This is a genomic window from Micromonospora sp. NPDC005252 (assembly GCF_042872475.1).
Lineage (GTDB): Bacteria > Actinomycetota > Actinomycetes > Mycobacteriales > Micromonosporaceae > Micromonospora.
On record NZ_JBIAKN010000012.1, the window covers coordinates 1 to 55630 of the forward strand.

Below are 55630 nucleotides of genomic sequence, written 5' to 3' on the forward strand. Positions count from 1 at the left end.
CGCACCCTGCCGTGCTCATCCCGGTCCTCGCCACGCCCGTCCCGGTCCTTGCCACGCTCATCCCGGTCCTTGCCACGCTCATCCCGGTCCTTGCCACGCTCATCCCGGTCCTTACCGTCGTCCTGGCCTTCGGCCTGGCCGGCGTCGCTGACGTTCTGCTTCGGCGCCGCCTGCGAGTCGCTGGCCCGCTGTGCGTCGTCGGGCTTGTGGTCACGGGCAGCCAGCCCACCCAGTGCCGCCAGACCGACGACGCCGGTCAGGCCGGCCACGCCGGTGGCGACCCACAGCTTGCGTCGCCTAGTCGACGGCGCGGCCGCTGGGGCCCCGCCGTCGGGAGTCGTTACGTCGTTGGACATCAGAGCCTTCCGCCCTTTCCTGCTACCAGACGGGCTCGTACCACTTGAGCGGCACGAGCAGCTACAAATGGGTTGCAGCCTGTTATCCACACCGTATGAGAAGGATCCTCGCGAGGCGGACTTATCCGAAAAAACCCCGCATTCGCCTCACGTCGGTCGGGTGGGTACACCGGGGCGCAGGGCGTGAAGAAAGGCCCTGGGCAGCGCAAACAGCGACGGGCCCCGCCACCGGTGTCAGGACGACGGAAAACGTCGCTGGCACCGGGGGCGGGGCCCGCCGGGGGTCGTACCGGGTCAGCCGGGCAGGCGCGGACCCGCCTCGCGCTGCTCGGCCAGCCAGGTTTCCACCTCGTCGGAGCGGCGCGGCAGGCCGGCCGAGAGGTTCACCGCGCCGGTAGCGGTGACCAGGATGTCGTCCTCGATCCGCACGCCGGTGCCGCGCAGCTCCTCGGGGACCAGCTCGTCCTCCGGCTGGAAGTACAGCCCCGGCTCGACGGTCAGCACATAGCCCTCGCCGAGCGCGCCGTCGCGGTAGTGCTCCTTGCGGGCGTTGGCGCAGTCGTGCACGTCGATGCCGAGCATGTGGCTGGTGCCGTGCAGCGTCCACCGGCGGTAGATCGTCGAGGCCGGGTCCATCGCCTCGTCCACGCTCACTGGGAGCAGCCCGAGGTCCTTGAGCGCCTCGGCGAGGACCCGCATGGCGGTCAGGTGGACGTCCTTGAACGCCACGCCGGGCTTGATGATGTCGATGCCGGCCTGCTGCGCGGCGTACACGGCGTCGTAGACCTGGCGCTGCAATGGGGTGAACCGGCCGTCGACCGGCAGCACCCGGGTGACGTCGGCGGTGTAGAGGTTGCGGTTCTCCACGCCCATGTCCATCAGCAGCAGCTCACCGGGACGGGTGGCGCCGTGGTTGTGCACCCAGTGCAGGATCGTGGCGTGCTCGCCGGCGCCGACGATCGAGCCGTACCCGACGTCGTTGCCGTCGTGGCGGGCGCGCAGCGCGAAGATCCCCTCCAGCAGTCGCTCCGAGACGGCGCGGTCGGCGGGGAGGATCCGGGCCACGTCCTCGAAGCCGCGCACCGTGGCGTTGACGGCGTCCTGAAGCTGGGCGATCTCCCACTCGTCCTTGACCAGCTTCTGCTCCGAGATGGCGATCGCGAGCTCCCGGTCGCGGGGCGGCTGCCCCTCGGCGCGGACCCCGTCGTACGGGCGGACGGCCGCGTCGACCTGGGCGTCGAACCCGCGCAGCACCCGGGTGCGACCGGGTGCCAGGTCGGCCAGCGCCGCCTCCAGGCCGCTCAGGTCGGCGGTGGGCATGCCCAGCTCGGTGGCCTTCTCGCCGAGGGTGTGTCGCCGGCCGACCCACAGCTCGCCGTGCCGGCTGCGGAAGAACTCGTCGGTCTCCCGGGACGAGCGGGGCCGCATGAACAGCGTCGCGTCGTGCCCCGAGCCGTTCGGGCGCAGCACCAGCACGCTGTCCGGGTCGTGGTCGCCGGTCAGGTAGGCGAAGTCGCTGCCCGGCCGGAACGGGTAGGTGGTGTCGTTGGCGCGGACCTTCTCGCCGCCGGTCGGGATGACCAGTGTCTCGCCGGGGAAGGCCGCCGAGAGCGCGGCGCGGCGCTTGGCGTAGTTGGGTGCCTCGGGACGGGGCGTGACCGGGAGTTCGGTGTCCCGCCAGCCCTGCCGCATGAAGGACAGGAACGCATCCGGAAAGTCCGGATCGTGCGATTCCGTGCCGTCTGTCGGCGTACCGTCGGTGCGTTCCTCGGTCATTGCGCCGCTCCCTCCGCGTCGTTGCTGGTCCCGACGGTACCGCGTGCCCGGTTCGTGTTGGTGGCGGCCGGGAGCGCTCCGGATCGACGGACGGCTGCGACGGGCCGACGGACCGCGTGGAAAGATGACCACCATGTGCGGACTCCTGGCCTTCTTCAGCGCGAACGGCAACGCCGCCGCGCACCGCGACCACATCGCCGGAGCATTGGAATGCCTGCACCACCGCGGCCCCGACGAGACAGGGGTCGAGGTGGTCGGCGACGCCTCCGGCCGGTACGCGGACGGCGTGTTCGCCCACAAGCGGCTCGCCATCATCGACGTCGCGTCGAGTCACGAGCCGCTGCCCTACGCGAACGGCCGTTATCTGCTCACCTTCAACGGTGAGATCTACAACTACATCGAGCTGCGCGACGAGCTGGTCCGGAACTTCGGCGCGCAGTTCGCGACCGCCGGTGACGGCGAGGTGATCGTCGCCGGCTACCACTACTGGGGCGAGCAGGTGCTCACCCGCCTGCGTGGCATGTTCGCCTTCGTCATCTGGGACCGGCAGGAACGGCGCGCGTTCGGCGCCCGCGACTACTTCGGCATCAAGCCGCTGCACTACCTGGAGACCGCCGACGGCCTCTACCTGGCGTCGGAGAAGAAGGCGCTGCTGCCGTTCGCGCACAGCAACTACCAGGGCGACGCGGGTGTCGACGCGGCCAACCTGAGCCACTACCTGACGCTGCAGTACGTTCCCGAGCCCGGCACCCTGCACAAGGGCATCAGCCGCATCGGCTCGGGGGAGTACCTGACCTGGTCCCCGGGCGGGCGGATCGACGTACGCCGGTGGTACCGGCCGGTGTTCCGGCCCGCGCCGGTCGACGACGAGCAGAAGCTCTACCACGAGATCCGCGAGACGCTGCGCGAGAGCGTACGCATGCACATGCGCTCCGACGTGCCGGTCGGGTCGTTCCTGTCCAGCGGCATCGACTCGACAGCGGTCGTCGCGCTGGCCCGCGAGTTCAACCCGAACATCCTCACCTTCACCGTCGGCTACGACGTGCCGGGTTACTCGGAGATCGACGTCGCGCAGGAGTCGGCCCGGCACCTGGACGTCACCACCATCCCCACCAAGATCGGTCCGCAGGACATGATCGACGCGCTGCCGAAGATCGTCTGGCACCTCGACGACCCGGTGGCGGACCCGGCGCTGGTGCCGCTCTACTTCGTGGCGAAGAAGGCCGCCGAGCACGTCACGGTGGTGCTCTCCGGCGAGGGGGCCGACGAGTTCTTCGGCGGTTACACGATCTACCGGGAGCCGCTGTCGCTCGGCACCGTCAACGGCCTGCCCGGCGGCGTGCAGAAGGGCCTGCGGGCGGTCTCCAAGGCGATCCCGCAGGGGGTCAAGGGCAAGAGCTTCCTGGAGCGCGGCACCACCCCGATCGAGGAGCGCTACTACGGCAACGCCCGGATGTTCACCGAGGAGGAGAAGCAGCACCTGCTGCGCCGCTACGACCCCTCGGTGCGCTACACGGACGTGACCGCGCCGATCTACGCCGAGTGCACCGAGCTGGACGACGTCACCAAGATGCAGTACGTCGACCTCTACACCTGGCTGCGCGGCGACATCCTGGTCAAGGCCGACCGGATCTCGATGTCGCACTCGCTGGAGGTGCGGGTGCCGTTCCTCGACCGCGAGGTCTTCGACGTCGCGGCGAAGATTCCGGTGGATCTCAAGCTGCCGCCGCGCTCCGACGCCACCAAGTACGCGATGCGTCAGGCGTTGCAGGGTGTCGTGCCGCCGGCGATCGTCAACCGTAAGAAGCTGGGCTTCCCGACGCCCACCCGGGTCTGGCTGCGCGGCGAGATGTACGAGTGGGCCCGGCACGTGCTGAGCACCTCGGGCGCGGGTGACCTGCTCGACCTGTCGTACGCGCTGCGGCTGCTCGACGAGCACAAGCGGGAGGAGGCCGACCACTCCCGCAAGGTGTGGACGGTGCTGATCTTCTGCATCTGGCACGCCATCTTCGTGGCCAAGACGCTCGACCCGGGCATCCAGCGCAACCAGTCGGCTCTGCTGACGAAGCCGGTGGTCGGCTCCATGGTCCGCTGATCCAGCGACCCCACCCTGTCGATCAAGAGGTTTGCGTCACCCGAGTGACTCCGGGTGACGCAAACCTCTTGATCATTTCAGAACCTCAGCGGCGCGCGCAGGTCACCGTCGGGATGCCGTTCGTTCCTGTGCTGCTGGCCAGGAAGCCGAACGTGGTCGTGCCCTCGGGTGCGACCGTGCCGTTGTACGAGACGTTCGTCGCCGTCACCGAGGCGCCGGACGTCGTCTGGGTGGCGCTCCAGATCTGATTGATCACCTGCCCGTTGGGCCAGGTCCAGCTCGCGGTCCAGCCGGCGAACGGCGTACTGCCGTGGTTCATGATCGTGACTTCGCCCTGGAAGCCGCCCTGCCAGGCGCTGGTCACCTTGTAGACGGCCATGCAGTCACCGGTCGACGGCGGCGGCGTGGTCGGCGGCGGGGTGGTCGGCGGCCGCGTCGTGGGCGGCGGCGTGGTCGGCGGCGGGGTGGTGGGCGGAGCCGTGGTGGGCGGAGCCGTGGTCGGCGGCGGGGTGGTGGGCGGGTTCGAGCCGCCCGGACCCACACCGGTCACCTGGCCGGTGCCGCCGTCGAAGGCCACGTCGGAGCAGCCGAAGAAGTTCTCCTGCGAGTCCGAGCGCACCCAGCGGGAGTAGATGATGTGCCGGCCGCTCTTGCCCGACGGCAGGTTGCCGCTGAAGTAGTAGTGACCGTCATTGGTGCCGACGCCGCCGCGCTGCGGCGGGTTGGTCACCGTCAGGAACGGCTGCTCCTCCAGGTCACTCCATGCCAGCGCCCGGGTCGGGCTCCAGCTGTCCTTGGTGACGTAGAAGTAGAAGGTGCCCGGGTGGTGCGCCCAGTTGCTGTACCGGAAGTCCAGTCGCGCGCCGGAGGTCAGGTGGGTCAGCGGCCAGTCGGTGCGGGGCAGGTCGTAGCCCCGGTAGCCGGTGTTGCCACCACTGCACAGCTGCCCGTCCGGAATGAAGCCGGTGGTGCGACCACCGGCGTCCGAGCGCAGCACGCTGAACCAGTTGTAGAGCGAGTTCGTCCCGCTCTGCGCCACCGCGGCGGCGCACGCGGGGTTGTTCGGCTTGATCTCGCCGGTCTGGCTGAGGCCGTCCTGCCAGCAGAGGTAGGTCCGGGCGCCCGGCGTCATCGCCGCGCCGTGCGCGGCGGCCGGTTGCGGACTGGACGCCAGGGCTACGGCGCCCAGCGCGAGGGTAAGGGCCGCGGTGAGCAACGCGGCCGTACGGGAACGGTTCACGGGTTCTCCTGACTCGCGAGGCGTGCCGCCCGAGCCGCCCCGCCGCAATCGGGTGGGGTTGTGGTGTCGTCGCAGCGCCGTGCGGGCGGTTGCGGCGATCACAGTGACGTGCCCCGGCCGAAGAGCGGCCAGCGGACACACGCCATCAACGGTCCTGTCCTGGACCGGTGCCCTCGCGTCGAACCAACCCGGCAACCGGCGGCGCGGCAGCCCTCGCACCGCCCGGTACGCGTCATCCCACCACGCGACCGTCGCCGGCGCAATAGTCGATCCTCGATGTGTGAAAACGCGGGTGACGCGGCCCGTCGTGCCGTCGTCGGCTCACCCGTCTCCGGATCGGATCGGCGGGATCTCTCCTATAGTGATGGTCTGCATCCCCACGGCGACGACGGCCGTCCGGGCAGATCTCCCGCGTCGGGGCGGCGCACCTCGCCCTGTCGGTCGTACGGCGGGACCGGACGGCGACGAGACGAAGGAGGCGGCAGCGCGTGTCCGACGTGTTCGACGACCTGCACCGCCGCTGCCGCGCCGGCGAGCCGGTCGCCCTGGCCACCGTCGTCGCCACCTGGCGATCGGCGCCCCAGCCGCCCGGCGCCGCCATGCTCGTGGCCGCCGACGGCACGGTCACCGGCAGCGTCTCCGGCGGCTGCGTCGAGGCCGACCTCTACGAGCGCGCCCGCCACGTGCTCGACACCGGCGTACCCGAGCTGGTCCACTACGGCGTCAGCGACGACGAGGCGTACGCCGTGGGCCTGACCTGCGGCGGGATGCTGGACGTGTTCGTGGAGCGGATCGACGGCGGCGCCCTCGCGCAGGTGGACGCGGTCGCCGCCGCGCGACGGGCCGGCGAACCGGCCGCGGTCATCACCTGCGTGGCCGCCGACGCCGGCGACCCCCCGGGCGCGGCCCCGACCGACCCGGCGGGGCGACTGGGCCGACGGCTGGTGCTGACCGGTGGGCAGGTGACCGGCTCGCTCGGCGACGACCGGCTGGACGACGCCGCGACCGACGACGCGCTCGGACTGCTCGCCGCCGGGCACAGCGGCGTGCTCCGGTACGGCTACCACGGGCAGCGCCGGGGCGCCGGCCTCAGCCTCTTCGTGGCCGCGTACGCCACCGCGCCCCGGATGATCGTCTTCGGGGCGATCGACTTCGCGGCCGCGGTGGCCCGGATCGGCGCGTTCCTCGGCTACCAGGTGACCGTCTGCGACGCCCGGGCCGTCTTCGCCACCGGGCGGCGCTTCCCGGACGCGCACGAGGTGGTGGTGCAGTGGCCGCACCGCTACCTGCGGGCCGAGGTCGACGCCGGCCGGGTCGACGCGCGCACCGTCGTCTGCGTACTCACCCACGACCCGAAGTTCGACGTGCCGCTGCTGGCGCTGGCCCTGCGCCAACCGCTGGCGTACGTCGGCGCGATGGGGTCGCGGCGTACCCACGACGAGCGGCACAAGCTGCTGCGCGAGGCCGGGCTCAGCCCGGAGCAGCTCGACCGGCTCGCCTCACCGATCGGGCTGGACCTCGGCGGTCGTACGCCCGAGGAGACCGCGGTGAGCGTCGCCGCGCAGATCGTCGCCGCCCGCTGGGGCGGCAGCGGCCGGCCCCTGTCCGCGCTCGACGGGCCGATCCACCACCCGGGCTGACGCCGCACCGGTACCGCGTCTTCGCCGCCCAGCAGGGCGTCCGTTGTGCCAGCCTGGTGCCAGCGGACCATGTCCGCCCGATCGTTCCCTCGGCGGGCCGGCGTGCGGCACGCCGGGACGCTGCCGGCTGACGACGAAGGGACTTCGATGGGGTACGCGGTGGTGTTCGGCGAGGCGCTCGTCGACCTGCTCGACACCGAGCGCGACGGGGAACGGGTCTACCGGCAGGCGATCGGCGGTGGGCCGCTCAACGTCGCCGTCGGGGTGACCCGGCTCGGCGGTGCGGCGCAGTTCGTCGGCTCGCTCGGCGACGACGTGCTGGGCGGGCGGATCCGCGGCTTCCTGACCGATGTCGGCGTCGGTCTCGCCGGTGCGGTCACGGTGCCGGCGTCGACCGCGCTCGCGGTGGTCACGTACGACGGGCCGGAACCCGACTTCCGCTTCTACGGCGAGCCGCCCTCCTACAGCCTGCTCGGCGCCGACGAGCTGGACCTGGCGCTGCTGGAGGGCGCGGACGTGCTCTACTGCGGCTCGGTCGTGCTGGTGCAACCGCGCACCCTGGCCGCCGCGCGCCGGGCCTGGTCGCTCGCCGCCGGGCTGCGCGTCTTCGACCCGAACGTACGCCCCCACCTGCTCGACGGGCCGGCCGCGCTGGAGGGGCTGCGCGAGGTGGTGGCCGAGTTCGCCGCGGGCGCGCACCTGGTCAAGCTGAGCACCGCCGACGCCGCGCTGCTCTACCCGCGCGAGCCGGTCGAGGGGGTGGCCGCGTACCTGCGTGAGCTGGGCGCGGCCACGGTGGTGGTGACGCTCGGTGCGGCCGGCGCGGTGCTGGCCGCCGCCGGTGCGGATCCGGTACGGGTGCGGGCCCCCAAGGTCAACGCCATCGACGCCACCGGCGCCGGCGACTCGGTCATGGCCGCGCTGATCGCCGACCTGCTTCTCGACGGCGAGCCCGACGACCCGGCGGGCTGGGTCGAGCGGGTGGCCTTCGCGCTGCGGGTGGCGGGCCTCGTCTGCGAATCCCCGGGCGGCGCCACCGCCATGCCCACCCGCACCGACGTCGAGCGCCGCTTCGAACCCTGACCCGCGCCGGGGTGGGGGGTCAGACCGTTCCGTTCAGTTCGATGTAGCCGCGGCGGGCGGCGATCAGGGCGGCGCGGGCACCGAAGGGCGCCTCGGCGGCCACCCGCTCCGGTGGCGCGTCGCCGGTGTGCGCGGCGCGGATCAGCCAGGCCAGTCGCGCCAGTTCGGCGTGCTGGGCGCGGACGAACCCGACGTCCACCGGGTCGCCGTGGCCCGGCACGACCACCGTGCGCGCGGTGGTCAGCCGCAGCAGGTCCGCGACCGCGTCCGGCCACTGCAGGGGGTACGAGTCCTCGAAGGCGGGCGGGCCGCTCTGCTCCACCAGGTCGCCGGCGACGAGCACGTCCGCGTCGGGCACGTGCACCACGACGTCGGCGTCGGTGTGCCCGCGCCCCGGGTGCCGCAGCAGCACCCGCCGGCCACCCAGGTCGAGTGCGGTCTCGGTGTGCACCATGTGCGTCGGAGCGAGCAGCGGGGTGTCGGCCAGCTCGGCTGCCAGCTCCGGGTGCTCCGTGCGCACCTCCTCGTACGCCTCCCGGCGCAGCCGCTCCGGCTCGTCGCGCAGGGCCGCGGCGGCCCGCTCGTGCGCGTACACCGGGCGGGGTGGGTCGCCGGCCAGGACGGCGTTGCCGAAGCAGTGATCGTAGTGGTGGTGGGTGTTGACAAGCGTCAGCGGACGGTCGGTGACCCGCCCGACGGCGGCGGCCAGCTCGGTGGCCTGCCCGGCCGAGGAGAGCGTGTCCACCAGCAGCGCCTCGTCGTCGCCGACGACCAGGGTGACGTTGACCCGCAGCAGGGGCTCGCGCAGCACGTACACCCGGTCGGCGACCTCGCTGAACCCGGCGCTCACGACGACCGCCCGGCCCGGTCGACGAAGCGTTGCCGGTCCACCAGGATCCGGTCGACCCGGCCCCGGGCCACCGTCTGGTCGCCGTCCGCGACGGTGACCTCGAACGACAACCGGCGACCGTCGACCGCCGCGAGCAGCGCCTGCGCCCGTACCGTGCGCCCGACCACCGTCGGCGCGAGGTGCTCCAACTCGACCCGGGTGCCGACAGTTGTCGACCCGGGCGGCAGCGTGGCCGCCGTGGCCGCGACGGTGGCCGCCTCGGCGAGTGCGAGCACCCGGGGTGTGCCCAGCACCGGTACGTCCCCCGAACCGACCGCCTGGGCGGTGTCCGTGTCGGTGACGGTCAGTTCGACCTGGGCGGTCAGACCCGGCGCGAAGGCCGGCTCGGGCTGCTCCTGCATGGTCGTCAGCCTAGGTGCTCGCCGAGCCCGTCGCGCACGCGCCCGACGATCCGCACACCGACCGCCGTCCACGTGTGCACGGCTTCGCCGGGTGGTCCCCGTCGGTCGATGCCGTACCCGTCGTTAACCTTGACCGCGATGGCCGTCGTGACTGACCCCCAACCCCCCGCCCGGACCGACCCGCCCGCGTCCCCGGACGGGGGCCGTCGGCGCATCGTCGCCATGACGATCTGGGCGGTCGCCTTCGTCGCCGCCTGGCTGGCGATCGGGCTGCCCACCGACCCCGCGTACGCCTTCGTGTGGATCTGGCTGGCGACCATCGCCTGGAACAGCGAGCGGCCGTGGCGCAGCCACCTGCGCTTCGCCCGGGACTGGGTGCCGGTGGTGCTGCTGTTCGTCGTCTACAACCTCTCGCGCGGGTTCGCCGACAACGGGGCCACACCGCACGCCATGGAGCTGATCGTCGCCGACCGGTTCATGTTCGGCTGGGCCACCGGCGGTGAGGTGCCCACCATCTGGTTGCAGGAGCACCTCTACCGCCCGCAGGTGCACTGGTGGGACGTCGCGGCGAGCTGGGTGTACTTCTCGCACTTCGTGGTGGCGCTGACCGCCGCCGCGGTGCTATGGCTGCGCGACCGGCGCCGCTGGGCCGCGTACATGCGGCGTTGGGGTTTCCTCTGCGCCGCCGGCCTGGTGACCTACTTCGTGTACCCGGCCGCCCCGCCGTGGTGGGCGGCGCAGAACGGCCTGCTCACCGAGGTCGCCCGGATCTCCACCCGGGGTTGGAAGGCGTTCGGCATGCACGGCGCCGGCAACGTGCTCAACGCCGGCCAGATCGCCTCGAACCCGGTCGCCGCGATGCCGTCGCTGCACACCGCGTGGGCGCTGTTCGTGGTGCTGTTCTTCCTGACCACCACCCGTCGCCGCTGGTGGCCGCTGCTGCTCGCGTACCCGCTGGCGATGACCTTCACCCTGGTCTACTCCGGTGAGCACTACGTGATCGACGTGCTGGTGGGCTGGACGTACGTCGGGCTCACCTACCTGGTCGTCGGCCTGGCCGAGCGCGGCTGGACGGCGCTACGGGCCCGCCGAGCGGGGGCGGCCGACGAACCACCAGGGCAGACCGTCGCCCCCGAACCATCAGCCGACAGACACCCCACACCAAGCGACCAACCAGCGATACCCGCCGACCACTGACCAACCCCGCCCAGCCCCGCCCTGCCCTGCCCTGCCCCCGCCCTGCCCCCGTCGATCATGAAGTTATTGGCCGTCCGCTCGGCGTGTCGGGGCAATAACTTCATGATCACCGGAGGGATGGGGTGGGGGTTAGGGCGTGCGGCGGGCTTTGGTTGCTCGGGTGGTCAGCTCGGCTGCCAGGGCCCACGCCTCGGTGAGGTCCCGGTCCTGGGCGGCCGCGCCTGAGCCGCCGGCGGTGTCCGCGTACACGGTCGCCAGCCCCAGTCGGCGCTGCACCGGCCCCTGCACCACCCGCACGCTCTGGATCCGCGCGTACGGCACGATCGCCAACTGCCGGGTGAGCAGCCCGGACCGGGTGGCGAAGACCCGCTCGAACAGGCCCGCCCCGAGCGCGCCGCGCCCGAGCGGGTGCAGCCAGCGCGTCCGGGGCGGTGGTGGGCTCAGCGTCAGGGCGTCCAGGCGTACGCCCGGCAGCACCTCGGCGACGATCATCGTGGCGGTCGGCAGGTCGCCGACCGGCAGCAGCCGGTCCGGCCGGTTGCGGTCGTCGGCCTCCGCCACGGAGTAGCCGGCCACCTCCAACCGCAGCCGCAGCCAGTCGTTGACCCGCCACAGCAGCGGCCAGGTGGCCCGCACGGTCTGGACCCGGTCCAGCGGCACGGTCTGCGCGCGCGTCTCCAGCAGGCCGTTGTGCACCCGCAGGGTGCCGCCGTCGCGGGCCAGTCGGAAGTTCCAGTCGTCGAGCACCCGGCGGATCGGTTGCAGCAGCACACCGGCCATCGCGGTCAGCGTGCTCGCCACCGCGACGAAGGACCACGACCCGGCGGTGACGAACTGCACCACGACGAAGGCCACGCCGAACGGGAGCAGGAACGCCTGCGGGGTGAGCAACTGACTGACCAGCAGGTTCTGGTTGCGCACCGCGTGCAGCGGTCGTCCCGCCGCGGCCGTCGGCGTCCCGGGTTCCGTCAAAGACGCGGTGACGCCGGGCGGGGGCGGCGGGGTCGTCCGCCCGGCGAGCGTCAGCAGCCGCTCGCGCAGGCGGGCCGCGTCGGCCACTCCGAGGTACGCCAGCGGCGCCTCGGTCTTGCCTCCGCCGACCACCTCCAGGCGCAGCTCGGCCAGGCCGGTGAGCTGGGCGAGCAGCGGCCGGACCACCTCCACGGCCTGCAACCGCTCCAGCGGGATGGCGCGGGTACGCCGCCAGAGCAGCCCTTCGTGCACCCGCAGTTCGCGGCCCACCACGTGGTAGCCGGTGTTGTACCAGCTGATCACCGACAGCACGGTCGCGCCGAGCGCCAGCACCACCACCATGGCGGCGAACCAGCCGAAGCCGACCCGCGACAGCGTCGACCAGGACAAGCCCGCGATCACCACGACCAGCGACTTGGCGCCGTGCAGCAGCGGGCTGAGCGGGTGCAGCCGCTGCCGCGGCTCACCGTCACCGCCGCCCGGCGACGCCGGCCAGGGGTAGACCGCCCCGGGCGGCACCCCAGACGGCCCCGCGGGGTACGGCACCCCAGGCGGTCCCGCGGGGTACGGCGGAGCAGGCGGACCGGGATGTGGCGGAGTGGGCGGGCCAACGGGGTGCGGTGCGCCGGCGGCAGGCGCGCTGCCGGCGGCAGGCGGTGCGCCGGCGGGAGGCGCGCTGCCGGCGGGCAGCGGAGGCCGGGTGTCCGGCTCGGCGGGACCGTCGCTCATCGGGCCGGCTCTCGGCGGTGCCGACGGTCACCCGCGCGGGCGGTCACAGCCCCTCCGCCCGGTCCTCGCCCAGCGCGGTGAGCCGGTCGCGCAGTCGGGACGCCTCCGCCGGACGCAGCCCCGGCACCCGCGCGTCACTGGCGGCCGCCGCCGTGTGCAGCTGCACCGTGGCCAGGTCGAAGGCACGCTCCAGCGGACCGGCGCTCACGTCGACGAACTGCATGCGGGAGTACGGGACGATGGACAACCGCCGGACCAGCAGCCCGTGCCGTACCAGCAGGTCGTCGTCGCGCTCGGCGTAGCCCCAGGCGCGTACCGCGCGGACGATGGCTATGGCCCGCCACGCGCCGAGCACCACCACGAGGGCGAGTGCGAGCCCGAACAGCCAGTGGCCGCTCAGCGCCCAGCCGATCGCGGTCACCGCCAGGCCGATGGCCACCACGACCGCGAGCCGGATCAGCTCCACCCAGATCAGGTTGGTGGAGATCGGCTGCCACCGGACGGTGTCCGGCCAGGGCTCCAGCGGCCCTCGCCCCGACGACTGCGGACCGGAGTGGGGCACCGGGCCCGTGCCCGACGGCAGGAGACCAGGCGACGGCAGGTCGGACGGGGGCGGACCGGCGTCGTACCCGCCGCGCGGAGGCGATGCGGCGTCGTACCCGCCGGGCGGGGGCAGGGCGCTCGGCGGCAGCGGGGCCGGCCACGACACGTCCGGTGGGGAAGGGTCCGGGCCGAGTGTGCCGGGCGCCGGGAACGCGCCGGGTGGCGGCGCGACGCCGGGTGGCGGCGGACTGGCCGGGGAGGTGGGGTCGGGGGAGGTCGGGCGGTCGACGCGGTCCTCCGCGCTCACCGGCGGGCGCCGTTCCGCACGCCGCGACGCCGCACGATCCGTGCGCCGTGTGCCGCCGCCTCGCCCTGCCCGTCGGCGGCGCGGAGCGCCCCGCTGCCGTGCCTCATCGGTCGCTCGCTGCGCTCGCTCACGTGTCGAGGGTAGGCGATCCGGGCACCGGAGTGACGGCACGAAGGAAGCCGCGAACGTTCAGGAATTCGCCGAGACTGCCGCGGTGCTCGGCGCAGGCCAGCCAGGTCTTGCGCCGATCGGTGGTGTGCAGGCGCGGATTGTTCCACTCCAGCGCCCAGACGGCGGGGCCGCGGCAGCCCCGGGCCGAGCAGACCAGGGGCTCGTCGGCAGGGGAGGGGAGGCTCATCCGGGCCAGTCTAGGGCGGCCGGACGGAAAGCTTGAGCGCCGGGCGGCCACGGGGGGAGCCGCCCGGCGACGGGGTGAATCGTACACACGGCGGGCCGGTCCCTGTCCACCCGTGACACGCGATTCGGGCATTGGACGCCCGCGGCGAAAATCGGCTTCTCCCCACCTCGGCACTCAGGAAGGCGTGCGAGGCTTGATACCGCACCAGCCGCGACGACCGACCAACGCTGTGGAGGACCGGTGGCCCAGCCGACCACGCCCGACGCCCCGACGCCGAACGGGACGGCACCGGACACACCCGCACCGGTGACCACACCCGCGCAGGACGCCAGCCTGCTGGAGAAGGCGCTCTTCGAGATCAAACGGGTGATCGTCGGGCAGGACCGGATGGTCGAGCGGATGTTCGTCGCGCTGCTCGCCCGGGGTCACTGCCTGCTCGAAGGCGTGCCCGGCGTGGCCAAGACCCTGGCCGTGGAGACCCTCGCCAAGGTCGTCGGCGGGTCCTTCGCCCGGGTGCAGTTCACCCCGGACCTGGTGCCGGCCGACATCATGGGCACCCGGATCTACCGGCAGTCGAGCGAGAAGTTCGACGTCGAGCTGGGCCCGGTCTTCGTCAACTTCCTGCTCGCCGACGAGATCAACCGCGCTCCGGCCAAGGTGCAGTCGGCGCTGCTGGAGGTCATGAGCGAGCGCCAGGTGTCGATCGGCGGGGAGAGCCACCGGGTGCCCGATCCGTTCCTGGTGATGGCCACCCAGAACCCGATCGAGCAGGAGGGCGTCTACCCGCTGCCGGAGGCGCAGCGGGACCGGTTCCTCATGAAGATCGTCGTGGGCTACCCGACCGACGCCGAGGAGCGGGAGATCGTCTACCGGATGGGCGTGACCGCCCCGGAGCCGACGGCGGTCTTCGACACCCCCGAGCTGATCGCCCTGCAACGCAAGGCCGACCAGGTCTTCGTGCACAACGCGCTGGTCGACTACGCGGTGCGCCTGGTGCTGGCCACCCGCGCACCCGCCGAGCACGGCATGCCGGACGTCGCCCAGCTGATCCAGTACGGGGCCAGCCCGCGCGCCTCGCTCGGTCTGGTCCGGGCCACCCGCGCGCTGGCGCTGCTGCGCGGGCGCGACTACGCCCTGCCGCAGGACGTGCAGGACATCGCCCCGGACATCCTGCGCCACCGGCTGGTGCTCAGCTACGACGCGCTCGCCGACGACGTGCCGGCCGACCACATCGTGCACCGGGTGATGTCGACCATCCCGCTCCCGGCCGTCGCGCCCCGACAGCAGGCCACCCCGCCGCCGAGTACCCCGCCGCCGGGCGCCGGCTGGCCCGGGCAGCGGCCGTGACCTCACCCACCCCTCGTCCCGCCCCCGACCGCAGCGAGGCCGTGCTGTCCCGACTCCAGTTGCTGGTCACCCGCAAGCTCGATGGTCTGCTCCAGGGTGACTACGCTGGCCTGCTCCCGGGGCCGGGCAGCGAGGCGGGCGAGTCGCGGGAGTACCGCCCCGGTGACGACGTACGCCGGATGGACTGGCCGGTGACCGCGCGTACCACGACCCCGCACGTGCGGCGCACGGTCGCGGACCGGGAGTTGGAGACGTGGCTGGCCCTGGACCTCTCGGCCAGCCTGGACTTCGGCACCGGGCAGTGGCTCAAGCGGGAGGTGGTGGTGGCCGCCGCTGCCGCCATCACCCATCTGACCGTGCGCGGCGGCAACCGGATCGGCGCGGTGATCGGCACCGGTGGCGGCGCGTCCGCACCGGCGCGACGGTGGCGCGGTGGCCCGCCGCCGGTCGGGCCGGGGGTGCTCACCCGACTGCCGGCCCGCTCCGGCCGCAAGGAGGCGCAGGGCCTGCTGCGGGCCGTCGCCGGCACCGCGATCCAGCCCGGCCGGGGCGATCTGGGCGCGCTTGTCGACATGCTCAACCGCCCGCCCCGGCGGCGCGGGGTGGCCGTGGTGGTCTCGGACTTCCTGGCGCCGACCGAGCAGTGGGCCCGGCCGATGCGCAAGCTGCGCGTCCGGCACGACGTGCTGGCGATCGAGGTGGTGGACCCGCGCGAGCTGGAGTTGCCCGACGTGGGGGTGCTGCCGGTGGTCGACCCGGAGAGCGGTGAGCTGCACGAGGTGCAGACCGCCGACCCGCGGCTGCGGCAGCGCTACGCCGAGGCCGCCGCCGCCCAACGGGCCACGATCGCCGCCGCGCTGCGTGGCGCCGGCGCGGCCCACCTGCGTCTGCGTACCGACCGAGACTGGCTGCTGGACATGGTGCGTTTCGTGGCCGCGCAGCGGCACGCCCGCACCCGGGGGACGACACGATGATCCGTTTTCTGCAACCGTGGTGGCTGCTGGCCGTGCTGCCGGTGCTCGCCCTCGCCGCGTTCTACATCTGGCGGCAGCTGCACCGCCGGGCGTACGCGATGCGGTTCACCAACGTGGACCTGCTGCGGACCGTCGCGCCGAAGGGTCTGGGCTGGCGGCGGCACGTGCCGGCGACCGCGTTCCTGCTCTGCCTGCTGGTGCTCGCCACGGCGCTGGCCCGTCCGGCGGTGGACACCAAGGAGCCGCTGGAGCGGGCGACGGTGATGCTCGCCATCGACGTGTCGCTGTCCATGCAGGCCGACGACGTGGCGCCGAACCGGCTGGAGGCCGCGCAGGAGGCGGCCAAGCAGTTCGTGGGCGAGCTGCCGGAGAGCTACAACCTGGGTCTCGTCGCGTTCGCCAAGGCGGCCAACGTGCTGGTCCCGCCGGGCAAGGACCGGGACGCGGTGACCGCCGCGATCGACGGGCTGGTGCTGGCCGAGGCGACCGCGACGGGCGAGGCGGTGTTCACCTGCCTGGAGGCGATCCGGTCGGTGCCGGCCGACGGCGCGGCGGGTATCCCACCGGCGCGGATCGTGCTGCTGTCGGACGGGTTCCGCACCTCCGGCCGGTCGGTGGAGGAGGCGGCGGCTGCCGCGCAGGCGGCCAACGTGCCGGTCTCCACCATCGCGTTCGGCACCGACACCGGTCAGGTCGACATCGGTGGGCAGCTCCAGCGGGTGCCGGTGGACCGGCTCGCCCTCGCGGAGCTGGCCGAGACCACCGAGGGCTACTTCTACGAGGCGGCCTCGGTGAGCGAGCTGAAGCAGGTCTACCAGGACATGGGCAGCTCGATCGGGTTCCGCACCGAGCCGCGCGAGGTGACCCAGTGGTACGCGGGGTTGGCCCTGCTGCTGGCGCTCTGCGCCGGCGCGCTCAGCCTGCTCTGGTCGTCGCGGATGCTCTGAGGGCGGCCAGGGCAGCGGACGACCAGGGAAGAGACAGGCAGCGAACGGCCGGGGAAGTGAACGGGCCGGCGGCGGTCAGTGACCGCCGCCGGCCAGGACGAAGACGACGGCCACCCAGACGGCGGCGAGGGTGAAGCCCAGCGGGGCGACGTAGCGGCTCATGGACGGCTCCGAGTGGCGGCTGGACGGTCCGCGTGCGGGGGGCGGACCGCAGGGGGTGGGGACGCGCACACGAAGTCGTGACCGGGCGGCTCCCGGCGACCGTCCGGTGACCGGACGGCGCGGCACACGCGCCCCGGCGTCAGCCGAGGCGGTGGGGGAGCGGAGCGGGGTCAGCTCGCCAGACTGAGTCGTGGCTCAGCGGGGCTGACCATCGGCCCGGCCACGACTAGGAGGATCGCTATCTCGCACAGCGATCACCTCCTGCAAGTCGGCCGGGCCGGAACGTCGATGAGCGTACACCTGAGCCGGCGCCGGCACGCACTCGGCCGACCGGTCGGCAACCGCTCCACCGCCCGGCCGACGCCACCGGTCGGGGCGGTCCGCCGACCCGTGCCGGCGGCCCGTGCGCACGACGGTGACCAGCACCGCGGCGAGCAGGGGCAGCCAGCAGAACCGGGCCAGCACCCACGCCGGACCGTCCGGCGCGGTGTGCAGCCCGGGCAGGGCCAGGCCACCCCGGGCGGTGAGCGCCGTCACCGTGACACGGGTCGCGGGCGTCGCCCCGGGGAGCCGTTTCCCGGCTGGCCCTGTGGGACTACTCGCCGGCGGCGACCAGACCCGTCTCGTACGCCAGCACCACGGCCTGGGCCCGGTCGCGCAGCCCCAGCTTGGCCAGGATCCGCCCCACGTGCGTCTTCACGGTCTGCTCCGCCACCACCAGGTCACCGGCGATCTCCGCGTTGTTGCGCCCCCGGGCGATCAACCGCAGCACCTCGGTCTCGCGGGGCGTGAGCCCGGCCAGGTCGGTGGGGCGGGGTCGGCGGCGGTCCGGGCGGGCCGCGAACTCGGCGATCAGTCGGCGGGTCACCGCCGGGGCGAGCAGCGCGTCCCCGGCCGCCACCACCCGCACCGCCTGCACCAGGTCGGCCGCCGGCGCGTCCTTGAGCAGGAAGCCGCTGGCACCGGCGCGCAGCGCCTCGTACACGTAGTCGTCCAGGTCGAACGTCGTGAGGATGAGCACCCGGGGGCGCTGCGCCGAGCGGTCGCCCAGCAGCTTGCGGGTGGCCTCCAGCCCGTCCATGACCGGCATCCGCACGTCCATCAGCACCACGTCCGGATCGAGCCGGCGGGCGGCGGTGACGGCCTGCGCGCCGTCGGCTGCGTCACCCACCACGAGCAGGTCCGGCTGGGCGGCGAGCAACGCGCCGAAGCCCTGCCGGACCATCGCCTGGTCGTCGGCGATCAGCACCTTGATCATGCGTCTCCGCTCTCCGGCTCGTACGGCAGTTCGGCCGCCACCGCGTAACCGCCGTCGGGCAGCGGCCCGGCGGTGAACGTACCGCCCAGTGAGGTGGCCCGCTCCCGCATGCCGGTCAGCCCGTGCCCCGGGCTGCCGTCGGCGGTCGGTCGGGCGTCGGTCGGGGAGTTCTCGACGCGTACTCCCAGACCGGATTGGCGGGCGCGGACGGTGACGCGCACCGCGGCGCCGGCCGCGTGCCGGGCCGCGTTCGCCAGCCCCTCCTGCACGATGCGGTACGCGGCCAGCCCGACCGGCGCGGGCACCCGCCCGTCGCCCAGCGGGTCGACGTCCAGGGTCACCGGCAGCCCGGCGCGACGGGCCGCGTCCACCATCGGGCCCAGGTCGGTCAGGTCGGGCTGCGGAGCGGTCTGCGGACCGGTGGCCTCGCTGCGCAGCACCCCCAGCAGCCGCCGCATGTCGGTCAGCGCGTCGCGGGCCGAGCCGGCGATGGCGGCGAACTCGGCGGCCGCCGGTGCCGGCACGTCGGTCAGCCGGTACGGCGCGGTCTCGGCCTGTACCGCGATCAGCGACATGTGGTGGGCCACCACGTCGTGCAGCTCGCGGGCGATCCGGGTGCGCTCCTCCAGCACCGCGCGGCGCTCCTGCTCCCGCTCGCTCAGCTCGGTCTGCGCGGCGAGCGCCCGCCGGGACAGCCGGTTGTGCCGGATCAGGTCACCGACGATCGCCAGCGCGCCGAGCAGCGCCAGGACGGCGGCCCGGTTCTCCGCGCGCACCAGGGTGAGTACCGGCACCGCGGTGATCGCCACCACCCAGGCCAGCACCGGCCGGTCGACCCGCGCGACGACCACCGCGACCACCGCGACCGAGCCGAGCGCCAGCGGCGGCGTCCACGGTCCGGGCAGGTCGGCCGGGGCGTTGAACGTGCACACCAGCAGGGCCAGCACCGTGAGCCGCCAGGCCAGCAGCGGACGCCGGGGCAGCGCCAGCAGCGGCGCCACGGTCAGCGCCGCGAACAGCACCGCGATCGGAACCGGCAGACCCCAGTTGCTCTCCACGGTGAGCGTGATCCAGAAGAGGCCGAGCGCGGCGAGCAGCCCGACCGGGGCGGCGGGTCGGGCGAGCCGGGGCCAGCGGGCCAGCAGCGGTCGACCGGGCGGGGCGTCCGGGCCCCACAGGGTCTGCCGCAACGCCCGCAGGGCCACGGCGATCGGTTGCCGGTTCACCACCCGGAGGCTACGGGCAGAGCCCATCACGGGGCGTGCCACCAGGGGTTGATCCCGGTGTCGTACCACGGTGTGACGCGGCTCCCGTTAGCGCTTACCTGCCGGTAACGCCTAGGCTCCGACGCGTCCGTGCTGACCATTCGCAAGGGGGAACCGTGGCCCGTACCGTGCTGGTGACCGGGGGTAACCGGGGGATCGGCCTGGCCATCGCGCAGGCCTTCGCCAAGCAGGGCGATCGGGTGGCGGTCACCCACCGCAGCGGCGATGCCCCCGACGGGCTGTTCGGCGTGCGGGCCGACGTCACCGACGCGGCCTCGATCGACGCCGCGTTCACCGCCGTCGAGGCCGAGCTGGGTCCGGTCGAGGTGGTGGTCGCCAACGCCGGCATGACCGACGACACCCTGCTGCTGCGGATGTCCGAGGAGCAGTTCACCGGTGTGCTGGACACCAACCTCACCGGCGCGTTCCGGGTCGCCAAGCGGGCCTCCGGCAAGATGCTGCGGGCCAAGTGGGGCCGGATGATCTTCATCTCCTCGGTGGTGGGTCTCTCCGGCGGCGCGGGTCAGGTCAACTACGCCGCCAGCAAGGCCGGCCTGGTCGGCGTGGCCCGCTCGATCACCCGGGAGCTGGGCAGCCGCAACATCACCGCGAACGTGGTGGCGCCCGGCTTCATCGACACCGACATGACCGCCAGCCTCAGCGACGACCGCAAGGCGGAGATCCGCAAGTCCATCCCGGCCGGCCGGATGGCCAGCCCGGACGAGGTGGCCGCCGTGGTCACCTGGCTGGCCTCGGACAGCGCCGGGTACGTCTCCGGCGCCGTGATCCCGGTCGACGGCGGCCTCGGCATGGGCCACTGACCAGCGCTTCGACAACGTACGGAGGAAACCCTGCATGTCCGGACTGCTCGCCGGTAAGCGGCTGCTCGTCACCGGTGTGATCACCGAGGCTTCGATCGCCTTCTCGGTGGCGAAACTCGCCCAGGAGAACGGCGCGCAGGTCGTGCTGACCGGCTTCGGACGGCTCTCCCTGGTCGAGCGGATCGCCAAGCGGCTGCCCGAGCCCGCGCCGGTGATCGAGGTCGACGTGACCAACACCGAGCACCTGGCCAGCCTCGCCGACCGGGTACGGGAGCACGTCGACGGTCTCGACGGCGTCGTGCACTCGATCGGCTTCGCCCCGCAGAGCTGCCTCGGGGGTGGCTTCCTCGACGCGCCCTGGGAGGACGTGGCGACCGCCCTGCACGTCTCCACCTACTCGTACAAGTCGCTCGCCATGGCGGCGCTGCCGCTGATGTCGGCCGGCGGCGCGGTGGTCGGCCTGACCTTCGACGCGACGAAGGCGTGGCCGGTCTACGACTGGATGGGCGTGGCCAAGGCCGGCCTGGAGTCCGCGTCCCGCTACCTCGCCATGCACCTGGGCAAGCAGGGCATCCGCAGCAACCTGGTCGCCGCCGGGCCGCTGCGCACCATCGCCGCGAAGTCGATCCCCGGCTTCGACCAGTTCGAGGAGGCCTGGGCCGGGCGGGCCCCGCTGGGCTGGAGCCTCACCGACCAGGAGCCGGCCGCCCGGGCCTGCCTGGCGCTGCTCTCCGACTGGTTCCCGGCCACCACCGGCGAGATCGTGCACGTCGACGGCGGCTACCACGCCGTCGGTTCCTGACACTGCTCCGCGACGCTCCCTGGTCGCCGTCCGCGTGATCTACGCGTCCGGACCAGGGGGCGTCGCCGGGCCGTCGCGGCCGAGGGGCGAGAATGGCCCCATGGCGTACGACGCGGTGGTGCTGGTGTCCTTCGGCGGGCCCGAACGGCCCGAGGACGTGATGCCGTTCCTGCAGAACGTGACCCGCGGCCGAGGCGTGCCGCCCGAGCGGCTGGCCGAGGTCGCCGAGCACTACCAGCACTTCGGCGGGGTGTCCCCGATCAACCAGCAGAACCGCGAGCTGCTGGCCGCCGTCCGGGCCGACTTCGCCGCGCACGGCCTCGACCTGCCCATCTACTGGGGCAACCGCAACTGGGACCCGATGCTCGCCGACACCGTGACGCAGATGCGCGACGACGGGGTGACCCGGGCGCTGGCCTTCGTCACCAGCGCGTACGGCGGCTACTCGTCCTGCCGGCAGTACCAGGAGGACATCGCCGCCGCCCGCGCCGCCGTCGGCCCGGACGCCCCGGTGATCGAGAAGATCCGCCAGTTCTGGGACCACCCCGGTTTCATCGAGCCGCACATCGACGCCGTCCGTGCCGCGCTGGGCCAGCTCGACCAGGCGTTGCGGGACACCACCCGGCTGGTGTTCACCGCCCACTCCATCCCCACCTCGATGGCGGCCAACGCCGGCCCGCACGGCGGCCGGTACGAGGCGCAACTGCGGGAGGCCGCCGCGCTGGTGGCCGCTGCCGCCGCCCCCGACCTGGCGTACGACCTGGTCTGGCAGAGCCGTTCGGGCCCCCCGCACGTGCCGTGGCTGGACCCGGACATCAACGACCACCTGGGCACCCTCGCCGAGGGTGGCACCACCAGCGTGGTGGTCAGCCCGATCGGGTTCGTCTCCGACCACCTGGAAGTCGTGTGGGACCTCGACACCGAGGCGCTGGAGACGGCCAAGCAACTCGGCCTGGACTTCGTCCGGGCCGGCACCCCGGGCACCGACCCGCGCTTCGTGACCATGGTCCGGGAGCTGGTCACCGAGCGGACCGACCCGGACGGCGCGCAGCTGCGTCGTCGCCTCGGCGAGCTGCCGATGTGGGACACCTGCCCGACCGTGTGCTGCGTACCGACCCGCCGTCCGACGCCCGCTGGGAGCACCGATGCATGACCGCAAGCCCGTGCAGAGCTGGCTCACCGACATGGACGGTGTGCTGGTGCACGAGGGCCAGCCGGTGCCCGGCGCACCGGAGTTCGTCAACCGGCTGCGCGCCTCCGGCAAGCCGTTCCTGGTGCTGACCAACAACTCGATCTACACCCCGCGGGACCTCACGGCCCGGTTGAGCCGGATGGGTCTGGACGTGCCGGAGGAGTCGATCTGGTCTTCGGCCCTGGCCACCGGCCAGTTCCTCGCCGACCAACGGCCGGGTGGCACCGCGTACGTCATCGGGGAGGCCGGCCTGACCACCGCGCTGCACGCGGTCGGCTACGTGCTCACCGACTTCGCCCCGGACTACGTGGTGCTCGGCGAGACCCGCACCTACAGCTTCGAGGCGATCACCAAGGCGGTGCGGCTGATCAACGACGGGGCCCGGTTCATCTGCACCAACCCCGACGTGACCGGCCCGTCGGTGGAGGGCGCGCTGCCCGCCGCCGGCTCGGTCGCCGCCATGATCTCCAAGGCGACCGGGGTGGAGCCGTACTTCGTCGGCAAGCCCAATCCGATGATGATGCGCTCCGCGCTGAACACCATCAACGCGCACTCGGAGACCACCGCGATGATCGGCGACCGGATGGACACCGACATCCTCTGTGGTCTGGAGGCCGGGCTGGAGACCATCCTGGTGCTCACCGGCATCAGCAGCCGTACCGAGGCGGAGCGCTACCCGTACCGACCGTCCCGGATCATCAACTCGGTGGCCGACCTGCTCGACGAGGTCTGACCGAGCGGCGCGCTGATGATCGCGCTCGAACATGGATGTGGTGGTCACGCGCGCGCCGGAGGCCACGACATCCTGGATCGAGCGCGATCATGCCCGGCGCGGGCCGGTGATGATCGCGGGCGGCGTGGGTCAGGGGCGTAGCGGGGCGTTGCAGGCGGCGACCAGCGCCTGCCGGCAGGCCGTGGTGAGCGGGCGCAGCGCGGCGTCGCGCTGCTGGGCCTCGTAGTTGTTGATCGCGCCACCGGGGGCGGCGTGCCCGGCTAGCGCGAGCACCCGGTCGAGCACCGCGGCCCGGGCGAAGAGCCGGCGGGCCCGCGGGTCGAAGCCGGGTGGCAGGTCGGTGGCGCCGTCCGGGCGGCGCAGCGCGGCCAGCGCTCCGGCCAACTCGGGCCGCCACTGGGCCACGTCGAGCCGGGTCAGCGCGGCGGTGGTCTCGGCCAGCGCGGCGGCCAGCTCGGCCTCCGCCTCGGCGGCGCCGGGCAGCGACAGCGAGGCGGCCGGGGCGTTGGCCGGCAGCGGATACACCCGCCACAGCACCGTCTCGAAACAGTCCCCCGAGCCGGACGTGTGGCTGCGCACCTGCGGGATCAGACCCAGCCCACCGGCCACCACCGCCTCGCCCGCCACCAGGGCCGCCCCGGCGAAGTCCCCGGGACCGGGCAGACCCCGTGGGTCGCCCGGCGCGGGCAGCACCAGACGGATCTCGTCGGGGGAGAGCTTGGCCAGGGTGGGCAGCGCGGCGCCCAGCGGGACGTCGGTCCAGGTGCCGGGGGCGTCCGCAACGAGGTGCTCCTCGTCGCCGGCGATGGCGTCGGCGACCTCGTCGTACGGCACCAGCCCGGCGCGCCACGCGCGCACCCAGGCAACGAACCGGCTCGACCGGCGCGGCGCAAGCGTGGCCGCGCCCGTTGCGGGGGTGGACATGCCGAAAGGGTACGTGGTCATCGGTGGCCGTGTCTCGACTGCCGCTCCGGCCGCCCTGCCTGCCCCGAACTGCCCCCTTCGCCCGATCCGCGCCCGCAGCGCGGCCCGCTGATCCGCGGTTGACCGTCAGCCGCCGGGGCGCGGCGCTGCGACCCCGTCTCGCGTACCTCCCTGAGCGCTGGCGCAGCCGCAGACCTCGATGGGGTGGCGCGGTGTGTCGGGGGGCGGGGTGCTGGTGGGGGCGTTAGCGTGATCGACATGGCGGGGCGATACGGCGAGGACGTGCTGGCGGGGGACTGGCGGCGGCGGAAGGTCACCCCCGAGGTGGACGCCGAACCGGATCTCGTGGTGGAGGACGCCGACTCCGGGTTCTGCGGTGCGGTGGTGGGCTTCGAGGCCGGCGCGGTCGTGCTGGAGGACCGGCACGGCCGGCGGCGCAACTTCCCGCTGCTGCCCGCGGCGTTCCTGCTCGACGGCCGCCCGGTGACGTTGCGCCGCCCGAGCCGCGCGCCGGTGCCGGCGGCCCGCCGACGTACCGCGTCCGGTTCGGTGGCGGTGGACAATGTTCGCGCCCAGGTGGCCAAGGCCAGTCGGATCTGGGTGGAGGGCATCCACGACGCCGCCCTCGTCGAGCGGATCTGGGGCGACGACCTGCGGATCGAGGGCGTGGTGGTCGAGCCGTTGGACGGCATCGACGACCTGGACGCCGACGTACGCGACTTCGGCCCCGGCCCGACCCGACGACTCGGCGTGCTCGTCGACCACCTGGTGCCGGGCAGCAAGGAGAGCCGCATCGTGGCCCGGGTCAACTCGTCGTACGTGCTGGTGACCGGCCACCCGTACGTGGACGTCTGGCAGGCGGTCAAACCGGCGGCGCTGGGTATCGCGGCGTGGCCGGTCGTGCCGCCGGGGCAGCCGTGGAAGGAGGGGGTCTGCGCGGCCCTCGGGGTGGCCGAGCCGGCCGACATGTGGCGGCACATCCTGTCCCGGGTGAACAGCTTCGCCGACGTGGAGACCCCCCTGATCAACGCCATGGAACGCCTCATCGACTTCGTCACCGAACCAGCCTGACCCACCGCTCCGGCGGCGTGCCGGGGTGACGGGCGGGCGGTTCTCAGGGCTCCTGGTCGGGGCTGCGGGTGTAGACGAAGGTGGCGATGTCCAGCGCGACCGCGCGGCCCTGTCCGTCGCGGCGCACCGTGAGGATTTCGCCGTCCTGCCCACCGGCCCGACCCCGCCAGCGGTCCGGGCCCTCGGGAACGAACCGGAGGTTCGGTGCGCCGACCGGGCCGGCGTGCAGGTCGCCGGCGGCGTCCGCGTACACCTCGATGGTGGTGCCCATCCACCACCAGCGGCCGGTCAGCTCAGCGAGTTCGGCCGGCGGCGGGGCGGCGGCCGGAAGCCACGGGGTGACCGGGGCGGGTTCGGCGTCCAGCACCAGCGTGAGCAGTTGCCGGCCCAGCCCGCCGATGTGGCCGGTACGGAAACCGTAGGAGTTGGCGAAGCCGACGACAGCGGTGCGGCTGGGCCGGTGCACGGCCAGCGAGGCGACGTAGCCGGGCATGGAGCCGCCGTGTCCGACGTACACCCGGTCGCCTTCCCGGTGGAGCTCCACCCCGAGGCCGTGGCCGTGTCTCCAGGACTCCTGGTCGCTGATCACCACGGGCGAGCACATCTCGGTAAGCGTCTCGGCGGCCAGCACCGACGGGTCGGGGTCGGCCAGGAACGCCGCCCAGCGGCCCAGGTCCTCGATCGTCGACCAGAGCTGCCCGGCCGGGGCCATCGCCCCGGTGTCGGTACGCGGCTCCTCGCGCAGGGTGTCGTGCCAGGGGTGCACGACGTAGCCACGGGCGAACGGCTCGCTGGCCGCGTACGTGGTGCGGCGCAGGCCCAGCGGGGTGAGGATCCGCTCGTTGAGCAGGTCGGCCCAGGGCGTCCCGGTGAGTCGTTCGAGGATGCCGCCGAGCAACCCGTACGCCAGGTTGGAGTAGTGGTAGGTGAGGTGCGGCGGGTAGGCGATCTTGTCGGGGGTGACCCCGGCGAGCAGGGTGGTGAGGTCCACGCCGGCGGCCCGTTCCCACCAGTCGCCCTCGGGTTCGCGCTGGATGCCGCTGGCGTGCGCGAGCAGTTGGCGCAGGGTGAGCGCGCCGACGCTGGTGCCCGGCAGGTGGCGCTCCACCGGGTCGTCGACGGCGAGCCGGCCCGCGTCGCGCAACTGCATGATCAGGGTCGCGGTCATGGTCTTGCTGATCGAGCCCAACCGGTACTGGAGGTCGGCGTCCGGGCGGGGGTGCGCGCCGGCGGTGGCCAGGTGCGCCAGCGTGCCGTCGCACACCACGCCCAGCACCAGCGACGGGGTGTGGCCGTCGGCCTGGGCCTGCGCGACCCGGGCGTCGATCTGCCGGGCGGTCTCGGGCAGCAGCGTCAAGGGGATCTCCTGGGGTCGGGCCGCTGGTCGGTGGCGTTTCGGCGGGCCGGAAAGGGGCCTGGTCGAGCCTACTGATCTTCGGGGGGAGGTCGCGCGTGCGTTTGCGTGTCAGGATCGTGGTGTGGACGCCGTGGTGTGGATCGTTTTGGGTGTGGTGCTGGCGGTCGCCGAGATCTTCACGACGACCCTCTTTCTCATCATGTTCGGGCTCGGCGCCTTCGCCGCCGCCGGTGCCGCCGCTCTGGGTGCGCCGGTGGCCGTGCAGGCCCTGGTCTTCGCGGTGGTGTCCGCGTTGAGCCTGGTGGTGGCGCGACCGGTGATCAAGCGGCACCGCCGTTCGGCGCTGGAGAGCGGCGAACAGCCGTTCGGCGTGGAGGCGATCGAGGGCTCCACGGCGCTGGTGCTGGAGCGGGTGGACGCCGACAGTGGCCTCGTCAAGATCGACGGGGAGCTGTGGAGTGCCCGGCCGTACGACACGACGCAGACTTTCGAGCCCGGCGAGCGGGTTCGGGTGATTAAGGTCCGGGGCGCGACCGCCCTGGTCTGGCAGGACGATGTTTCTTCCGCCGGCGACTTGCCGGAAGCGAGAGGGTGAACGGGATGACAACAGTCGGGGTGCTGGTGATCGCGGTGGCGTTGATCGCCGTGATAACACTGGCCAAGGCGGTGCGGATCGTGCCGCAGCAGCGCCAGGACGTGGTGGAACGACTCGGCAAGTACAAGCGCACCCTCAATCCCGGCCTCAACCTGCTGGTGCCGTTCATCGATGCGGTTCGCACCAAGGTCGACATGCGGGAGCAGGTGGTCAGCTTCCCGCCGCAGCCGGTGATCACCTCGGACAACCTGGTGGTCTCGATCGACACGGTTCTGTACTTCAAGGTGGTCGACTCGGTCCGGGCGACCTACGAGATCTCCAGCTTCCTCCAGGCCATCGAGCAGTTGACAGTCACCACGTTGCGTAACGTGATCGGTTCCCTGGACCTGGAGCGGGCACTGACCAGCCGGGACGAGATCAACCGGCACCTCTCGGGCGTGCTCGACGAGACCACCGGCCGGTGGGGCATCAAGGTGACCCGGGTCGAGATCAAGGCGATCGAGCCGCCGGCCAGCATCCGCGACTCGATGGAGAAGCAGATGCGCGCCGAGCGGGACCGCCGTGCGGCGATCCTGACCGCCGAGGGCCACAAGCAGTCGGTGATCCTCACCGCCGAGGGTGACAAGCAGTCGGCGGTGTTGCGGGCCGACGGTGACCGGCAGGCCCGGATCCTGCAGGCCGAAGGTCAGGCGAAGGCGATCCGGACGGTCTTCGACGCGATCCACCAGGCGAACCCGAGCCAGAAGGTGCTCGCCTACCAGTACCTGCAGGCTCTGCCGCAGATCGCCCAGGGCAGCGCCAACAAGGTCTGGATCATCCCGGCCGAGCTGACCAAGGCCCTGGAGGGGATGGGTGGCGCGCTCGGTGGGCTGAGCCAGATGGTCGGGGACCTTCCCGCGCCGGAGGCCGCCGACCACGCGAGCCAGGTGGAGCGCGAGGCCGCGGAGGCGGCGCAGGCCGCGGCGGACGCCGCTCAGCAGATCCACGACGAGGTACGCGTCGCCGAGGCGCAGGCCACCGGCGGCAACAAGCCGCAGGGGCTGCCCGCGCCGGAGCCGGTCACCCCGGCCAGCCTGACCGAGGACCCGGCCGACCAGCGCGAGCGCGGCTGATCCGGCACGTCGGCCGGACAGGGCGAGCCTCGAACGGAGGCTCCGGCCCACGGCCTTAATGCGAAAAATGCTCATGGGGCGCTCCGATGCCTGCCACGATCGGTCCTAGGACGGGTGGTGACCAGGCAATCGGGGCGCCCCGGCGCGTCTCGCACCGCTCGCGGACGAGCGAGGTGACGCATGAAGGATCCGGCGAATCGGATGTGGTCCTCGGCCCCGGTGCCCGGCGCGCACGACCCGGTCGCCCCACTGGGCTCCCGGAGCACCGGTGGAGGATTCGGCGTACTGCCCTTCGTGGGCGAGCCGACCCCGGGCGCCCCGGCCACGAATGCCAGCTGGGCCTGGTCGGTACGCCGGTTCGCGCGGGCCGCGGTGTGGCTGCTGCCCGCGTACGCCATTCTCTACGGCGCGGTGGCGATGGCCAGCGACGGCGGGGTGGGCAACGACCCCTATCCGGCCGACGGCCGGGCCGTGTATCTGATCGGCTGGGTGGCCGCGGTCTGGCTCGGCCTGCTCGCGCTCCTGGCCCTCACGGGCCTGCTGGCCGCCACGCGCAGCCGCCGGGTGGCCGCCGCCGGCCTGCTGATCAGCATCGCCGGAACCGTGCTGATGCTGCCCTTCGCCGGGCTCGAAGAGCAGACGCCGGTCTTCGGCACCACCGCGCGCTCGCTGGTCCTGCTCGGCGCGACGTTCTACAGCGTGGGCTGGTTCCTCACCGGGTGGGCGGTGGCCCGCTCGGGCACCTTCAGCCTCGGCGACGGAATCATGCTGATCATCGCCGCACCGCTGCTGGGCCTGGGAGGTGCCCTGATCGGCTCGCTACAGACGTTCGGCGCGATCTTCGTGCTGATCGCCGGCATCGGCATCGGCTACCGCTCCGGCCGCCTGATGCCCCGCGAAACCGCCCGAGACGCCGCCAACGCCAGCCTGAGCACCCCAAACCCCTGAAGCGCCCGCGCGGGCGTCCTCCCGCTGCCGTTGATCATGATGTTATTGCCTTCGGCCTCGGCGTGTCGTGGCAATAACTTCATGATCAACGCGGGCCGGGGGCTGGGTGGGGGCTGGGCGGGGGCCGTGAAGTTGGTGACAGTTGGGAGGCGGGGGTGGTCGGTTGGCGGTTTTTGTGGCAATCCTGGGGAGCATGGCCGCCTCTCGCTCGCCGCTGTCGCGGCTGTTCACCGTGCTGCTCGCCGGCGTGCTGGCCGGGCTCGCCCTGGCCGTCGCCGCGCTCCCGGGCAACCTGCTGGTCGGGTTCGCCGCGCGCGCCGCGATCGGGTCGTACGCCGCGTTGCCGGCCTCGCTGAAGACCCCGGCCACCCCGCAGCGCTCGTACCTCTACGCCAACGACGGCAAGACGCTGCTCACCACGTTCTACGACGTGAACCGCACCGACGTCGCGCTGGCGGACGTCGCCCCGGTGATGCGGCAGGCGATCGTGGCGGCCGAGGACCGGCGGTTCTACGACCACGGCGGCGCGGACCTGCGGGGCCTGGCCCGAGCGCTGGTCGCCAACGTCAAGGGCGGCGGCACCGAGCAGGGCGGCTCCACGCTGACCATGCAGTACGTCCGCAACGTGCTCAAGACCGACCCCACCCGCACGCCGCAGGAGCGCGCCGCCGCCACCGACCCGACCGTCGGTCGCAAGCTCCAGGAGATCCGGTACGCGGGCGCGCTGGAGAAGAGCCTCGGCAAGGACGAGATCCTCAACCGGTACCTGAACATCGCCTACTTCGGCTCCGGGGCGTACGGGATCGCGGCGGCCAGCCAGCGCTACTTCGGCAAGCCGCCGGCGAACCTGACCCTCGCCGAGTCGGCGTTGCTCGCCGGCCTGGTGCAGTCCCCGGACGCGTACAGCCCGATCAGCGGCGACAAGGACGAGGCGCTGGCCCGCCGGTCGTACGTGCTGGACTCGATGGCCGCCACCGGCGCGATCACCGCCGCGCAGGCCGCGCAGGCCAAGGCGGAGCCGCTGACCCTGCACCCGACCGCGCAGCCCAACGGCTGCACCGCCGTCGCCCAGGGCCACGACGACTGGGGCTACTTCTGTGACTACCTGCGCCAGTGGTGGCTGACCCAGCCGGCCTTCGGCGCCACCACCGCCGAGCGCGAGCAGGCCCTGCGCTCGGGCGGCTACACAGTCGTCACCTCGCTCGATCCGCAGGTCCAGGCCACCGCGCAGCAGCAGGCCACCAAGGTGTACGGGTACGACAACAAGCGCGCCCTGCCGATCGCGGCCGTGCAGCCGGGCACCGGTCGGGTGCTGGCGATGGCGGTCAACCGGCACTACAGCCTCGCCGACAACCCGGCCGGGCAGGCGAACTACCCGAACACCGTCAACCCGTTGATCTCTGGCGGGGCCAGTGTCGACGGCTACCAGGCGGGTTCGACGTTCAAGCTGTTCACCATGCTCGCCGCGCTGGAGTCGGGCCGTACCCTCTCCACCGGGTTCGACGCGCCCGCCAAGCTGCCCACCCGGTACGCCGCCGAGGGGCCGGGCAGTTGCGACGGCCGCTGGTGCCCGGCGAACGCCAACCCGGACTGGATGGACGGGTACCGGATGATGTGGGACGGCTTCGGCCGTTCGGTGAACACCTACTTCGTCTGGCTGGCCGAGCAGGTCGGCCAGGACAAGGTGGTGGAGATGGCGCAGCGGCTGGGCATCACCTTCCGCGCCGACACGGACGCCGCCTTCGCCAAGGACAACGCCGCGAACTGGGGGTCGTTCACCCTGGGCGTCGCCGCCACCACCCCGCTGGACCTGGCCAACGCGTACGCCACGGTGGCCGCCGAGGGCACCTACTGCACGCCGGTGCCGGTGGTCTCGGTGACCGACGCGAAGGGCGCGACGGTGCCGGTCGGCCAGCCGTCCTGCAAGCGGGTCCTCGACGCCGACGTGGCGCGCGCCGCGACCGATGCGGCCCGCTGCCCGGTGGGCCAGCAGTCGCCGTACGGGCAGTGCAACGGCGGCACCGCCACCGGCGTGAACGACATCCTCGGCGGTCGGCCGGTGGCCGGCAAGACGGGTAGCTCGGAGGAGAACGCCACCGAGACGTTCGTCGGCTTCACCCCGCAGGTGGCCGTCGCCGGCATCGCCGCCAACCCGGACGACCCCGCCGACTCGGTGGGTTCGGCGGTGCAGAGCAAGGTGATCGACGCGGTCGCCCGGGTCATCGCCACGGCGGTGAAGGGTCAGCCGGAGATGGCGTTCGTCGCGCCGAGCCGCGAGCTGGCCGGCGAGCCCCGCCGCCCGGTGGAGCGCCCCGCCGTCCCCGAGCGCCAGCAGCCCACCCAGGGCCAGGACCCGCGCTCGGCCCTGCAACGCTGGCTCGACCGCCGCGGCTGACCCGGCGGGGTCAGCGCTCGCGGCGGCGGGGGCGGTAGCTGGCGATCGTCGCGGGGAGGCCGCGGCGGATGATGCCGGCCCAGTCGGTGTCGCCCCGTAGCACCGCCGCTGCGGTCTTGCGGGCCTGCTCGGCGGTGAAGTGCGGCGGCAGCATCAGCTCGGCCGGGTCGACCAGCGCGTTGATGACGACCGGCCGGTCGGCGGTCAGCGCGCGCTCCCAGACGCCGGGCACCTGCTCCGGCGCGTCGATGAGCTCTCCGTGCAGCCCGAGCACCTGGGCCCACTGGTGGTAGCCGATGTCCGGCAGTTGCTGGCTGTCCGGGAACATCGGCGTCCCCTCGCTGGAGCGCTGTTCCCAGCTGACGAACGCCAGGTCCCGGTTGTTGAGCACCAGCACCACGAACCGCGGGTCGGCCCAGCCGCGCCAGTACTTCGCCACGGTGATCAGCTCGTTGACGCCGTTCATCTGCATCGCCCCGTCGCCGATCAGCGCGACCAGTGGCCGGTCCGGGTGGGCGAACTTGGCGCTCAGGGCGTACGGCATGGCGCCACCCATGGACAGCAGCGTGCCGGAGAGGCTGGCCAGCATCCCGGGCCGGACCTGCACGTGCCGGGAGTACCAGGCGGTCGCGGTGCCGCAGTCCACGGCGAGCATCACGTCGTCGGGGAGCCGGTCGCTGAGCGTGGTGAACAGCAGTTGCGGGTTGACCGGGTCGGCGGTCTGCGCGGCCAGGTCGCGCTGGACACGCCGCCAGGCCGAGGTGGTCTCGGCGATCTCGGCCCGCCAGGCGGTCGGCCCGGGGCCGGGGCCCAGCTCGTCCAGTAGCGCCCGCAGGGTCGGACGGGCGTCGCCGGTCAGGTTCACCTCGGTCGGGTAGCGCAGCCCGAGCTGGGTGCCGTCCAGGTCGATCTGCACCGCGCGGGCCTGACCGGGTGGCGGGTAGAACTCCGAGTACGGCATGTTGCTGCCCACGATCAGCAGCCGGTCGCAGCCGGTCATGAGCTGCCAGCTGGGCCGGGTGCCGAGCAGCCCGATCGCGCCGGTCACCCACGGCTCGCGATGGTCGACGACGGTGAAGCCGAGCAGCGCGGTGGCCACCCCGGCGCCGAGCCGGTGAGCGATCTCGCGGACCTCGTCCTGCGCGCCGAGCGCGCCCTGCCCGACCAGCATGGCCACCCGCTCGCCGCCGCGCAGCACCTCGGCGGCGCGGCGCAGGTCGGCCTGCGGCGGAATGGTCGGCGTGCTGCTCGGCACGTTGCTGGTGTGGTAGTAGCCGTGCGCGTGCGGCGGGTCCGGGATGGCCGGCTCGTCCTGCAGGTCCGACGGGAGCACCAGGGCGGTGACGGTACGCCGGGACAGCGCCGTGCGGCACGCCCGGTCGACGAGGTGACGCACCTGCGCCGGGTGGTCGAGCTGGGCCAGGAACGCCGCCGCGACGTCCTTGTAGAGGGCGAGGAGGTCGACCTCCTGGTAGTAGCCGCCGCCCTCGGCGGTCACCGCGGTGTGCCCGACGAGGGCGACCACCGGCTGGTGGTCGAGCTTGGCGTCGTACAGGCCGTTGAGCAGGTGGATGGCGCCGGGCCCGCTGGTCACCAGCGCGCAGCCCAGCGGCCCGCCGCCGTACTTGACGTGCGCGGAGGCGGCGAAGCCGGCGGTCTCCTCGTGCCGGACCTGGACGAACTGGGCGCGCTCTTTGGTGCGTTGCAGGGCGGAGGTGATGCCGTTGATGCCGTCGCCGGGATAGCCGAAGTAGCGCCGCACGCCCCAGCTGAACAGGCGGGAGACGATGTGGTCCGCGACGGTCGGTCGCCGGGGCAGCGCGCCCGCTTCGCCCGGTGCCATGTGGTCTGCGCTCACCTGGCTGGTCCTTCCCGTCGGGTCCGGTATTCCACCGGTCGTTCCCCGTCTCGACCGGACAAAACACCCCGTTGGGCGGCCATCCGGAGCGGGGGTCGGCCGTCCGGCAGAATCGGCGGGTGCCCGTCCACGAGATCACCGACCCCGACGACGACCGGATCGCCGACTACCGCGCGCTCACCGACGTCGAGCTACGCACCCGCTGGGAGCCTCCGCACGGCCTGTTCATCGCCGAGGGCGAGTTGGTGCTGCGCCGGGCGCTGCGCGCCGGCTATCCGGCCCGGTCGTACCTGGTCGACGCCAAGCGCGTCGACCAGCTCGCCGACCTGGACACCGGCGACGCGCCCGTCTACGCCGCCACCCAGGACGTGCTGCAACGGGCCACCGGTTTCCACGTACACCGGGGGGTGCTCGCGTCGTTCCACCGCCGCTCGCTGCCGACGGCGGCCGAGGTGCTCGCCGCCGCGCGCCGGGTGGTGATCCTGGAGGACGTCAACAACCACACGAACCTCGGCGCGATCTTCCGGGGCGCCGCCGCGCTGGGCATCGACGCCGTGCTGCTGTCGCCGTCCTGCGCCGATCCGCTCTACCGGCGCAGTGTGCGGGTCAGCATGGGCGAGGTCTTCGCGATGCCGTACGCCAAGCTCGAACGCTGGCCCACCGGCCTCGACGAGGTACGCGAGGCGGGCTTCACCGTGCTCGCCATGACGCCGGCGCCGGACGCCGTACCCATTCAGCGGTTGACCCCGGCGCAGCGCGCGCGGGCGGCGTTGCTGCTCGGCGCCGAGGGTCCCGGTCTCACCGCGGCGGCGCAGGCGGCCAGCGACGTGCGGGTGGTCGTCCCGATGCGGCGCGGCGTGGACTCGTTGAACGTCGCCGCCGCGGCGGCGGTGGCGTTCTGGGAACTGGGTCGCGACGATCCGCTTGCATGACCATGCGTCTTGCTGAATAATCTTCCCCGTGTCCAAGGTTCTCACCTCCCTGCCCATCGGCGAACGTGTCGGCATCGCCTTCTCCGGCGGCCTCGACACCTCGGTCGCGGTCGCGTGGATGCGCGACAAGGGCGCCGTCCCCTGCGCCTACACCGCCGACATCGGCCAGTACGACGAGCCCGACATCGGCTCCGTGCCCGGCCGTGCGCTCAGCTACGGCGCCGAGGTCGCCCGGCTGGTCGACTGCCGCGCCGCCCTGGTCGAGGAGGGCCTCGCGGCGCTGACCTGCGGCGCCTTCCACATCCGCTCCGGCGGGCGGGCGTACTTCAACACCACCCCGCTGGGCCGGGCCGTGACCGGCACCCTGCTGGTGCGGGCGATGATCTCCGACGACGTCCAGATCTGGGGCGACGGCTCGACCTTCAAGGGCAACGACATCGAGCGGTTCTACCGCTACGGCCTGCTGGCCAACCCGCAGCTGCGCATCTACAAGCCGTGGCTCGACACCGACTTCGTCACCGAACTGGGTGGGCGTAAGGAGATGTCGGAGTGGCTGCTGGAGCGCGGCCTGCCGTACCGGGACAGCACCGAGAAGGCATACTCCACCGACGCCAACATCTGGGGCGCGACGCACGAGGCGAAGACCCTGGAGCACCTCGACACCGGCATCGAGACGGTCAGCCCGATCATGGGTGTCCGGTTCTGGGACCCGTCGGTGGAGATCCCGACCGAGGACGTCACGATCGGGTTCGACCAGGGTCGCCCGGTGACGATCAACGGCAAGGAGTTCGGCAGCCCCGTCGACCTGGTGCTGGAGGCCAACGCCATCGGCGGCCGGCACGGCCTGGGCATGTCCGACCAGATCGAGAACCGGATCATCGAGGCCAAGAGCCGGGGCATCTACGAGGCGCCCGGCATGGCGCTGCTGCACGCCGCGTACGAGCGGCTGGTCAACGCCATCCACAACGAGGACACCCTGGCGAACTACCACAGCGAGGGCCGCCGCCTCGGTCGCCTGATGTACGAGGGCCGTTGGCTCGACCCGCAGGCGCTGATGCTGCGCGAGTCGTTGCAGCGCTGGGTCGGCACGGCGGTCACCGGCGAGGTGACGCTGCGGCTGCGCCGGGGCGAGGACTACTCGATCCTGGACACGACCGGCCCCGCGTTCAGCTACCACCCGGACAAGCTGTCGATGGAGCGCACCGAGGACTCGGCGTTCGGCCCGTCCGACCGGATCGGCCAGCTCACCATGCGCAACCTGGACATCGCCGACTCGCGGGCGAAGCTCGAGCAGTACGCCTCCCTCGGCATGGTCGGCGGCGCGGCACCCCAGCGGATGATCGGCGCCGCGCAGGCAGCCTCGACCGGGCTGATCGGCGCGATGCCCGAGGGCGGCGCGGAGGCCATCGCCTCCCGGGGCGTCGCCTCCGCCGCCGACGAGGCGCTCGACCGCGCCGCCATGGAGTTCGGCGTCGACTGAGCGGCCCCGGCACGTCGAGGTCCGGGGTCACGGACGGTAGCGTGGCGGCCGTGTTCCCTACCGTCCGTGAGGTCCTCGCCCTGGATCCCGTCCGCCACGGTGCTCCCCGCGTGGTCGCCGGGGACGCCGGGCTGGACCGGCCGGTCCGCTGGGTGCACGTCGCCGAGGTACCCGACATCGCCACCCTGCTCGGCGGCGGCGAGCTGGTGCTCACCACAGGCATCGGGTTGCCGGCCGATGACGCGGGCCTGCGCGCGTTCATCGGCGACCTCGCCGACGTCGGTGTCTCCGGGCTCGTCGTCGAACTGGGCCGCCGGTACGTCAGCGGCGTACCCCGGGTGATGGCCGCCGCCGCCGAGCGGCGCGGCCTGCCCCTGGTCGAGCTGCGCCGGGCCACCCCGTTCGTGCGGATCACCGAGGCGGTGCACGCGCTGATCGTCGACGCGCAGCTCACCGAGCTGCGGGCCGCCGAGGAGATCCACCAGCGGTTCACCGACCTCTCCGTCGAGGGCGCCGACGCGGCCGAGGTGATCCGGCAGGCTGCCGAGCTGTCCGGGTGCCCGGTCGTGCTGGAGAACCTGTCCCGGCAGGTCCTCGGGTACGACCCGGCGGGGGAGAGCGCCGAGCTGCTGCTGGACGGCTGGGAGCAGCACTCGCGGCGGATCCGGCCGGCCGGGCGCACCGCGTACGACCCGGACAGCGGCTGGCTGGTGACGGTCGTCGGCGCCCGCGGGCAGGACTGGGGGCGGTTGCTGCTGCGCTGGCCGGCCAGCGGAGACGCGCCCAGCGCCCGGCCTGGCGAGCCGACCGTCGCCCCGCCCACCCGGCTCACCATCCTCATCGAGCGGGCCGCGTCCACCCTCGCGCTGGGCCGGTTGATCCGCCGCGACGCCGAGGGGCTGGAACGGCAGCTGCACCGCACCCTGCTCACGGCGTTGCTCGACCACTCCCGACCGGTCGACGAGGTGGCGCTGCGCGCCAAGGCGCTCGGTGTGGCGCTGGACCGCCGGCACCTCGTCGGCGTGATGGTTCGCCACCGTGGCGACGACCCCGCCGGAGAGGGCGGCCCCGAGGCCGGCCAGGCCCGGCTGCGGGACCTGTCCGAGGCCGTCGGCCAGGCACTGCGGGAGGCGAAGCTGACCGCGCTCACCAGCGCGGTCGACGACAACTCGGTGGGCGCGCTGCTGGCCCTGCCCGACGCGGCCGCCGAGGACCGCGCGCTGACCGCGTTCGCCGGCGCACTTCGTCGGGTACGCCTCGACGCCGGCACGGGCCGGGCCACGTCCGCTGCCGATCCGTCCCGGCTGGGGTCGGGTGTCGACGCGCTGCGGGGCAGCGTCGGCGGCGCGTCGGCCGGACTGATCGTGGCCGCCGGGTCCGGGGTGAGCAGTCTGCGCGAGGCTCGACGGTCGCTCGTCGAGGCGCGGCAGATCGTCGAGGCGGCCCGACGGGACCGGCGTGACCTGCCGATCTTCCGACTGCCGCACGTGGGCCTCGCGGGGCTGCTGCACCTGCTGCGCGACGAGCCCCGGCTACAGACCTTCGTGGAGCGCGAACTCGGCCCACTGCTGGAGTACGACGCCCAGCACCCCCGGGAGCGGCTCCTCGACACCCTGCGCGCGTACCTGGAGCAGGGGCGCAACAAGTCCGCCGGCGCCGCGGCCGCCCACCTGTCCCGACCGGCCTTCTACGAACGCCTGGCCCGCATAGCCCGCATCCTCGACGTGGACCTCGACTCGGTAGAGGCAAGCCTCTCCCTGCACGTGGCCCTGCTGGCCCTGGAAGCAGTCCGCACCCCCTGACCCCCTCCCTCTCTGCCCCCCACCTCCCGCGTTGATCATGAAGTTATTGCCAAGACACGCCGATGAGAGTGGCAATAACTTCATGATCAACGGGGGTAGGAGCAGGGGGGCAGGGGGAGGGGGAGGGGGTTAGGACAGGGAGGTTAGGGCTTTTGCGTAGGTTGGGGGGATGTGGTTGGGGCCGCCGGGAGTGAAGACGTCCGACGTCGCCACCGCGGACCAGGCCGTTTCCGGTACGGCTTCGACCAGTGCCTTGATCACTGGGGCGTCGCGCCACTGGTCCTGTTCGGCGAGCAGGCCGAGAGCCACCACCGACTCCTCGACCTCGCCCACGCACTCGAACGGCTTGTGCCCGTCCACGCCCAGCAGCTCCCGGTAGCCGGGGATCTGCTCCGGGTCGGCCAGCAGGTCGCCGCCGAAGATGTGGGTGACCCGCTCGCGGGGCATGAACGGCGCCATCGCGAGGAAGACGAACCGGCACTTCGGGCAGTCCCGGCACCAGCGCTCGGACGCGTCGCGCAGCTTGAACGCCTGGTTGCAGCTCGTCACCACGTCGTCGTACCGGGTGAACTCGGCGAACAGCCGGGCGATGTGCAGCTCGGACAGCGAACGCAGCAGCGAGAAGTACGGTTCGGTCAGGCCGGCGTGCTCGGCCAGCGCCCCCCGCAGCAGCCCTTCGGCCTCGACGCCCTTGGACCACTGGTGGTTGATCTCGTGGCCGTTCCAGACCAGGTTCGGGTCGGACGCCGAGCGCTCGTTGGACATCACCACCGGGCCGAGCCCGTGCAGCACCGCCGTCGCCACTGCGATCAGCGAGTTGATGGCGGTGACCGGGATGTGCCCGTTCAGCGCGCCCGCCGCGTTCAGGTCGAACAGCACCGGGTCGATGCGCCGGCGGGCCGCGAGGGGGGTCAGCCCGGACGCCTCGTTGACCGAGACGATCACGTGGTTCGGGTTGACCGAGAACGGCACCGGGTCCAGCTCGGCGCGGCGCAGCGCCTCCAAGCTCACGATCGAGTCCTTGCCGCCGCCGACGGCGGAGAGGGGGCGACGATCGGAGTTGTCGTAGACGCGCGGCGACTCCGGTGAGCCGGCCGGCACCTGCGGGCGCACCTCGAGCACGTGCGGCAACTGGTTGCGGTACGCGTACTCCGCGAGGCCCTTGGTGTAGACGGCCGTGACGTAGTCGACGGTGGCCGCGCCCAGCGGCGCCGGCAGCACCAGCCGGGGCGGCGCGGCGACCTTGTAGTAGCTCACACCGGCGACGAGGTGCAGCACCTCCAGCACCCGGCCGAGGGTGGCCACGGTCTCGTCCGACGGCGGCTGCGCCGGCAACGGAAGGGTGATCACCTCGGTGAACCGTTGCTCACCGGCCGGGCCGGTCAGCGCGTAGTCGAACAACACCTCGCCGGTGGCGAAGTCGATCGAGTAGGACGGGAAGGTGAAGGCGTCCATCCGCCGGAGCTGCTCGTTGGGCACACGCCATACTAGGCCCTGGTTCGTCCGGCCGTGTCCGGACCGGCCCCCGCCCTGCCGCCGCCGTGACCCCGAGGAGAGCCCAGTGCGCCTGTCTGACCTGCGCGGACGTACCGTCGCCGTCTGGGGGACCGGCCGGGAGGGCCGGGCAGCTGTGACCGCGATCGCCGCGCACGGCCCCGCCGAGCTGGTCGCCGTCGACGACAGCGCCAACTTCCTGTCACTGCCCTGGGACGGGCCGCTGGCCGAGGCGGCCCCGCTGGTCACCGGCGAGGCGGGCTTCGCCCGGCTGGCCGCCGCCGACGTGGTGGTCCGCTCGCCCGGCGTGCCGCAGACCCATCCCTGGCTGGTCGAGCTGCGCCGACGCGGCGTGCCGGTCACCCAGGGCACCGCCCTGTGGATGGCCGACCACGCCGCGCGCACCGTCGGGGTGACCGGCAGCAAGGGCAAGAGCACCACCTCCAGCCTGATCAGCCACCTGCTCACCGCGATGGGCCGCCCGAACGTCTTCGGCGGCAACATCGGGGTGCCGACCCTCGACCTGCCCGACGCGGAGCTGTACGTGCTGGAGCTGTCGAGCTACCAGTGCAGCGACCTCACCGACTCGCCCCGGGTGGCCGTGGTCACCGCGCTGTTCCCCGAGCACCTGGACGCGCACGGCGGGGAGCGGGAGTACTACCGCGACAAGCTCAACCTGCTCGCCCACGATCCGCAGACGATCGTGGTCAACGGCGCCGACCCACGGCTCGCCGCCGAGCTGGGGGAGCTGCCGGCGGTGCGGGCCGGCCGCCCCGACACCACCAACGTCGCCACCGGCGCGGACGGCACCCCCTGGTTCCACCTCAGCGACCAGCCGCTCTTCCCCCGCGCCGTGCTGCCGCTGGTGGGCCGGCACAACGAGGGCAACCTGTGCGTCGCCCTCGCCGTGCTCGACGCGCTCGGCATCGACGTGGTGGCCGCCAAGGACCACCTGGCCGTCGCGGTGGCCGAGTTCCAGGGGCTGGCCCACCGGCTCACCGAGATCACCGACCCGTCCGGCCTGACCTTCGTCGACGACACCCTGGCCACCAGCCCGTACGCGGCCATGCACGCCATCGACGCGTACGACGGGCGACCGTTGACGGTGATCGTCGGCGGCACCGACCGAGGGCTGGACTACACGCCGCTGGCCGAGCACCTCGCCGAGCGGGAACTGACCGTGATCGGCATCCCGGACAGCGGCGCCCGCATCGTCGCGGCGCTCGACGGCCTGCCCAAGGTGCGGACGGAGCTGGTCGACGACCTGGTGGACGCGGTCCGGCTGTCCCGGGAGGTGACCCCGGCCGGCGGGGTGGTGCTGCTGTCCCCGGCCGCCCCGAGCTACGGCCGGTTCCGCAACTTCGAGCACCGCTCCGAGGTCTTCGCCCAGGCCGTCGCCGACACCGCCGGGGCGTAGGGCCCGGCGGATCGTCGGGTCACCGCCGGGCGACCTGGTGGTGCAGGGCGCGCAACGAGCGGATGGCCGAGCGGATCTCCTGCAGGTACCGCCCGGGGGTGAGGGTCTGCTCGGGCAGCACCGCCAGGTCGGCCAGCGTCGGGTCCACCCCGACGGTCTCGATGGCGCAGCCGTACGGCACGGCCAGGGTGCGTAGCGCGTCGCAGTGCTGGAACGGCACGTAGATCGGCGCGGTGACCATCAGCGCCTCGTCACCCGGGGCGAGCCGGACGTGTCCGGCCCAGAACCGCTGGGTGTCAGCGGTGTGGGCGCGTCGCCGGTCGGGTTCGCTGGACGGCGCGGCCAGCACCCGTACCGGTGGCAGGCCCGTCGGCCGGTAGGTCCGCGACGACCAGGAGTGGTGGGGGTGGCCGGCGTCGACGCCGTCCTGCTCGGTCGGGGCGGTCACCCCGAACACCTGCCGGACCGCCGTCTCCAGCACGTCCACCTCGGTCTCGTCCGGGGGCAGGCCCGCGTCGGCGAGGGTGGCGCGTTCCCACTCGGACAGTGGTCGGAAGCTGCCCAGCACGGCGACCTCGCCGGTCACCCGCAGGCCGGCGCGCAGCAGGTGCGCGGCGTACGCGACGCGACGCACGCAGGCGTGCGCCAGGCCGCCCAGCACGACCAGGTGGGCGTACGCCGGGCGGGCCGGCGGCACCGTACGCGCCATGCCGAGCGCGGCGGCCGCGTCGAGGACCAGCCTGGACGTGAGCGCGTCGAGGGTCGGCTCCCGCGCGTCCGGGCGTTCGCGCCCCTGCCGGAAGTCCCAGTGCCGGGCGGAGAAGTCGTCGAGGAACCGCAGCACGTCGGCGAGGTCGCCGGTCGGCCAGTCGCCGCCGAAGTGCCGGACCAGGCCGCGGAGCGCAGTGGAGTCGACCCAGGCCCGGACGTCCGCCGTGATCTGCTCGGCGACCGTGTCGGTCGACGGGGCCGCATCCGCGCTCTGCACGTGCCGGATGCTACCGCTCCGGTCCGCCGGGGCCGGCGGGTTGTGGCTGGCGTCTACCCTGGCGGCACCGGCGGATTGGGGGAGTTCGATGGTCCGTGACGTGGCCCGTCGGCGGCCCCGGGAGCGCGGCGGCGCCTCCGACGGCTTCGCGCGTCTGGTGGCGCACACCGACCCGGTGGCGTTGGTCGGCATCACGTTGTCGATCACCCTCAGCGTCATGCTCGACCTCACCAACGCCGCCTCCGGGGTGGAGTCGCTGCTGGCCGGCCTGATGGGCATCACCATCTCGCTGCTGGTGGACTCGCTGGCCCGCGCGGAGCGCCGGTTTCACCTGCGGACGTTGCTGGACGGTCCGCCGTGGCTCGTCCACACCACCACGGAGCTGGCCGCGGCCATGCGTGAGGCAGCCGAGCAGCACGCGGGCACGCGGGTCGCGGCCGAGGCGCAGCGGCGCTACGAGCAGTTCCGGCTGGAGGCCGAGCAGCTCGCGCAGGGGCGGATCATCCGCCGCGGCGACGAGGACGAGGACCTGGTCGGTGCGACCCGCGGCTGCGTGCACCGGCTCGACGCGCTGACGAACGTGATGCCCCGGGTGAGCGGGGAGCTGAGCTGGTGGCGCAGCGAGATCGGCCGACGGTACTGGGAGGCGAACGTCGCGGCCCTGCAACGGGGCGTCCGGATCACCCGGGTCTTCGTCTACGCCACGCTGACCGACGAGCTGTCCGCGCTCGTGCAGCGGCAGCGCGCGGCCGGGGCGCGGGTGGGTCTGCTGCCCTTCGGTGTGGTCAGTCCACAGCTCCTCGTCAATCTGACAGTCTGGGACGGGTCGAGCTGCTGGGAGGCCCGGATGACCGCGCACGGCGAGATCGGCGAGAACCAGTTCTCGGTCAACCGGACGGACGTCGAGCGCCTCACCCGCGTGTTCCACGTCTGCGTGAACGCCGCGACCTTCCAGGACTGACGGCCGAGACGGGGAAGCCATGACGGTGAGTGCGGTCCTGCTGGTGACGGCCGTGGTCTGGGCGGTCAGCGTGATCCGCTCGGTCCGGCTCCGGGCGCTGGTCTACAGCCTTCCGTTGCCGATGACGCTCGCCCTGGTCAGCACGCCGTACGGGGTGGGCGGTGCGCAGGTGCTCGGCGTGCTCGGGCTCAACCTCTTCTTCGTCACCGTGGCGGTCACCCATCAGCGGCTGCGCTGGCCCATCCTGCTCGCCGACGGCGCGGGGATCGCTGTCTACGTGGCGCTGAGCGCAGGTCTGTTGGCCGTCGACATCCCGTTCGAGGAGGCCCTCGGCGCCACGCTCGTGCTCTGGCTGGCGGCCATGCTCCTGCTGCGCCGTCGAGCCCGTACGCGGGTCGCCTCAGCAACCGCTGCCGGCGGAGCGGACGCCGCCGCTGCCGGCGAAGCGGACGCTGCCGCTGCCGGACCGGCCGCTGCCGGCGACGCGGACTCCCGCGCGGAGACGCCGGCCGAAGGTCGCCCGGACGGTCTGCCGGCGCTGCTCAAGTTGCTGGTCATCTTCGTCGGGGCGATCCTCACCGCGGTGCTCGGCGCGGTGTTGCGCGGCATGGTGGTGACATTCCCGTACTCGGGGGTGCTGGTCGCCGTCGAGGCTCGCCGTCAGTTGGTCGAGTTCAGCGGGCACTTCGCGCGCAACAGCCTCGCGCTGGTCGGTTTCCTCACCGCGTACCACTACCTGCAGGACGTCTCGTCGGCCGTCGCGCTGGGCAGCGGCTGGGCGGCATTCGCGGTGGTCGCCACCGCCCTGCACCTGCCGCTGCGCCGCCCCGGATCCGCCCGGGCCAGTCCGCCGAGACGCGTGTCGAGACCGCTGCGGCCGGCGGCCGAGCCAGCCAGCCACCGTGCGGTGAGCCCGCCTAGCGGGCGCTCCTGACCAGGTCCGCGATCTGGGCGAGCGGTTCGGCATACGCGGGCCAGCCGAGGCCGTCGACGCTGCGCGTGGGGCGGCGGCGTACCCCGTCCACCGCGCCCGCCGAGACGATCGCGGTCAGCAGGTCGGACGACCACGCGGGCTCCAGCAGCGTACGAAGCTCGGGCACCTCGGGGCGCAGCAGCGACAGCGCGCCGACGAGGGCTGCGGCGGCCCAGTTGGAGGTGCCGCCGACGAGCAGCGCGTCCGCGCCGACCACGCACCGGATCAGCTCGCCCGAGGCGACCACCCGGCCGACGAGTTCCGCCGGCAGGAGGCCCATCCCCAGTTCGTTGCCGCCGTCGCCGATGCCGATCCGAAACGCCGAACCGGCGCGGTAGAGCCGGTCCAGGGGGGCCGTGTGCGCGCCGATGTCCTCGCCGCGCATGTTGCGGGGTCGACCGTCCATCCCGGGCCCGACCCGTTCGCAGGCGATGAGGTGCGTCAGGCGGCCGTAGCGGGGCAGGAGGGCGTCGGCCCACTCGTCGCCGCGTGCCTCCCCGGCGACAGTGGACGGACCCAGGGTAACGGGGCCCGGCGAGGCTGCGGATCGAGTGGCGGTAGGCCGCTGACGCTGCGCGAAACAGCGGTGAAATGGCGGGATTGTCTCGGAAACCGTTGACGTGCTGTCAGGCCGGAACGGCCTTGCGCTACACCCTGACAGTTGTTCGCGCGGGCCGGCGGTGGGAGCGTGCGGTATCCACGAACGCCGCTGAAGGGTTGCCACCATGACCGACGACCTGCTGGCCCGCCACCGGGCCGTGCTTCCGTCCTGGATGCCCCTCTACTACGACGAGCCGATCGAGCTGGTCTCCGGCTCGGGCCGCCGGGTCACCGACGCGCAGGGCCGCACCTACCTGGACTTCTTCGGCGGCGTGCTGACCAACATGATCGGGTACGACATCCCGGAGATCCGTGAGGCGGTCGAGCGGCAGCTCGCCACCGGCATCGTGCACACCTCGACGCTCTACCTGATCCGCCAGCAGGTGGAGCTGGCCGAGAAGATCGCCCAGCGCTCCGGCATTCCGGACGCCCGGGTGTTCTTCACCAACTCCGGCACCGAGGCGAACGAGGCGGCGCTGCTGGTCGCCACCAACTACCGCCGCTCGCACCAGGTCCTGGCGGTGCGCAACAGCTACCACGGCCGGTCGTACGCGGCGATGGGTGTCACCGGCAACCGCAACTGGTCGGCCAGCGGCCTCAACCCGCTCCAGGTGGCCTGGCTGCACTCGGGTGACCGGGTGCGCGGTCTGCTGGCCCGGCTCAGCGCCGAGGAGCAGGTCGACGCGGCGGTGGAGGACCTGCGCGAGGTGCTGGCCACCCAGACCGCCGGTGACGTGGCCGCGCTGATCGCCGAGCCGATCCAGGGCGTGGGCGGTTTCGTGCACCCGCCGGACGGGCTCTTCGCCGGCTGGAAGAAGGTCCTCGACGAGCACGGCATCCTGTTCATCGCCGACGAGGTGCAGACCGGCTGGGGGCGTACCGGGGAGCACTTCTGGGGTTACCAGGCGCACGGCGTCACCCCGGACCTGCTCACCTTCGCCAAGGGTGTCGGCAACGGGTTCGCTCTCGCCGGGGTGGTCGGCCGGGCCGAGGTGCTCCAGGCGGTGCCGGGGATCAGCTTCTCCACCTTCGGCGGCAACCCGATCTCGACGGCGGCCGGCAACGCGGTGCTCGACTACCTCCTCGCGCACGACCTCCAGGCCAACGCGGCCCGCGTCGGCGCGATCCTCGCCGATGGCCTGCGGTCCGCGGTGGGCGGTCTCGACTGCGTCGCCGAGGTACGCGGAAAGGGGCTGATGCTCGGCGTCGAGTTCGTCCGGCCGGGCGGCAGCGAGCCGGATCCGGTGCTGACCAACCGGGTCTTCGAAGCCGCTCGGGACGGTGGCCTGCTGGCCGGCAAGGGCGGCCTGTACGGCAACGTGCTGCGGATGGGACCGCCGTTGACGTTGACCGAGGAGGAGGCCCGCGAGGGCCTGGCGATCCTGGTCGACGCGATCCGTTCGTCGGCGGAGGTGGCGGCATGAGCATCGGCCACTTCGTCGACGGCAAGCGGGTCGGCGGCACATCCGAGCGACGCGGTGACGTGTTCGACCCGGCGACGGGTCGGCGTACCGCCGAGGTGGAGCTGGCCTCGACCGCGGACGTCGACGTCGCGGTGCGGTCCGCCGCCCGCGCGGCCCGCGACTGGCGCGACGCGTCGCTGGCGAAGCGGTCGACCGTGCTGTTCGCGTTCCGCGAGCTGGTGCACGCCCGGCGGGACCGGCTCGCCGAGGTGATCACCGCCGAGCACGGCAAGGTGCTCGCCGACGCCGCCGGCGAGGTGCAGCGCGGCCTGGAGGTCATCGAGTACGCCTGCGGCCTGCCGTCGGCGCTGCGCGGCGCGTTCAGCGAGAACGTCTCCACCGAGGTCGACTCGTACACCATCCGGCAGCCGCTCGGGGTGGTCGCGGTGATCTCCCCGTTCAACTTCCCGGTGATGGTGCCGCTGTGGTTCGTGCCGGTGGCCGTGGCCTGCGGCAACGCGGTGGTGCTGAAGCCGAGCGAGAAGGACCCGAGCGCGGCGCTGCTGCTGGCCGAGTGGTTCGCCGAGGCCGGCCTGCCGGACGGGGTGCTCAACGTGGTCAACGGCGACGCCGAGGCGGTCGACGCGTTGCTGGAGCACCCGGAGGTGCGGGCGGTGTCGTTCGTCGGCTCCACCCCGATCGCCCGGTACGTCTACCAACGCGGCACGGCCGCCGGCAAGCGGGTGCAGGCGCTCGGTGGGGCGAAGAACCACATGGTGGTGCTCCCCGACGCCGACCTGGACCTGGCCGCCGACGCGGCGGTCAACGCCGGGTTCGGCTCGGCGGGGGAGCGGTGCATGGCCATCTCGGTGCTGGTGGCGGTGGAGCCGGTGGCGGACGCGCTCGTCGAGCGGATCGCCGCCCGGGTGACCGGGCTGCGCACCGGCGACGGCCGACGGGGCTGCGACATGGGTCCGTTGGTCACGGCCGCGCACGCGGCGAAGGTGCGCTCCTACGTGGACGCCGGGGTGACCGCCGGCGCGGTGCCGGTGGTGGACGGGCGGGACGTGACGCCGGACGGCCACCCGGACGGCTTCTGGCTCGGCCCGACCCTGTTCGACCGGGTGACCCCGGACATGTCGATCTACACCGACGAGATCTTCGGGCCGGTGCTGAGCGTGGTCCGGGTCGGCTCGTACGACGAGGCGGTGGAGCTGGTCAACGCCAGCCCGTACGGCAACGGCACGGCGATCTTCACCAACGACGGCGGCGCGGCCCGGCGCTACCAGCACGAGGTGGAGGTCGGCATGGTGGGGATCAACGTGCCGATCCCGGTGCCGATGGCGTACCACTCGTTCGGCGGCTGGAAGTCGTCGCTCTTCGGCGACCTGCACGCGCACGGCGAGGACGGGGTGCGGTTCTTCACCCGGGGCAAGGTGGTCACCAGCCGGTGGCTGGACCCGCGCCACGGTGGGGTCAACCTCGGGTTCCCCACCCAGACCTGAGCAACCGCAGGACGCCCGCCCCGGCCAGGTACGCCAGCAGCGCCGCGACGGGTGTGCCGAAGGGTTCCCGGGCGTGCGGCGAGGTCGTGCTGTTGATCAGCAGCGCGACCACCACGGCGATGTACCCGGCCACGGTCAGCGCCGCGCGGGCCGTGGTGCTGCGGCCAACCCGCCGTGCGGTGCGGTGCCGGGCGCTGCGCGCCTCGACCGGGCCGAAGATCGCGACCAGCACCGCCAGGACGGCCGCGAGCAGCAGCAGCCAGGGGACTCGCCACGCCCACCAGGCGCCTGAACCGGCGGCCGGAGTGGGCAGCGTCCCGGTCGTGTCGAGCAGCCCGATGAGCAGGATCGCGGCGGTCAGGTGCCAGAGGAAGATGGTCAGCACCACCAGGTTGACCCCGATCACCAGCTGCCACGGGCCGGTGCGGCGCAGCAGGCGTTCCGCTGGCCGGCGCAGCAGCAGGATCAGGCCGAGCTGGGCGGTGGCGACGGCCAGCAACGCGAGGCTGGGCGGGCTGAGGTTGTCCAGGCGCTCGCCGGGCACGTGCAGCATCGCCACCGGCCACGGGCCGGGCCCGGTGAGCAGCAGCAGAGCGGCCAGCCCGCTGGTCAGGAACACCAGCCCGGCCCGCCGGGAGGTGGGCAGCCGCCGCCGGCGTACCCCCGGGTGGTCGGGAGCCGACGGCCCGCCGGCGTCGTCGGCGGCGGCTGACGGTGGCGCGGTCTCGGTGGTCGGCGGCGCTGCGGGCGTGGTCTCGGTGGCGGTCGGCGGGGTGGCGCGGGTGTCGTACCAGGCGAAGCCGAGCTGGTGTATGGCCAGCCAGCCGAACAGGTAGCTGCCGTAGCTCAGCTCCACCGACCCGGTCAGCCGGGCCAGGTCCCCGAGGCCCACCAGGGCGACCAGCACCAGCGGGACGGCCAGGCCGAGACGGCGGTGCAGCGCGTACATGGCTGGGGTGAGCACGACGACCGCCAGGTAGGCGATCAGGAACCACAGGGGGATGGTGGCGAACCAGACCACCTCGCGAATTCGGGTCGGGTCGACGCCGCGCAGCCGGGCCACCGCCGCCGCCCCGGTGAGCACGAGCAGCAGCGCGCTCGTGGGGCGGACCAGTCGGGCACTGCGGTCGAGCAGCCAGTCCGCCGCATTGCCACCCCGGGCGCGCAGCCGGGTCAGCGAGGCCGCGTTGGCGTAGCCACCGACCAGGAAGAACACGGGCATCACCTGGGCCACCCAGGTCAGCGGGTACGCCCAGCGCAGGTCGCCGAGCGCGGAGTGCCCGGTGGGTTGGCCGGAGGCGTCCCGCCCGATCACCGTGACGCCCCAGTGTCCGAGAACGACCATGGTGATAGCGAGCGCGCGGAGCAGGTCGACGTACCGCTCCCGTCCGGCCGGGGTGCGGTCGGCGAGGTCGCGCAGACGGCGCATCACCTCAGGCTAGGCGACCGACGGCGGCCGGTGGTGATAACGGTTCGACAGTCAGGACTTGAAGTCCGGGCCGGCCTGTCGTAGAAATTCTTCAGCAGCAACGCGTTAACTGAAGAGAATCGACGTGCCTCGCGCGGCGGACGCCTCCCCCCACTTCCGGCGATCCGCCCGACCCGACCCGAGGAGATCTGATGAACAGGCGTGACATCCTGCGGCGCAGCGCCGCCGCCGGCCTGCTGGCCACCCCCGCCGCCGGTCTGCTGAGCGGTTGTGCGACCGGCGGCGGTGACAAGGGCGATGCCGAGACCTACCAGGGCACCAAGAGCGCCGAGAACCCGCTCGGCGTGAAAGAGGACGCCCCGCTCGAGGTGGTGATCTTCGGCGGCGGGTTCGGTGAGGAGTACGCCAAGGCCCACGAGGCCATGTACACCGAGAAGTACCCGAAGGCGAAGATCAAGCACTCCGCCACCCAGGAGATCAGCAAGACCCTTCAGCCGCGCTTCGTCGACGGCACGCCACCCGACGTGGTCAACAACTCCGGCGCCAGCCAGATCGACTTCAACGGCCTGGTCAGCCAGAACGCCATCGCCGACCTGGGCGAGCTGCTCGCCGCGCCGAGCCTCGACGTGCCCGGCAAGACCGTCAAGGACACCCTGCTGCCCGGCGCGGTGGAGGTCGGCTCGTACGACGGCACGTTCCTGGTGCTCAACTACACCTACACCGCCTACGGCATCTGGTACTCCGAGAAGCTGTTCACCGAACGCAAGTGGGAGTACGCCAAGACCTGGGACGACCACATCGCGCAGTGCAAGCAGATCAAGGCGGCCGGCATCGCCCCCTGGACGTACGCGGGCCTGCACCCGCGCTACATGAGCTGGCCGCTGATCGCCACCGCGATCAAGCTCGGCGGGCCGTCGGTGGCGACCGCGATCGACAACCTGGAGCCGAACGCCTGGAAGTCCGACTCGATGCGGACCGCCGCCGACGCGTGGCACCAGATCGTCAAGGACAAGTTCATCCTGGAGGGCTCGCCCGGCCTGGACCACAAGCAGTCGCAGACCGCCTGGTGCCAGGGCAAGGCCGCCTTCATCTCCTGCGGTTCCTGGTTGGAGAGCGAGCAGAAGGACGTCACCCCGGCCGGGTTCAACATGACCATCGCGCCCACCCCCAGCCTGGGCAGCGGCGACAAGCTGCCGTTCGAGGCGATCCGGGGCACCGCGGGCGAGCCGTTCATGGTGCCGGCCAAGGCCCGCAACGTCGCCGGTGGTCTGGAGTACTTCCGAACCATGCTGTCGCGCAAGGGCGCGCAGGACTTCACGAAGAAGGTCGCCAGCCTCACCGTGGTCGCCGGCGCCACCGAGGGCGTCGAGCTGCCGTACGGGCTCAAGACCGTGGTCAAGGCACTCGACGCGTCCGGGGCCAACGGCTTCAACTGGGTCTACAACAACTACTACCGCAAGCTGGAGCGCAACCTCGTCGACGCGGCGTGCGGCGAGTTCTTCAGCGGCCGGATCGGCCCGGCGGAGTTCCTCGACCAGTGCCAGAAGGGCGCCGACTCGATCGCCCAGGACAGCTCGATCAAGAAGTACAAGCGAGCGGCTTGACAGCCCGGCCGGTGGGGGCGAGCGCGCCCCCACCGGTCGCACTCCGGGAGAGGTCCACCGTGAAACATGGCAAGTGGCCGCTGATCGTCACGTTCCTGGTGCCGCCGGTGCTGCTGTACGTCTTCTTCGTCGTCTCGCCGTACCTGCAGGCGTTCCAGATCTCCACCACCGACTGGCTCGGCTACTCGGCCGACGCCAACCAGGTCGGGCTGGCGAACTTCACGGCGCTGTGGCACGACGACTACGTGTGGAACGCGCTGAAGAACAACGTGATCCTGCTGGCCCTGGTGCCCGTGCTGACCATCGGGTTCGGGCTCTTCTTCGCCACCATGCTCGCCCTGGGCGGGCGCCGGGGCCGCGCCGGAGTCACCGGGGTCCGCGGTGGCGCGTTCTACCGCACCGTGTACTTCTTCCCGCAGGTGCTCTCCGTGGTGATCATCGCGCTGCTGTTCAAGGAGGTCTACCACCCCAACAAGGGGCTGTTGACCAGCGCGCTGCACGCCGTCGGCCTGCCCGCGCCGACCTGGCTCGGCGACCCGGCGACCGCCTTCTGGTGTGTGCTGGCGGTGATGGTGTGGAGCAACGTCGGCTTCTACGTCGTCCTGTTCGGCGCCGCGATGTCGGCCGTGCCGAAGGAGATCTACGAGGCGGTGCTGCTCGACGGCGCGTCCCGGTTCACCACGCTGCGGCGGATCACCCTGCCGCTGCTCTGGGACACCGTGCAGGTCGCCTGGGTCTACCTGGCCATCTTCGCCCTGGACGGGTTCATCCTCGTGCAGCTCATGACCAACGGCGGACCGAACTTCTCCACCGACGTGATCGGCGTACGGATGTACGACACCGCCTTCGGCAGCGAGACCAAGTTCGGCTACGCCTCGGCGATCGGCGTGGTGATGTTCTTCCTGACCCTCTCGGTGGCGGTGCTGTCGCTGCGGGTCGGCCGGCGCGATCGGATCGAGTACTCGTGACCACACTGGACCAGCCCACCGCCGCCGCGCCGACGCCGACCTCGGGTCGGGACCGTCCCGTCCGCCGGGAATTCGGCGTCGCCAACGCCCTCTCGCACGGCTTCCTGCTGCTCTGGGGCCTGCTCACCGTCCTGCCGCTGCTGTGGATGTTCCTCAGCTCGTTCAAGACCAACGGCGAGATCCTGGCCGACCCGTGGGGGCTGCCCGCGTCGCTGAGCTGGGACAACTGGGCGCGCGCGTGGACCGGGGCGCACATCGGCCGGTACTTCCTCAACAGCCTCGTGGTGGTCACCGGCTCGGTCAGCCTCACCATGCTGATGGGCGCCGCCGCCGCGTACGTCTTCGCCCGGTACGAGTTCCGCGGCCGGCAGATCGTCTACTACCTGTTCGTCGGCGGCCTCATGTTCCCGGTGTTCCTCGCCCTGGTGCCGCTGTTCTTCGTGGTCCGCAACGCCGGCCTCTTCGGCACCTGGACGGGACTGATCCTGGTGTACGCGGCCTACTCGCTGCCGTTCACGGTGTTCTTCCTGACCGCGTTCTTCCGGACCCTGCCGACCTCGGTGGCCGAGGCGGCCATGGTCGACGGCTGCGGTCACTTCCGGCTCTTCTTCCGGGTGATGCTCCCGATGGCGCGTCCGGGACTGATCAGCGTGGCGATCTTCAACTTCCTCAGCCACTGGAACCAGTTCCTGCTGCCGCAGGTGCTGATGCAGGGCGACGAGTCCAAGTGGATGCTCGCCCAGGGGCTGTTCGCGTTGTCGGTCAGTCAGGGCTACGCGGGGGACTACGCTCGGCTCTTCGCCGGGTTGAGTATCGCGGTGCTGCCGGTGCTGGCGATCTACGTGGCCTTCCAGCGGCAGGTCCAGGCCGGCCTGACCGCGGGCCAGCTCAAGTAGGGTCTCGGCTTGACCGGTAGGAAATCTCCTACCTATTGTGGTCGGCATGACCGTGACCCACGTGCAACTACTCTCCGTACCCGTCACCGACCAGGATCGGGCCCGGGACTTCTACGTCGACGTCCTCGGGTTCGACCTGGTCCGGGACAACCCGATGGGCCCCGACGGCGGGCGCTGGGTGCAGGTGGCGCCCCCGGGCGCCGCCACCGCCCTCACCCTGGTGACCTGGTTCCCGACCATGCCGCCCGGGTCCCTCAAGGGCCTGGTGCTGGAGACCGACGACCTGGACGCGGACGTCGCCCGGCTACGGGAGCGGGGGGTCGACTTCGCCAACGGGGGCATCCAGTCCGCCCCCTGGGGCCGGTACGCCACCTTCGACGACCCCGACGGCAACGGCATCGTCCTCCAGGCGACCCGTGTCTGAGTCGGCCGTCTTCGCGGCGCTGGCCAACCCGACCCGGCGTGAGCTGCTGCGGCTGCTGCGCGACGGCGGGCAGCAGCCGGTGCAGCGGCTCGCCGAGCACTTCGACATGCGCCGGCCGAGCCTGTCCGAGCACCTCAAGGTGCTCAAGGAGGCCGGCCTGGTGGTCGAGCGGCCGGTCGGACGGCAGCGGCTGTACGCGCTCCGGCCGGAGCCGCTGCAGGAGGTCGCCGACTGGCTCAGCCCGTACGAGGCGTACTGGCGCGGTCGACTCGGGGCGCTGCGCGACGTGCTGGACGAGCTTGACGATGAGTGAGCGCGGCACCATCCGGGTGGACCAGTTCCTGCCGCACCCGCCAGCCAAGGTCTGGCGAGTGCTGACCGATCCTGATCTCATCGCGCGCTGGCTGATGCGGACCGACTTCGTGCCGGTCGTCGGCCACCGGTTCACCTTTCGCACCGACCCGCGCCCCGGGTTCGACGGCATCGTGCACTGCGAGGTGCTCGACCTGGACCCGCAACGCCTGCTGTGCTGGTCCTGGCGCGGCGGATCGCTGGACACCGTGGTGACCTGGACCCTCGTCGCCGAGGGGCGCGGCACCCGGCTGTTCCTCGAACACTCCGGCTTCGACCCGGACGACCCGCTCCAGCAGCGTACCTACGCCCTGCTCGACGGCGGCTGGCGCTCGCACGTCTGGCGCCGCCTCACCACGGTCCTCGACGCCCTCTAGCCCCGCGCCCGCATCGCGCCCCGCGCGGACATGTCGCGCTCGATCCTCGAACGAGTCCCTTCGTCGCGGCGGGAGGCCACTACCTCCTGGATCGGGCGCGATCTTGCCCGTCGCAGCGAGGCGTCGTCGCCGGCGCGTGTCGCGGCGAGGTGGCGTGTGGCTGGGGCGCGGTGGGCGCCGGCGGGGCGCGATGGGGTGGTCAGGGGGCGGGGAAGAGGCGGGCGTGCAGGGCGGCCGGGTCGGTCACCTCGGGCAGTTCACGGGCGGCGAGCCAGGCTGCGGCGGCGGCCCCGTCACCGGCGGTGCGCAGGGGCGCGGACGGCCAGCGTCGGCCGATCTCGGCGCGGACGGCGGTGGCCAGCGGGGTGTCCGCGGTGAGCAGCCCGCCGCCGAGCACGACCGGCGTCGTCGCCCCGGCGAGACGGATCCGGCCGACGCTCCCGGCGAGGTGGGTGGCGGCCTCGGCGATCAGCGCGGTGGCGACCGGTTCGCCGTCGGTCGCGGCGGTGACGACCAGTGGCGCCAGCCGGGCCAGGTCGATCGGCGGCCGGCGGGTGACCGCCTGGATCGTGGCGTCGACGGTGTCGCGGGGGCGGGGAGCGACGTCGGCGCTGCCCACCAGGTCGGTGAGCACCGCCGCGCCCAGCGTGCCCGGCGCGTGGCCGGCGTCCAGGTCGGCGAGGAGCCGGCGGACCGCCTCGCGGCCGAGCCAGAAGCCCGACCCGGCGTCGCCGAGCAGCCAGCCGTGGCCGTCGGCGGTCCGGTCGAGTCGCAGGTCGACGACCTGCGCGGTGATCGCGCCGGTGCCGGCGATGAGCACCGTCCCGTCGGGCTCGGCGGTGCCGGAGGCGTAGGCGACCAGGGCGTCGCCGTATACGGCGTACGGGCAGCGCAGGCCGGCGTCGTGCCAGGCGCGGTCGAAGGCGGCCCGTCCGGCAGGGTCGGCGAGCAGCCGGGCTGCGCCGGCCAGCCCGATGGTGCCGGCGGCCACCCGGGCCGGGTCGACGTCGGCGAGCGCGGCGCGCAGCGCGGTCGACAGTTCGGCTGCGGCCCGTTCGGCGCCGTGGCTGGTGGGGTTGCCGCCGCCGGCTCGGCCGGTGCCGAGGCGTTCGCCGGCGAGGGTCAGGGCGGTCGCCCGGGTGGACGTACCCCCGACGTCGAGACCGACCACGACGGTGTCGGACATCGGCACGGGCCTCCTTGCGCTGCGCGGTGCTGGGCCTGTTCATGCTGGTCGGCGGCGCCGCGGAGGGCAACTTCGGGCCGGCGCGGAGGGCTGTGCGCCAGGTAACAGTTTGAAAACTTCGCCCACAGTCTTGACACAGAGGGCCGTTCAGTAAGAACTTTTACCACTAACAGTTAACAGTCTTTTCGGAAAGGTGAGGCGACCCATGGTTGATCACGAGGTGGACACCGTCGCGGGGACCGCGGTGGTCGACGCCCACGTGACCGACCGGAGGAACTCACCCTCCGACGGGGTGCTGGCCCGGGTGCGCAACGGACTCGCCGAGCTGACCGGCGCGCTGCGCCGCGTCGCCGAGCACGTCCTCAGCGACCCGGAGGCCGCCGCGCGCTCCACCATTGTGGAGCTTGCCGAGCGCAGTGGCACCTCGCCGGCCACCATCACCCGCTTCTGCCGGGCGATGGGCTTCGAGGGGTACGCCGACCTGCGGCTGGGCATCGCCGCTGAGACCGGCCGGGCCCGCCTGGCCGGCTGGACCGTCGACATCGGCCGCGAGATCCAGCCCACCGACCCCCTCGCGCGGGTGCTCGACCAGATCATGGCGGCCGACACCCGGGCCATGCACGACACCGCCGCGCTGCTCGACCTCGGCGAGGTGGAACGCGCCGCGGTGGCCATCGCCGGCGCCAGCCGGGTGAACATCTTCGGCGCCAGCGGCAGCGCCCTGGTCGGCGAGGAGATGCAGTTCAGCCTGCACCGCATCGGGGTGGCCGCCTGGGCCTGGAGCGACGTGCACGAGGGGCTGGCCAGCGCCGCGCTGCTCGGCGTCGGCGACGTCGCGCTCGGCATCTCGCACACCGGCCAGACCCGCGAGACGATCGAGATGCTCGCCGAGGCGGGCAGCCGGGGCGCCACCACTCTCGCCCTCACCGGTTTTCCCCGCTCACCGCTGGCCGAGCTGGCCGACATCGTGCTGCTCACCGCCAGCCAGGCCACCACCTTCCGGCCGGACGCCCTCTCCGCCCGCCACCCGCAACTGGTGGTGCTCGACCTGCTCTACATCGCCGTCGCCCAGCGCACCCACGACCGCGCCCACGCGGCCTTCCGGCGCACCGCGCAGGCCGTCGACGGGCACAAGGCCGCGAAAGGGGCCCTCTCATGATCAGTGCCCAGGGGTACGCGGACGCCGTCCGCCCGGTGCTCGACCGCCTGCTCGACTCGGAGGCCGACGGGATCACCCGGGCCGCCGACCTGATCGCCGACAGCCTGCGCGCCGGCGGCGTGCTCCAGGCGTTCGGCGCCGGGCACTCCGAGGCGTTCGCCGCCGAGCTGGTCGCCCGCGCCGGTGGGCTGGTCCCCACCAACCGGCTCTCGGTACGGGACCTGGTGGTGCACGGCGACGCCCCGCGCGACGTGCTCGCCGACCCCAAGCTGGAACGCGACCCCTCCATCGCCCACCAGATCTACGCCCTCGCGGCGCCCCAGCCGCGCGACGTGTTCGTGGTGGCGTCCCAGTCCGGCATCAACGGCTCGGT

52 protein-coding genes and 1 pseudogene (1 of these 53 cut by a window edge) are annotated in these 55630 nt (G+C 72.8%); 32 read left to right on the plus strand and 21 right to left on the minus strand.

Annotated features, from left to right (window positions below):
- Positions 1-356: pseudogene (locus ACFYPH_RS26115) on the minus strand (hypothetical protein); the annotation flags it as partial.
- Between the two features lie 294 nt (positions 357-650).
- Positions 651-2132 carry an aminopeptidase P family protein gene (locus ACFYPH_RS26120; protein ID WP_387185406.1) on the minus strand — a complete coding sequence of 494 codons (1482 nt, stop codon included), beginning with the start codon at positions 2130-2132 and terminating at the stop codon, positions 651-653.
- A gap of 133 nt (positions 2133-2265) precedes the next feature.
- On the opposite strand from ACFYPH_RS26120, the gene asnB reads away from it, so the two are divergent.
- A complete protein-coding gene (gene asnB / locus ACFYPH_RS26125) occupies positions 2266-4227 on the plus strand; it encodes an asparagine synthase (glutamine-hydrolyzing) (RefSeq protein ID WP_354863278.1) in 1962 nt (653 codons plus the stop codon).
- A gap of 85 nt (positions 4228-4312) precedes the next feature.
- Here asnB and ACFYPH_RS26130 read toward each other — a convergent pair whose 3' ends face one another.
- The gene (locus ACFYPH_RS26130; RefSeq protein ID WP_387185409.1) at positions 4313-5467 is read right to left on the minus strand and encodes a lytic polysaccharide monooxygenase; all 1155 of its coding nucleotides are present in this window, start codon (positions 5465-5467) and stop codon (positions 4313-4315) included.
- Between the two features lie 488 nt (positions 5468-5955).
- On the opposite strand from ACFYPH_RS26130, the gene ACFYPH_RS26135 reads away from it, so the two are divergent.
- Complete coding sequence (locus ACFYPH_RS26135) at positions 5956-7107, plus strand: XdhC family protein (RefSeq protein ID WP_387185412.1); 1152 nt, start codon at positions 5956-5958, stop codon at positions 7105-7107.
- Positions 7108-7254: 147 nt separating this feature from the next.
- The gene (locus ACFYPH_RS26140; RefSeq protein WP_387185415.1) at positions 7255-8190 is read left to right on the plus strand and encodes a carbohydrate kinase; all 936 of its coding nucleotides are present in this window, start codon (positions 7255-7257) and stop codon (positions 8188-8190) included.
- A gap of 19 nt (positions 8191-8209) precedes the next feature.
- Here ACFYPH_RS26140 and ACFYPH_RS26145 read toward each other — a convergent pair whose 3' ends face one another.
- Both ACFYPH_RS26145 and ACFYPH_RS26150 read right to left on the minus strand, forming a co-directional pair.
- Positions 8210-9040, minus strand: coding sequence for an MBL fold metallo-hydrolase (locus tag ACFYPH_RS26145; protein WP_387185418.1), 831 nt, complete (start codon positions 9038-9040; stop codon positions 8210-8212).
- Positions 9037-9441: a hotdog domain-containing protein gene (locus ACFYPH_RS26150; RefSeq protein WP_355067138.1), complete on the minus strand. Its 405-nt coding sequence runs from the start codon at positions 9439-9441 to the stop codon at positions 9037-9039. Before ACFYPH_RS26150 ends, ACFYPH_RS26145 begins: the two co-directional genes overlap by 4 nt.
- A 138-nt stretch (positions 9442-9579) precedes the next feature.
- Between ACFYPH_RS26150 and ACFYPH_RS26155 the strand changes: the two genes are divergently transcribed.
- Positions 9580-10638: a phosphatase PAP2 family protein gene (locus ACFYPH_RS26155; RefSeq protein WP_387185421.1), complete on the plus strand. Its 1059-nt coding sequence runs from the start codon at positions 9580-9582 to the stop codon at positions 10636-10638.
- A 129-nt stretch (positions 10639-10767) separates the two neighbouring features.
- Here the strand turns inward: ACFYPH_RS26155 and ACFYPH_RS26160 are convergent, their stop codons facing one another.
- From ACFYPH_RS26160 to ACFYPH_RS26175, 4 genes are all read right to left on the minus strand, one after another.
- Positions 10768-12339, minus strand: a complete 1572-nt coding sequence (locus ACFYPH_RS26160) for a PH domain-containing protein (RefSeq protein WP_387185424.1) — start codon at positions 12337-12339, stop codon at positions 10768-10770.
- Positions 12340-12382: 43 nt separating this feature from the next.
- Positions 12383-13015: a PH domain-containing protein gene (locus ACFYPH_RS26165; RefSeq protein WP_387185559.1), complete on the minus strand. Its 633-nt coding sequence runs from the start codon at positions 13013-13015 to the stop codon at positions 12383-12385.
- Positions 13016-13185: 170 nt separating this feature from the next.
- Positions 13186-13320 (minus strand): hypothetical protein, encoded by a 135-nt coding sequence (locus tag ACFYPH_RS26170; protein ID WP_354861690.1) that lies wholly within the window; start codon positions 13318-13320, stop codon positions 13186-13188.
- Positions 13317-13547 carry a hypothetical protein gene (locus tag ACFYPH_RS26175; protein WP_387185426.1) on the minus strand — a complete coding sequence of 77 codons (231 nt, stop codon included), beginning with the start codon at positions 13545-13547 and terminating at the stop codon, positions 13317-13319. The genes ACFYPH_RS26170 and ACFYPH_RS26175 overlap by 4 nt, the downstream gene beginning before the upstream one ends.
- Positions 13548-13787: 240 nt before the next feature.
- On the opposite strand from ACFYPH_RS26175, the gene ACFYPH_RS26180 reads away from it, so the two are divergent.
- Genes ACFYPH_RS26180 through ACFYPH_RS26190 form a run of 3 tightly spaced genes read left to right on the plus strand, consistent with a single transcriptional unit; the run spans position 13788 to position 16815 of the window.
- Positions 13788-14894, plus strand: coding sequence for a MoxR family ATPase (locus ACFYPH_RS26180; RefSeq protein WP_354861694.1), 1107 nt, complete (start codon positions 13788-13790; stop codon positions 14892-14894).
- Positions 14873-15868 (plus strand): DUF58 domain-containing protein, encoded by a 996-nt coding sequence (locus tag ACFYPH_RS26185; RefSeq protein WP_355067175.1) that lies wholly within the window; start codon positions 14873-14875, stop codon positions 15866-15868. The genes ACFYPH_RS26180 and ACFYPH_RS26185 overlap by 22 nt, the downstream gene beginning before the upstream one ends.
- On the plus strand, positions 15865-16815 hold the full coding sequence (locus ACFYPH_RS26190) for a VWA domain-containing protein (protein ID WP_387185429.1): 951 nt from the start codon (positions 15865-15867) through the stop codon (positions 16813-16815). The genes ACFYPH_RS26185 and ACFYPH_RS26190 overlap by 4 nt, the downstream gene beginning before the upstream one ends.
- A 75-nt stretch (positions 16816-16890) precedes the next feature.
- Here ACFYPH_RS26190 and ACFYPH_RS26195 read toward each other — a convergent pair whose 3' ends face one another.
- From ACFYPH_RS26195 to ACFYPH_RS26210, 4 genes are all read right to left on the minus strand, one after another.
- Positions 16891-17046, minus strand: coding sequence for a hypothetical protein (locus tag ACFYPH_RS26195; protein WP_354861697.1), 156 nt, complete (start codon positions 17044-17046; stop codon positions 16891-16893).
- 126 nt (positions 17047-17172) lie between these two features.
- Positions 17173-17514: a hypothetical protein gene (locus tag ACFYPH_RS26200; protein WP_355067140.1), complete on the minus strand. Its 342-nt coding sequence runs from the start codon at positions 17512-17514 to the stop codon at positions 17173-17175.
- A 58-nt stretch (positions 17515-17572) separates the two neighbouring features.
- Positions 17573-18235 (minus strand): response regulator, encoded by a 663-nt coding sequence (locus ACFYPH_RS26205; protein WP_387185433.1) that lies wholly within the window; start codon positions 18233-18235, stop codon positions 17573-17575.
- The gene (locus ACFYPH_RS26210) at positions 18232-19461 is read right to left on the minus strand and encodes a sensor histidine kinase (protein WP_387185435.1); all 1230 of its coding nucleotides are present in this window, start codon (positions 19459-19461) and stop codon (positions 18232-18234) included. Before ACFYPH_RS26210 ends, ACFYPH_RS26205 begins: the two co-directional genes overlap by 4 nt.
- 155 nt (positions 19462-19616) lie before the next feature.
- Between ACFYPH_RS26210 and fabG the strand changes: the two genes are divergently transcribed.
- From fabG to ACFYPH_RS26230, 4 genes are all read left to right on the plus strand, one after another.
- The gene (fabG, locus tag ACFYPH_RS26215) at positions 19617-20321 is read left to right on the plus strand and encodes a 3-oxoacyl-ACP reductase FabG (RefSeq protein WP_354861702.1); all 705 of its coding nucleotides are present in this window, start codon (positions 19617-19619) and stop codon (positions 20319-20321) included.
- A gap of 34 nt (positions 20322-20355) precedes the next feature.
- Positions 20356-21123 carry an enoyl-ACP reductase FabI gene (gene fabI / locus ACFYPH_RS26220; protein ID WP_354861704.1) on the plus strand — a complete coding sequence of 256 codons (768 nt, stop codon included), beginning with the start codon at positions 20356-20358 and terminating at the stop codon, positions 21121-21123.
- 100 nt (positions 21124-21223) lie between these two features.
- A complete protein-coding gene (locus ACFYPH_RS26225; protein WP_354861706.1) occupies positions 21224-22276 on the plus strand; it encodes a ferrochelatase in 1053 nt (350 codons plus the stop codon).
- Entirely contained in the window at positions 22269-23048 is a 780-nt protein-coding gene (locus tag ACFYPH_RS26230) for an HAD-IIA family hydrolase (RefSeq protein WP_354861708.1), read from the plus strand. Before ACFYPH_RS26225 ends, ACFYPH_RS26230 begins: the two co-directional genes overlap by 8 nt.
- Positions 23049-23177: 129 nt before the next feature.
- On the opposite strand, the gene ACFYPH_RS26235 is transcribed toward ACFYPH_RS26230, so the two are convergent.
- Positions 23178-23972: a hypothetical protein gene (locus tag ACFYPH_RS26235; protein WP_039908695.1), complete on the minus strand. Its 795-nt coding sequence runs from the start codon at positions 23970-23972 to the stop codon at positions 23178-23180.
- Between the two features lie 258 nt (positions 23973-24230).
- Here ACFYPH_RS26235 and ACFYPH_RS26240 point away from each other — a divergent pair, with 258 nt between their 5' ends.
- Entirely contained in the window at positions 24231-25043 is an 813-nt protein-coding gene (locus ACFYPH_RS26240) for a DUF3097 domain-containing protein (protein ID WP_363940152.1), read from the plus strand.
- 43 nt (positions 25044-25086) lie between these two features.
- On the opposite strand, the gene ACFYPH_RS26245 is transcribed toward ACFYPH_RS26240, so the two are convergent.
- Positions 25087-26400, minus strand: coding sequence for a serine hydrolase domain-containing protein (locus tag ACFYPH_RS26245; RefSeq protein WP_355067145.1), 1314 nt, complete (start codon positions 26398-26400; stop codon positions 25087-25089).
- A 121-nt stretch (positions 26401-26521) separates the two neighbouring features.
- Between ACFYPH_RS26245 and ACFYPH_RS26250 the strand changes: the two genes are divergently transcribed.
- The 4 genes from ACFYPH_RS26250 to ACFYPH_RS26265 all read left to right on the plus strand — a co-directional run bounded on the left by ACFYPH_RS26250 (position 26522) and on the right by ACFYPH_RS26265 (position 31450).
- Positions 26522-26995, plus strand: a complete 474-nt coding sequence (locus ACFYPH_RS26250; protein ID WP_354861713.1) for an NfeD family protein — start codon at positions 26522-26524, stop codon at positions 26993-26995.
- A 5-nt stretch (positions 26996-27000) separates the two neighbouring features.
- Entirely contained in the window at positions 27001-28107 is a 1107-nt protein-coding gene (locus tag ACFYPH_RS26255) for an SPFH domain-containing protein (protein WP_354861715.1), read from the plus strand.
- Positions 28108-28287: 180 nt separating this feature from the next.
- Complete coding sequence (locus ACFYPH_RS26260; protein WP_354861717.1) at positions 28288-29055, plus strand: hypothetical protein; 768 nt, start codon at positions 28288-28290, stop codon at positions 29053-29055.
- A gap of 193 nt (positions 29056-29248) precedes the next feature.
- The gene (locus tag ACFYPH_RS26265) at positions 29249-31450 is read left to right on the plus strand and encodes a transglycosylase domain-containing protein (RefSeq protein WP_363940027.1); all 2202 of its coding nucleotides are present in this window, start codon (positions 29249-29251) and stop codon (positions 31448-31450) included.
- Between the two features lie 10 nt (positions 31451-31460).
- On the opposite strand, the gene ACFYPH_RS26270 is transcribed toward ACFYPH_RS26265, so the two are convergent.
- Positions 31461-33293: a thiamine pyrophosphate-requiring protein gene (locus ACFYPH_RS26270; RefSeq protein WP_387185562.1), complete on the minus strand. Its 1833-nt coding sequence runs from the start codon at positions 33291-33293 to the stop codon at positions 31461-31463.
- 86 nt (positions 33294-33379) lie between these two features.
- Here ACFYPH_RS26270 and ACFYPH_RS26275 point away from each other — a divergent pair, with 86 nt between their 5' ends.
- The 3 genes from ACFYPH_RS26275 to ACFYPH_RS26285 are packed head-to-tail and all read left to right on the plus strand — an operon-like array spanning position 33380 to position 37522.
- Entirely contained in the window at positions 33380-34240 is an 861-nt protein-coding gene (locus ACFYPH_RS26275; RefSeq protein ID WP_354858433.1) for an RNA methyltransferase, read from the plus strand.
- A gap of 28 nt (positions 34241-34268) precedes the next feature.
- Positions 34269-35720, plus strand: a complete 1452-nt coding sequence (gene argG, locus ACFYPH_RS26280) for an argininosuccinate synthase (protein WP_234588495.1) — start codon at positions 34269-34271, stop codon at positions 35718-35720.
- On the plus strand, positions 35717-37522 hold the full coding sequence (locus ACFYPH_RS26285) for a PucR family transcriptional regulator (RefSeq protein WP_387185565.1): 1806 nt from the start codon (positions 35717-35719) through the stop codon (positions 37520-37522). The genes argG and ACFYPH_RS26285 overlap by 4 nt, the downstream gene beginning before the upstream one ends.
- Positions 37523-37651: 129 nt before the next feature.
- Here the strand turns inward: ACFYPH_RS26285 and ACFYPH_RS26290 are convergent, their stop codons facing one another.
- Positions 37652-39001, minus strand: coding sequence for a hypothetical protein (locus ACFYPH_RS26290; RefSeq protein WP_354858427.1), 1350 nt, complete (start codon positions 38999-39001; stop codon positions 37652-37654).
- Positions 39002-39083: 82 nt separating this feature from the next.
- Between ACFYPH_RS26290 and murD the strand changes: the two genes are divergently transcribed.
- Entirely contained in the window at positions 39084-40433 is a 1350-nt protein-coding gene (gene murD, locus ACFYPH_RS26295) for a UDP-N-acetylmuramoyl-L-alanine--D-glutamate ligase (protein WP_387185445.1), read from the plus strand.
- Positions 40434-40452: 19 nt separating this feature from the next.
- Here murD and ACFYPH_RS26300 read toward each other — a convergent pair whose 3' ends face one another.
- Entirely contained in the window at positions 40453-41421 is a 969-nt protein-coding gene (locus tag ACFYPH_RS26300; protein ID WP_387185448.1) for a hypothetical protein, read from the minus strand.
- An 88-nt stretch (positions 41422-41509) separates the two neighbouring features.
- Between ACFYPH_RS26300 and ACFYPH_RS26305 the strand changes: the two genes are divergently transcribed.
- Together ACFYPH_RS26305 and ACFYPH_RS26310 are read left to right on the plus strand one after the other, a co-directional pair.
- Positions 41510-42382: a hypothetical protein gene (locus ACFYPH_RS26305; RefSeq protein ID WP_354858421.1), complete on the plus strand. Its 873-nt coding sequence runs from the start codon at positions 41510-41512 to the stop codon at positions 42380-42382.
- A gap of 19 nt (positions 42383-42401) precedes the next feature.
- A complete protein-coding gene (locus tag ACFYPH_RS26310) occupies positions 42402-43316 on the plus strand; it encodes a hypothetical protein (RefSeq protein ID WP_387185451.1) in 915 nt (304 codons plus the stop codon).
- Here the strand turns inward: ACFYPH_RS26310 and ACFYPH_RS26315 are convergent.
- Complete coding sequence (locus ACFYPH_RS26315) at positions 43300-44082, minus strand: glutamate cyclase domain-containing protein (RefSeq protein WP_355139388.1); 783 nt, start codon at positions 44080-44082, stop codon at positions 43300-43302. The two genes, ACFYPH_RS26310 and ACFYPH_RS26315, sit on opposite strands and share 17 nt — an antisense overlap.
- Between ACFYPH_RS26315 and ACFYPH_RS26320 the strand changes: the two genes are divergently transcribed.
- Together ACFYPH_RS26320 and ACFYPH_RS26325 are read left to right on the plus strand one after the other, a co-directional pair.
- Positions 44081-45379: an aspartate aminotransferase family protein gene (locus ACFYPH_RS26320; RefSeq protein ID WP_355067155.1), complete on the plus strand. Its 1299-nt coding sequence runs from the start codon at positions 44081-44083 to the stop codon at positions 45377-45379. The genes ACFYPH_RS26315 and ACFYPH_RS26320 overlap by 2 nt on opposite strands.
- Positions 45376-46863 carry a CoA-acylating methylmalonate-semialdehyde dehydrogenase gene (locus tag ACFYPH_RS26325; RefSeq protein WP_387185455.1) on the plus strand — a complete coding sequence of 496 codons (1488 nt, stop codon included), beginning with the start codon at positions 45376-45378 and terminating at the stop codon, positions 46861-46863. The genes ACFYPH_RS26320 and ACFYPH_RS26325 overlap by 4 nt, the downstream gene beginning before the upstream one ends.
- On the opposite strand, the gene ACFYPH_RS26330 is transcribed toward ACFYPH_RS26325, so the two are convergent.
- The gene (locus tag ACFYPH_RS26330; RefSeq protein ID WP_355139392.1) at positions 46835-48292 is read right to left on the minus strand and encodes an acyltransferase; all 1458 of its coding nucleotides are present in this window, start codon (positions 48290-48292) and stop codon (positions 46835-46837) included. The genes ACFYPH_RS26325 and ACFYPH_RS26330 overlap by 29 nt on opposite strands.
- A 191-nt stretch (positions 48293-48483) precedes the next feature.
- Between ACFYPH_RS26330 and ngcE the strand changes: the two genes are divergently transcribed.
- The 6 genes from ngcE to ACFYPH_RS26360 are packed head-to-tail and all read left to right on the plus strand — an operon-like array spanning position 48484 to position 52912.
- The gene (gene ngcE / locus ACFYPH_RS26335; protein WP_355067157.1) at positions 48484-49896 is read left to right on the plus strand and encodes an N-acetylglucosamine/diacetylchitobiose ABC transporter substrate-binding protein; all 1413 of its coding nucleotides are present in this window, start codon (positions 48484-48486) and stop codon (positions 49894-49896) included.
- 59 nt (positions 49897-49955) lie between these two features.
- Positions 49956-50864: a sugar ABC transporter permease gene (locus tag ACFYPH_RS26340; protein ID WP_354858404.1), complete on the plus strand. Its 909-nt coding sequence runs from the start codon at positions 49956-49958 to the stop codon at positions 50862-50864.
- Positions 50861-51760 (plus strand): carbohydrate ABC transporter permease, encoded by a 900-nt coding sequence (locus ACFYPH_RS26345; RefSeq protein ID WP_387185460.1) that lies wholly within the window; start codon positions 50861-50863, stop codon positions 51758-51760. The genes ACFYPH_RS26340 and ACFYPH_RS26345 overlap by 4 nt, the downstream gene beginning before the upstream one ends.
- Before the next feature lie 46 nt (positions 51761-51806).
- Positions 51807-52184, plus strand: coding sequence for a glyoxalase superfamily protein (locus ACFYPH_RS26350; RefSeq protein ID WP_354858399.1), 378 nt, complete (start codon positions 51807-51809; stop codon positions 52182-52184).
- Positions 52177-52497: a metalloregulator ArsR/SmtB family transcription factor gene (locus ACFYPH_RS26355; protein ID WP_354858396.1), complete on the plus strand. Its 321-nt coding sequence runs from the start codon at positions 52177-52179 to the stop codon at positions 52495-52497. The genes ACFYPH_RS26350 and ACFYPH_RS26355 overlap by 8 nt, the downstream gene beginning before the upstream one ends.
- Positions 52490-52912, plus strand: coding sequence for an SRPBCC domain-containing protein (locus ACFYPH_RS26360; protein WP_354858394.1), 423 nt, complete (start codon positions 52490-52492; stop codon positions 52910-52912). The genes ACFYPH_RS26355 and ACFYPH_RS26360 overlap by 8 nt, the downstream gene beginning before the upstream one ends.
- Positions 52913-53111: 199 nt before the next feature.
- Here ACFYPH_RS26360 and ACFYPH_RS26365 read toward each other — a convergent pair whose 3' ends face one another.
- Positions 53112-54098 carry an N-acetylglucosamine kinase gene (locus tag ACFYPH_RS26365; RefSeq protein WP_387185466.1) on the minus strand — a complete coding sequence of 329 codons (987 nt, stop codon included), beginning with the start codon at positions 54096-54098 and terminating at the stop codon, positions 53112-53114.
- 205 nt (positions 54099-54303) lie between these two features.
- On the opposite strand from ACFYPH_RS26365, the gene ACFYPH_RS26370 reads away from it, so the two are divergent.
- Entirely contained in the window at positions 54304-55257 is a 954-nt protein-coding gene (locus ACFYPH_RS26370; protein WP_354858390.1) for a MurR/RpiR family transcriptional regulator, read from the plus strand.
- Positions 55254-55630, plus strand: the 5' portion of a protein-coding gene (locus ACFYPH_RS26375) for an SIS domain-containing protein (protein WP_354858387.1). 373 nt of this gene lie beyond the right edge of the window; only the first 377 of its 750 coding nucleotides appear in the window; its start codon is at positions 55254-55256; the stop codon falls past the right edge of the window. The genes ACFYPH_RS26370 and ACFYPH_RS26375 overlap by 4 nt, the downstream gene beginning before the upstream one ends.

Bases quoted from the DNA above. Each gene is read 5' to 3' on its own strand.
- ACFYPH_RS26140 (WP_387185415.1), top strand. From the start codon at position 7,255: ATGGGGTACGCGGTGGTGTTCGGCGAGGCGCTCGTCGACCTGCTCGAC.
- ACFYPH_RS26360 (WP_354858394.1), top strand. From the start codon at position 52,490: ATGAGTGAGCGCGGCACCATCCGGGTGGACCAGTTCCTGCCGCACCCG.
- ACFYPH_RS26310 (WP_387185451.1), top strand. From the start codon at position 42,402: ATGACGGTGAGTGCGGTCCTGCTGGTGACGGCCGTGGTCTGGGCGGTC.
- ACFYPH_RS26265 (WP_363940027.1), top strand. From the start codon at position 29,249: ATGGCCGCCTCTCGCTCGCCGCTGTCGCGGCTGTTCACCGTGCTGCTC.
- ACFYPH_RS26240 (WP_363940152.1), top strand. From the start codon at position 24,231: ATGGCGGGGCGATACGGCGAGGACGTGCTGGCGGGGGACTGGCGGCGG.
- ACFYPH_RS26325 (WP_387185455.1), top strand. From the start codon at position 45,376: ATGAGCATCGGCCACTTCGTCGACGGCAAGCGGGTCGGCGGCACATCC.
- ACFYPH_RS26350 (WP_354858399.1), top strand. From the start codon at position 51,807: ATGACCGTGACCCACGTGCAACTACTCTCCGTACCCGTCACCGACCAG.
- ACFYPH_RS26255 (WP_354861715.1), top strand. From the start codon at position 27,001: ATGACAACAGTCGGGGTGCTGGTGATCGCGGTGGCGTTGATCGCCGTG.
- ACFYPH_RS26230 (WP_354861708.1), top strand. From the start codon at position 22,269: ATGCATGACCGCAAGCCCGTGCAGAGCTGGCTCACCGACATGGACGGT.
- ACFYPH_RS26305 (WP_354858421.1), top strand. From the start codon at position 41,510: ATGGTCCGTGACGTGGCCCGTCGGCGGCCCCGGGAGCGCGGCGGCGCC.
- asnB (WP_354863278.1), top strand. From the start codon at position 2,266: ATGTGCGGACTCCTGGCCTTCTTCAGCGCGAACGGCAACGCCGCCGCG.
- ngcE (WP_355067157.1), top strand. From the start codon at position 48,484: ATGAACAGGCGTGACATCCTGCGGCGCAGCGCCGCCGCCGGCCTGCTG.
- ACFYPH_RS26370 (WP_354858390.1), top strand. From the start codon at position 54,304: ATGGTTGATCACGAGGTGGACACCGTCGCGGGGACCGCGGTGGTCGAC.
- ACFYPH_RS26175 (WP_387185426.1), bottom strand. From the start codon at position 13,547: ATGAGCCTCCCCTCCCCTGCCGACGAGCCCCTGGTCTGCTCGGCCCGG.
- ACFYPH_RS26190 (WP_387185429.1), top strand. From the start codon at position 15,865: ATGATCCGTTTTCTGCAACCGTGGTGGCTGCTGGCCGTGCTGCCGGTG.
- ACFYPH_RS26205 (WP_387185433.1), bottom strand. From the start codon at position 18,235: ATGATCAAGGTGCTGATCGCCGACGACCAGGCGATGGTCCGGCAGGGC.
- ACFYPH_RS26320 (WP_355067155.1), top strand. From the start codon at position 44,081: ATGACCGACGACCTGCTGGCCCGCCACCGGGCCGTGCTTCCGTCCTGG.
- ACFYPH_RS26330 (WP_355139392.1), bottom strand. From the start codon at position 48,292: ATGCGCCGTCTGCGCGACCTCGCCGACCGCACCCCGGCCGGACGGGAG.
- ACFYPH_RS26120 (WP_387185406.1), bottom strand. From the start codon at position 2,132: ATGACCGAGGAACGCACCGACGGTACGCCGACAGACGGCACGGAATCG.
- ACFYPH_RS26160 (WP_387185424.1), bottom strand. From the start codon at position 12,339: ATGAGCGACGGTCCCGCCGAGCCGGACACCCGGCCTCCGCTGCCCGCC.
- ACFYPH_RS26315 (WP_355139388.1), bottom strand. From the start codon at position 44,082: ATGGTGGCAACCCTTCAGCGGCGTTCGTGGATACCGCACGCTCCCACC.
- ACFYPH_RS26235 (WP_039908695.1), bottom strand. From the start codon at position 23,972: ATGTCCACCCCCGCAACGGGCGCGGCCACGCTTGCGCCGCGCCGGTCG.
- ACFYPH_RS26270 (WP_387185562.1), bottom strand. From the start codon at position 33,293: ATGGCACCGGGCGAAGCGGGCGCGCTGCCCCGGCGACCGACCGTCGCG.
- ACFYPH_RS26150 (WP_355067138.1), bottom strand. From the start codon at position 9,441: ATGCAGGAGCAGCCCGAGCCGGCCTTCGCGCCGGGTCTGACCGCCCAG.
- ACFYPH_RS26260 (WP_354861717.1), top strand. From the start codon at position 28,288: ATGAAGGATCCGGCGAATCGGATGTGGTCCTCGGCCCCGGTGCCCGGC.
- ACFYPH_RS26155 (WP_387185421.1), top strand. From the start codon at position 9,580: ATGGCCGTCGTGACTGACCCCCAACCCCCCGCCCGGACCGACCCGCCC.
- ACFYPH_RS26365 (WP_387185466.1), bottom strand. From the start codon at position 54,098: ATGTCCGACACCGTCGTGGTCGGTCTCGACGTCGGGGGTACGTCCACC.
- ACFYPH_RS26225 (WP_354861706.1), top strand. From the start codon at position 21,224: ATGGCGTACGACGCGGTGGTGCTGGTGTCCTTCGGCGGGCCCGAACGG.
- fabI (WP_354861704.1), top strand. From the start codon at position 20,356: ATGTCCGGACTGCTCGCCGGTAAGCGGCTGCTCGTCACCGGTGTGATC.